The 57,671-nt window shown below is 57.4% G+C and carries 51 protein-coding genes and 1 tRNA gene (2 of these 52 cut by a window edge); 36 read left to right on the forward strand and 16 right to left on the reverse strand.

Annotated elements, in window-relative coordinates; genetic code table 11:
- Positions 1–277, forward strand: the end of a protein-coding gene (speA, locus tag PZA18_RS04730) for an arginine decarboxylase (protein WP_284099644.1). Its footprint begins 1,604 nt before the window's first position; only the last 277 of its 1,881 coding nucleotides appear in the window; its start codon lies off the left edge, out of view; it ends in the stop codon at positions 275–277.
- Between the two features lie 192 nt (positions 278–469).
- Complete coding sequence (locus tag PZA18_RS04735; RefSeq protein ID WP_284099645.1) at positions 470–1,162, forward strand: hypothetical protein; 693 nt, start codon at positions 470–472, stop codon at positions 1,160–1,162.
- A gap of 95 nt (positions 1,163–1,257) precedes the next feature.
- Here PZA18_RS04735 and pstS read toward each other — a convergent pair whose 3' ends face one another.
- The 4 genes from pstS to PZA18_RS04755 form a co-directional block, all read right to left on the reverse strand.
- Complete coding sequence (gene pstS / locus PZA18_RS04740; protein ID WP_284099646.1) at positions 1,258–2,301, reverse strand: phosphate ABC transporter substrate-binding protein PstS; 1,044 nt, start codon at positions 2,299–2,301, stop codon at positions 1,258–1,260.
- 315 nt (positions 2,302–2,616) lie between these two features.
- Positions 2,617–2,985: an Mth938-like domain-containing protein gene (locus PZA18_RS04745; RefSeq protein ID WP_284099647.1), complete on the reverse strand. Its 369-nt coding sequence runs from the start codon at positions 2,983–2,985 to the stop codon at positions 2,617–2,619.
- 140 nt (positions 2,986–3,125) lie between these two features.
- Positions 3,126–4,529, reverse strand: coding sequence for an SH3 domain-containing protein (locus tag PZA18_RS04750; protein ID WP_284099648.1), 1,404 nt, complete (start codon positions 4,527–4,529; stop codon positions 3,126–3,128).
- Positions 4,530–4,623: 94 nt separating this feature from the next.
- A complete protein-coding gene (locus PZA18_RS04755; RefSeq protein ID WP_284099649.1) occupies positions 4,624–5,949 on the reverse strand; it encodes an SPFH domain-containing protein in 1,326 nt (441 codons plus the stop codon).
- A gap of 313 nt (positions 5,950–6,262) precedes the next feature.
- On the opposite strand from PZA18_RS04755, the gene PZA18_RS04760 reads away from it, so the two are divergent.
- The 6 genes from PZA18_RS04760 to PZA18_RS04785 all read left to right on the forward strand — a co-directional run bounded on the left by PZA18_RS04760 (position 6,263) and on the right by PZA18_RS04785 (position 13,275).
- The gene (locus PZA18_RS04760; RefSeq protein ID WP_284099650.1) at positions 6,263–6,991 is read left to right on the forward strand and encodes a response regulator transcription factor; all 729 of its coding nucleotides are present in this window, start codon (positions 6,263–6,265) and stop codon (positions 6,989–6,991) included.
- Positions 6,992–6,993: 2 nt separating this feature from the next.
- Positions 6,994–9,084, forward strand: coding sequence for a sensor histidine kinase (locus PZA18_RS04765; protein WP_284099651.1), 2,091 nt, complete (start codon positions 6,994–6,996; stop codon positions 9,082–9,084).
- A 90-nt stretch (positions 9,085–9,174) separates the two neighbouring features.
- Positions 9,175–10,269 (forward strand): hypothetical protein, encoded by a 1,095-nt coding sequence (locus tag PZA18_RS04770; RefSeq protein WP_284099652.1) that lies wholly within the window; start codon positions 9,175–9,177, stop codon positions 10,267–10,269.
- A 32-nt stretch (positions 10,270–10,301) separates the two neighbouring features.
- Positions 10,302–10,691: a DUF4150 domain-containing protein gene (locus PZA18_RS04775; protein WP_284099653.1), complete on the forward strand. Its 390-nt coding sequence runs from the start codon at positions 10,302–10,304 to the stop codon at positions 10,689–10,691.
- Between the two features lie 16 nt (positions 10,692–10,707).
- Positions 10,708–12,228, forward strand: coding sequence for a hypothetical protein (locus PZA18_RS04780; RefSeq protein WP_284099655.1), 1,521 nt, complete (start codon positions 10,708–10,710; stop codon positions 12,226–12,228).
- A gap of 18 nt (positions 12,229–12,246) precedes the next feature.
- Entirely contained in the window at positions 12,247–13,275 is a 1,029-nt protein-coding gene (locus PZA18_RS04785) for a hypothetical protein (protein ID WP_284099656.1), read from the forward strand.
- 156 nt (positions 13,276–13,431) lie between these two features.
- Here PZA18_RS04785 and PZA18_RS04790 read toward each other — a convergent pair whose 3' ends face one another.
- On the reverse strand, positions 13,432–13,938 hold the full coding sequence (locus PZA18_RS04790) for a molybdopterin-dependent oxidoreductase (RefSeq protein WP_284099657.1): 507 nt from the start codon (positions 13,936–13,938) through the stop codon (positions 13,432–13,434).
- Positions 13,939–14,286: 348 nt separating this feature from the next.
- On the opposite strand from PZA18_RS04790, the gene PZA18_RS04795 reads away from it, so the two are divergent.
- Positions 14,287–17,181: an HD domain-containing phosphohydrolase gene (locus PZA18_RS04795; RefSeq protein WP_284099658.1), complete on the forward strand. Its 2,895-nt coding sequence runs from the start codon at positions 14,287–14,289 to the stop codon at positions 17,179–17,181.
- Between the two features lie 100 nt (positions 17,182–17,281).
- Here PZA18_RS04795 and PZA18_RS04800 read toward each other — a convergent pair whose 3' ends face one another.
- Entirely contained in the window at positions 17,282–18,142 is an 861-nt protein-coding gene (locus PZA18_RS04800) for a hypothetical protein (RefSeq protein ID WP_284099659.1), read from the reverse strand.
- Positions 18,143–18,357: 215 nt separating this feature from the next.
- Here PZA18_RS04800 and PZA18_RS04805 point away from each other — a divergent pair, with 215 nt between their 5' ends.
- The 6 genes from PZA18_RS04805 to PZA18_RS04830 all read left to right on the forward strand — a co-directional run bounded on the left by PZA18_RS04805 (position 18,358) and on the right by PZA18_RS04830 (position 25,292).
- Positions 18,358–21,645: an nSTAND1 domain-containing NTPase gene (locus PZA18_RS04805; RefSeq protein ID WP_284099660.1), complete on the forward strand. Its 3,288-nt coding sequence runs from the start codon at positions 18,358–18,360 to the stop codon at positions 21,643–21,645.
- A 139-nt stretch (positions 21,646–21,784) separates the two neighbouring features.
- Positions 21,785–22,207 (forward strand): hypothetical protein, encoded by a 423-nt coding sequence (locus tag PZA18_RS04810; protein ID WP_284099661.1) that lies wholly within the window; start codon positions 21,785–21,787, stop codon positions 22,205–22,207.
- A 245-nt stretch (positions 22,208–22,452) separates the two neighbouring features.
- Positions 22,453–23,217, forward strand: coding sequence for a hypothetical protein (locus tag PZA18_RS04815; protein ID WP_284099662.1), 765 nt, complete (start codon positions 22,453–22,455; stop codon positions 23,215–23,217).
- 57 nt (positions 23,218–23,274) lie between these two features.
- Positions 23,275–24,003: a hypothetical protein gene (locus PZA18_RS04820; RefSeq protein ID WP_284099663.1), complete on the forward strand. Its 729-nt coding sequence runs from the start codon at positions 23,275–23,277 to the stop codon at positions 24,001–24,003.
- Positions 24,004–24,074: 71 nt separating this feature from the next.
- Positions 24,075–24,566, forward strand: coding sequence for a hypothetical protein (locus PZA18_RS04825; protein ID WP_284099664.1), 492 nt, complete (start codon positions 24,075–24,077; stop codon positions 24,564–24,566).
- A gap of 72 nt (positions 24,567–24,638) precedes the next feature.
- On the forward strand, positions 24,639–25,292 hold the full coding sequence (locus tag PZA18_RS04830) for a hypothetical protein (protein WP_284099665.1): 654 nt from the start codon (positions 24,639–24,641) through the stop codon (positions 25,290–25,292).
- Positions 25,293–25,478: 186 nt separating this feature from the next.
- Here the strand turns inward: PZA18_RS04830 and PZA18_RS04835 are convergent, their stop codons facing one another.
- Positions 25,479–26,156 (reverse strand): hypothetical protein, encoded by a 678-nt coding sequence (locus tag PZA18_RS04835; RefSeq protein WP_284099666.1) that lies wholly within the window; start codon positions 26,154–26,156, stop codon positions 25,479–25,481.
- A gap of 462 nt (positions 26,157–26,618) precedes the next feature.
- On the opposite strand from PZA18_RS04835, the gene PZA18_RS04840 reads away from it, so the two are divergent.
- Positions 26,619–28,127 (forward strand): AMP nucleosidase, encoded by a 1,509-nt coding sequence (locus PZA18_RS04840; RefSeq protein WP_308447329.1) that lies wholly within the window; start codon positions 26,619–26,621, stop codon positions 28,125–28,127.
- Between the two features lie 90 nt (positions 28,128–28,217).
- Here PZA18_RS04840 and PZA18_RS04845 read toward each other — a convergent pair whose 3' ends face one another.
- The 4 genes from PZA18_RS04845 to PZA18_RS04860 form a co-directional block, all read right to left on the reverse strand.
- The gene (locus PZA18_RS04845) at positions 28,218–30,104 is read right to left on the reverse strand and encodes an MFS transporter (RefSeq protein WP_284099668.1); all 1,887 of its coding nucleotides are present in this window, start codon (positions 30,102–30,104) and stop codon (positions 28,218–28,220) included.
- Positions 30,105–30,180: 76 nt separating this feature from the next.
- Positions 30,181–30,891 (reverse strand): substrate-binding periplasmic protein, encoded by a 711-nt coding sequence (locus PZA18_RS04850; protein ID WP_284099669.1) that lies wholly within the window; start codon positions 30,889–30,891, stop codon positions 30,181–30,183.
- A gap of 702 nt (positions 30,892–31,593) precedes the next feature.
- The gene (locus PZA18_RS04855) at positions 31,594–32,715 is read right to left on the reverse strand and encodes an anhydro-N-acetylmuramic acid kinase (protein WP_284099670.1); all 1,122 of its coding nucleotides are present in this window, start codon (positions 32,713–32,715) and stop codon (positions 31,594–31,596) included.
- Positions 32,712–33,938 carry a M23 family metallopeptidase gene (locus PZA18_RS04860; protein ID WP_284099671.1) on the reverse strand — a complete coding sequence of 409 codons (1,227 nt, stop codon included), beginning with the start codon at positions 33,936–33,938 and terminating at the stop codon, positions 32,712–32,714. Before PZA18_RS04860 ends, PZA18_RS04855 begins: the two co-directional genes overlap by 4 nt.
- Before the next feature lie 243 nt (positions 33,939–34,181).
- On the opposite strand from PZA18_RS04860, the gene tyrS reads away from it, so the two are divergent.
- The 6 genes from tyrS (at position 34,182) to PZA18_RS04890 (ending at position 38,922) form a co-directional block, all read left to right on the forward strand.
- Positions 34,182–35,405 (forward strand): tyrosine--tRNA ligase, encoded by a 1,224-nt coding sequence (tyrS, locus tag PZA18_RS04865; protein ID WP_284099672.1) that lies wholly within the window; start codon positions 34,182–34,184, stop codon positions 35,403–35,405.
- 259 nt (positions 35,406–35,664) lie between these two features.
- Complete coding sequence (locus tag PZA18_RS04870; protein ID WP_284099673.1) at positions 35,665–35,934, forward strand: MoaD/ThiS family protein; 270 nt, start codon at positions 35,665–35,667, stop codon at positions 35,932–35,934.
- Between the two features lie 216 nt (positions 35,935–36,150).
- Positions 36,151–36,894, forward strand: coding sequence for a substrate-binding periplasmic protein (locus PZA18_RS04875; RefSeq protein WP_284099674.1), 744 nt, complete (start codon positions 36,151–36,153; stop codon positions 36,892–36,894).
- A gap of 101 nt (positions 36,895–36,995) precedes the next feature.
- Positions 36,996–37,403 (forward strand): hypothetical protein, encoded by a 408-nt coding sequence (locus PZA18_RS04880; RefSeq protein ID WP_284099675.1) that lies wholly within the window; start codon positions 36,996–36,998, stop codon positions 37,401–37,403.
- Entirely contained in the window at positions 37,400–38,191 is a 792-nt protein-coding gene (locus PZA18_RS04885; RefSeq protein ID WP_284099677.1) for a DUF2145 domain-containing protein, read from the forward strand. Before PZA18_RS04880 ends, PZA18_RS04885 begins: the two co-directional genes overlap by 4 nt.
- 260 nt (positions 38,192–38,451) lie before the next feature.
- On the forward strand, positions 38,452–38,922 hold the full coding sequence (locus PZA18_RS04890) for a hypothetical protein (RefSeq protein WP_284099678.1): 471 nt from the start codon (positions 38,452–38,454) through the stop codon (positions 38,920–38,922).
- 56 nt (positions 38,923–38,978) lie between these two features.
- On the opposite strand, the gene PZA18_RS04895 is transcribed toward PZA18_RS04890, so the two are convergent.
- Positions 38,979–39,764 carry a hypothetical protein gene (locus PZA18_RS04895; RefSeq protein ID WP_284099679.1) on the reverse strand — a complete coding sequence of 262 codons (786 nt, stop codon included), beginning with the start codon at positions 39,762–39,764 and terminating at the stop codon, positions 38,979–38,981.
- Positions 39,765–39,933: 169 nt separating this feature from the next.
- Between PZA18_RS04895 and PZA18_RS04900 the strand changes: the two genes are divergently transcribed.
- Complete coding sequence (locus tag PZA18_RS04900; protein ID WP_284099680.1) at positions 39,934–41,004, forward strand: WD40/YVTN/BNR-like repeat-containing protein; 1,071 nt, start codon at positions 39,934–39,936, stop codon at positions 41,002–41,004.
- Here the strand turns inward: PZA18_RS04900 and PZA18_RS04905 are convergent.
- A complete protein-coding gene (locus tag PZA18_RS04905) occupies positions 41,001–41,888 on the reverse strand; it encodes a LysR family transcriptional regulator (RefSeq protein WP_284099681.1) in 888 nt (295 codons plus the stop codon). The two genes, PZA18_RS04900 and PZA18_RS04905, sit on opposite strands and share 4 nt — an antisense overlap.
- Positions 41,889–42,007: 119 nt before the next feature.
- Between PZA18_RS04905 and PZA18_RS04910 the strand changes: the two genes are divergently transcribed.
- The 8 genes from PZA18_RS04910 to ribBA all read left to right on the forward strand — a co-directional run bounded on the left by PZA18_RS04910 (position 42,008) and on the right by ribBA (position 49,224).
- Positions 42,008–43,234, forward strand: a complete 1,227-nt coding sequence (locus tag PZA18_RS04910; protein ID WP_284099682.1) for an aminopeptidase — start codon at positions 42,008–42,010, stop codon at positions 43,232–43,234.
- Entirely contained in the window at positions 43,231–43,695 is a 465-nt protein-coding gene (gene nrdR / locus PZA18_RS04915) for a transcriptional regulator NrdR (protein WP_284099683.1), read from the forward strand. The genes PZA18_RS04910 and nrdR overlap by 4 nt, the downstream gene beginning before the upstream one ends.
- A complete protein-coding gene (ribD, locus tag PZA18_RS04920; RefSeq protein ID WP_284099684.1) occupies positions 43,692–44,798 on the forward strand; it encodes a bifunctional diaminohydroxyphosphoribosylaminopyrimidine deaminase/5-amino-6-(5-phosphoribosylamino)uracil reductase RibD in 1,107 nt (368 codons plus the stop codon). Before nrdR ends, ribD begins: the two co-directional genes overlap by 4 nt.
- Before the next feature lie 447 nt (positions 44,799–45,245).
- Positions 45,246–45,995, forward strand: coding sequence for a class I SAM-dependent methyltransferase (locus PZA18_RS04925; protein ID WP_284099685.1), 750 nt, complete (start codon positions 45,246–45,248; stop codon positions 45,993–45,995).
- A 99-nt stretch (positions 45,996–46,094) separates the two neighbouring features.
- Complete coding sequence (locus PZA18_RS04930; RefSeq protein WP_284099686.1) at positions 46,095–46,625, forward strand: SRPBCC family protein; 531 nt, start codon at positions 46,095–46,097, stop codon at positions 46,623–46,625.
- 35 nt (positions 46,626–46,660) lie between these two features.
- Positions 46,661–47,344, forward strand: a complete 684-nt coding sequence (locus tag PZA18_RS04935) for an energy transducer TonB (protein WP_284099687.1) — start codon at positions 46,661–46,663, stop codon at positions 47,342–47,344.
- A gap of 5 nt (positions 47,345–47,349) precedes the next feature.
- Complete coding sequence (locus PZA18_RS04940) at positions 47,350–47,967, forward strand: riboflavin synthase (RefSeq protein WP_284099688.1); 618 nt, start codon at positions 47,350–47,352, stop codon at positions 47,965–47,967.
- 165 nt (positions 47,968–48,132) lie between these two features.
- Positions 48,133–49,224 carry a bifunctional 3,4-dihydroxy-2-butanone-4-phosphate synthase/GTP cyclohydrolase II gene (gene ribBA, locus PZA18_RS04945; protein ID WP_284099689.1) on the forward strand — a complete coding sequence of 364 codons (1,092 nt, stop codon included), beginning with the start codon at positions 48,133–48,135 and terminating at the stop codon, positions 49,222–49,224.
- Positions 49,225–49,306: 82 nt separating this feature from the next.
- Here ribBA and gspN read toward each other — a convergent pair whose 3' ends face one another.
- The 3 genes from gspN to gspL are packed head-to-tail and all read right to left on the reverse strand — an operon-like array spanning position 49,307 to position 51,710.
- A complete protein-coding gene (gene gspN, locus PZA18_RS04950) occupies positions 49,307–50,053 on the reverse strand; it encodes a type II secretion system protein N (RefSeq protein WP_284099690.1) in 747 nt (248 codons plus the stop codon).
- A complete protein-coding gene (gspM, locus tag PZA18_RS04955) occupies positions 50,050–50,532 on the reverse strand; it encodes a type II secretion system protein GspM (RefSeq protein WP_284099691.1) in 483 nt (160 codons plus the stop codon). The genes gspN and gspM overlap by 4 nt, the downstream gene beginning before the upstream one ends.
- Positions 50,529–51,710, reverse strand: coding sequence for a type II secretion system protein GspL (gspL, locus tag PZA18_RS04960; RefSeq protein ID WP_284099692.1), 1,182 nt, complete (start codon positions 51,708–51,710; stop codon positions 50,529–50,531). The genes gspM and gspL overlap by 4 nt, the downstream gene beginning before the upstream one ends.
- A gap of 209 nt (positions 51,711–51,919) precedes the next feature.
- Here gspL and PZA18_RS04965 point away from each other — a divergent pair.
- From PZA18_RS04965 to lon, 5 genes are all read left to right on the forward strand, one after another.
- Positions 51,920–52,004 (forward strand) — tRNA-Leu (locus PZA18_RS04965).
- Positions 52,005–52,102: 98 nt separating this feature from the next.
- A complete protein-coding gene (tig, locus tag PZA18_RS04970; RefSeq protein ID WP_284099693.1) occupies positions 52,103–53,404 on the forward strand; it encodes a trigger factor in 1,302 nt (433 codons plus the stop codon).
- On the forward strand, positions 53,404–54,039 hold the full coding sequence (clpP, locus tag PZA18_RS04975) for an ATP-dependent Clp endopeptidase proteolytic subunit ClpP (RefSeq protein ID WP_284099695.1): 636 nt from the start codon (positions 53,404–53,406) through the stop codon (positions 54,037–54,039). The genes tig and clpP overlap by 1 nt, the downstream gene beginning before the upstream one ends.
- A gap of 58 nt (positions 54,040–54,097) precedes the next feature.
- Positions 54,098–55,369: an ATP-dependent Clp protease ATP-binding subunit ClpX gene (clpX, locus tag PZA18_RS04980; protein ID WP_284099696.1), complete on the forward strand. Its 1,272-nt coding sequence runs from the start codon at positions 54,098–54,100 to the stop codon at positions 55,367–55,369.
- Positions 55,370–55,527: 158 nt separating this feature from the next.
- Positions 55,528–57,671 carry the 5' portion of an endopeptidase La gene (lon, locus tag PZA18_RS04985; protein ID WP_284099698.1) on the forward strand. Its footprint extends 283 nt past the window's final position, so the window shows 2,144 of its 2,427 coding nt (coding positions 1–2,144); it begins with the start codon at positions 55,528–55,530; the stop codon falls past the right edge of the window.

Raw genomic sequence — 57,671 nt, forward strand, 5'->3', positions numbered from 1 at the left:
GGCGTATCAGGAAATTCTGGGTGATATGCACAATCTGTTTGGGGACTCGGACTCGGTGAATGTCTACCTCGACGAACGCGGCGAAATCAGCCATGAGCGCGTGGAGGTGCATGACACGATTGAAGACATGCTGCGCTATGTTCACCTGCAGCCCGAGCAGTTGCGTGCCTTCTATCGTCAGAAAGTGGCCAATGCCTTGTTGACACCTGCGGAGCGGGCCGATTTTCTGGATGCCCTACAACTTGGCCTCACCCGTTCTTCCTATCTCACTACGTAGTTATTGCAAACGTGCAGACGAAGGAATGGCGAGATTAAACAGGTATGAGCTCCTGAGTTAAAATCAAGTCTGGCTTGCAATCGGCGCTCTATGGCGCCGATTTTTTATGGCGTGACACGGATTGGCGGGATAAATAATCTGTCTCAATTTTCTGCGAAAATGCCAGAAATGATTCTATGGAATTAATTTTGAATGACCCAAATTGCTCAATATAAATATTTTGCTCTGATGCTAACTTCATTTGCCCTGGTCGGTTGTGCGACAACAGGCAAGCCAGACCCTCTGGATCGTGAAGGTGTGATGCAAAATCCCAAGCAGCCGGTGTATTTGCTCAGTATGACGCTTAGGAATAATGTCAAACCAAAGCCGCCACGGGTCCTTGAAGTGGAAATTGAAAAAGAGAATGCTACCCAGGATGATATTGATCATCTGATATTTAAAACCGATAAACGGGGGGTGGTACGGGGCAAAGTGGAAAATACCTATTACTTCCGGATGGAGGGTGAAAAGGGTAAATACCATGTCAAATCGATTCGTGGAGAAGCAAATTATTATCCGATGATCTGCAGATTCGAGGTGCCGCTATTTATGGATATTCCGTCGGATAAACCTGGCGTGTATTACCTCGGGCATGTCGATGCGACCGTCCGGGAAGCAAAAGGCGACGAGTTCCGGGCTGGCCCCTTGCTGCCAATACTGGATCAGATGGTTTGCGGGTTTCCCGACGGAACCTTTGAAGTAAAAATTACGGATGAGTTGGCCAGTGACAAGGCGAAATTTCTGCAGATGTACCCGAGTTTGCAGAATGCCGATATCCAGACAACCCTCTTGCCTCCCCATGATCGAAGTCGCGCCCAACGCTGGTGGGCGCCAGCGGTGCGTTGACCAGGACGCGTGCGTGCTTCAGCGATGCTTGGTGAGGCGGGCGATGTAAAACAAAAAGGGCCGAAAGGCCCTTTTTGTTATTGTCGCAAATCAAATCAGAAACCGGCTTTGTAACCGAAGCGGCGGCTCCAGGATTGCCGCACCCGCAGTTTCATGGCGTCGGGCAGCGGAACGTAGCCCGCTTCGCGCAAGCTGCTGTCACCATTCTTGTAACCCCAGTAGATGAAGTCGAGCACACTGTTTACATCCTTGCCGGCTTTGGGCACCACCACGAAGGTGGCCATCGACAGTGGCCAGCCACGATAGGTGTCATTGTTGGCCAAGACCAGATAGAAGTCGGAATCCCCATAGGTACGCGCCTTTTCAGCCTCGTATTGGGTGGAAGCCTGGATCGACTCGGCACTGGCGCTCAGAAATACCCCCATGCGATTCGGCAACTGGGTGAAATCGAGTTTTTCGCGTGCGGCACGGCCATAGTCGAGGTAGGCGATTCCGCCGATGGTTTTCTTCAGCGTCTCTACGACGGCACTGCTGCCCTTTACCGGCAGACCAGAAAGACCGGTAACTGCCGATTTGACGCCCTTGCCCGCCGCTTTCCAGCTGGTGTTGGTGGAATCCAGATAGCTGCTCAGGATGAAGGTCGAGCCCGATGGTTCGGTTCGATAGATTGGGATAATCCCGACGTCCAGCGCCTTGGCGGGAAGCTGGCTGTTCAGTTCGACGATTTTCGGGTCGTTCCAGCGCTTGATTTTGCCAAGATAGATGTCAGAGATCAGCTCCGGGGTGAGCTTGACCTGGCCAGCGGGTATGCCCGGCAGATTGATGGCCATGACCAGTCCACCGAGGGCAACCGGATATTGGGCGATACCCCGTGCTTCCAGATCGTTGGATTTGAGCGGTTCATCCGACGCGCCAAAGTCGCTGCGTCGTTCCAGTACGCTCTTGATGCCTTCGCCTGAGTCGGTAGGCGTGAAGCTCAGATCCTTGCCGGTGGCGGCGCCATAGGCGGCACCCCATTTTTTGTACAGCCCTTCACTGAAGCTGGAGCCGGCGCCATTGAGGGCGGCGGCGAATGTGCTGGAAGTGGACAGGGATAATGCGACGAGAATTGCGATATTACGTGTTGCCTTGACGACCACATTTACCTCAAAAAAAGCGATGAGAGCTTGCTGGCATATTGGTGAAACTACGGAGTTTCAATTGCTATATTTTATGCAGGCTCTATGTAAGTGACTGAAAAAATGAATTATATCATTTATTGCGTCGCAGCAAATCTGGTTTAAATGTCGGACAGTCAATTTGGCGGTGTGGATTTCCCCAATCGAAAAGGGTTTTAAAAGGGCGCGGGGCTTCCTTACCGGAATAGGGCAAGCGCTACAGGCGGCTCAGATGAGGCGTGGGTTGAGGGGAGGGGGCGGCGGGCAGGGCGCCTGCCGCAGGGGGGCGAGATGCTTTTACTTGTACAACACGGCCAGCAGCACCTGCCGTCCTTCACTCATCAGAATATTGTAGGTACGGCAGGCTGCACCCAGGTTCATGGCGTCCAGGCCGATTTGCGCCTGCATCAGTGCGCTGGTCAGTCGCGGATGGGGGAAGCGTTGTTGGCTGCCGGTGGCCAGCAGAACGAGTTCGGGCTTGAACGCGATCAGCTCGGCGAAGTCTTCTGCCTGCAGTGCATCGAAGCTGTCCGGGCGCCAGGGGGCCATGCGCTCGGGCATTACCAGCATGCTGCCGGTGTGGCGTTGCGCGTTGATCATGACGAAATCGTCGCCATAGCCGGTAAAGGTGTTGAGATGGGTGAGCGCGTGGCTTTGCAGTTTCATCGTAGGCTCCGGAGCAAATGGGAGGGATTTTTGCGTATTTTCCCATCAATCGCTGCTGGATGGGTGCCAACAGGTGTGGCCTGGGCGTTGTTGACCCCTCACGTTTGATGAAAAGGGGCCGTACAGAACGCCAACGGCGCTTAGCGCAGGGCGATGGTCTGTTGCTTCCAGAGTGGGTCTTGCCAGCGATAGAACACGCTCAGAGAGCTGGGGTTGTCGGCTTTTCGTTCCACTTCCAGTGTATCAAGCTGAATCGACTCGAAGCTGCGTTTATAGCGGCCATCGACCCGTGCTTCCCGCGCTACCAGAAACTGCTTGCCCCCCGGCACCCAGCCGGCAAATTCCACATAGCCTACATCCGGTCCACTCAGGGAAGGTGGCATGACGTCTACCGTCCAACCCTCTGCGGTCTGGCGGAACATCCATAGCTCACGCCAGCTGTCGAGCGGTTGTACGGCCAGCGCCAACGCGGTGCCCTGAGGGTGGGTGCTGGCGGATGCGGTCCAGACCAGCCCATAGGTGCAGCGGCGTAGCAGCGGGGTGCTGGCATCGTGTTTGGCATCGACCAGTGCAACGCATGTTTCGCCGGGTTGGCCGGGGGTGGTAACCACCGTCAGCTTGGGAGGGCGAGCCGGCACGGTTTCGGCGGCCAGGCGGGATGCTCCTACCCGCACGGCGGCATCGGAGTACAGATAGCTGTCTTCTTCAGGCAGCTCTGCCTTGTTGATGGCGGCCAGTTCGTGCAGCGAGCGTTTGGCGGCCAGATCTGCCGTTTCTCCGCGTCGGATTTTTTGATAGGCCAGACTGGCCCAGATGCCGGCACGGCGCATGCGCAGACGATTGCGGGTGTAATCGGGCAAGGGGGTCAGATCAATCTGATCCAGGACTTCGGCGCGCCACAGATCCAGGTTATAGCGATCAGTCGGCCTAAGATTGGGGTCTATGCACTCGTGGCGGGTCAGTGCCAGCGCGGCACGGGCGCGTTGTTCGGGCTGGGCCTGCAAGGCGAGCACCCGGCGGAAGGCTTCTCCGTCATAGCACAGTTGTACCCGGCCTTCGCGCTCAAAGCTGCGCAAGTTGATGCCAACGCTGCTGACCACTTCAAGATGCGCTGCCAGAGTGGGATCGGTGGTTTTGCCAACTTTTACCGAAGCCCGTCGAGCCAGGCGCTCGGCCATGCTGCCGAGGGCATCGAAGGGTTCGGCGGTGATCGCATCGGCTGACGCAGCCTTCAGATACGCGGCGGCGTAGCTGATACCCAGTGCTTCGGCGCCGGGGGTGTCACGTAGAAAACGGACAACCGACAATAATTCCGGGGCATCGGTGGCCTGCAATGATTGCACTCTTACCTGACTGGCGCGGATATAACCGCCACGCTCACGCCGGTGGTCATATACCTGCAGGTAATCTTGTTTGCTGCCACGGATTTCCAGGCTATCGCCCTGCCACAGCGCGGCTTGCAGGGTAGCGGTTTCTCGGGGGGCGGCGCGCAGGGCGGCCTGATCCTGGGTCACGATGGCCAGGATGGCAAGAGCGGTCAACATGCTGGGTGTCCTTGAATGCGGGAAGAGGGGGCGGACGGGCAGCAGGCGGTTACTGGCTTGACCTGCTGCTTGGCCGGGGCGGTTCTTGTGGTATTTACTCGGCAGGCGGAGCCTCTTCCGGTTGGGTTGGGGCTGGCGTAACCGGGGCGGGCTTGCTGGCACCGAGCAAGGCAGAGCCGATGAAGCCGCCATCAGCAGGTGGCGGGGCGATGATGACCGAGATCTTGTCCGATAACTTGTCGGCCAGGGTTTTCTGGATCAGTAACGGGTTCTTCGCAATCAGGGCGCCATCGCGGGCCAGTTGCTCGCTGGCCACCTTGCCGACCTTCTCCATACGATAAACCTCGGCATCGGCCAGCTTGTGGCGAGAGTCCGCTTCACCGGCTGCTTCGATGCGTCGGGCCTCGGCGCTGGCCTCCGCCGTCTTGATGCGCGAGATCTTCTCGGCTTCGGCTTCGAGCTGGCGTTGCTCGATCTGCTTCTGCTTGAAGGGCAGCACATGCTTCATGGCCTCGGCTTGGGCGCGGGCGGCGATGATCTGCTCCTGTCCGGCGGCCTCGGCGGCCTTTTCGCGCTTGACCTTCTCGGCTTCGGCTTCCAGTTCATTCTGCTTGACCTGCTTGCTGCGCAGATCGAGGGTGTAGCGCATCTTGTCCGATTCCATCTCGGCCGCCAGCATCTTCTCCAGACCGGCCTTGTAGTCAGCAGGCAGATCCACCTGGCCAATCATCACCGACTTGAGCACGATGCCATCGGCGGCCAGCTTGGGCTTGAGCTCGTCGGCAATCGACTGCTGGATTTCCATCCGCTTGGTCGAAAAGATTTCCTTGACCGAGTAGCGGGTGAAGGTGCGGTACACAATGCCCTCAATCACCGGCTGGACAATTTCTGTGCCGACATTGTCGGGCAGGCGTTTCGAAACCTGGGCGAGCTTGGTTGGGTCGAGTGCGTAGCGCACCGAGAGGTCCACCCCGACGGCTAGTCCTTCCATCGACTGGAAGGGGGCATTGCCACTGGCGCTACGGCTTTCGGTTGGCCGGAACAGCTGGTCCCGCATCGAATACACCCTGACCGAGTGCAGACCGGGGATTTCCAGCAGCGGCCCCTCGCCGAATTCGGCGCTGTTGCCGGTGAGCTGATTGGTGCGGATCGCCATCTCGCCGCGCTCAACAGTCAGGAACGGTGGGTGGGTATACAGGGCATAGGCAGCGACGGTGGTGACTCCCAGCGCCAGCAGTCGGCCGCGCATGCGGTTGATGCTCTGCAGCAGGGAGGGCACCCGGCTGAACACCGCCTCGCCCATGCTGCCCAGCAACCGTTGCAGTGCCTCGATCAGTGTGGTGAGAACCTTCTGCGTGGCTTCAATCGTGGCGACGACTGTGGACTGAAGCACCTCTGCGACACTTTTCCGTTCCGACATGATATTTACCCCTGAATGCGCAATTTAAGTAGATGCGAAGCGCGGAGCATCCGACTTTCTCTTCTGTGATCGGTGGTTCCGGGTTGACGGTTACCAACGTGATCGGCGCCTCGCGTTTTCGTGGAGACCATCTTGCGCGGCGAGGGGGGGAAGGTTCAAAGCCCGCACGGGGCGAGAATCGTTCGTTGTGTGTAGATCCGGTTAGCCGGCGGAAGAAACCTTCACGGCTGTGGTGTGACTGCACGGTTCAAAAGCCGGATACTGTAGGCTCCATGTCATCTGGTATCCAGGGGCAGAACAGCCTGAGGTCATCATGTCTACAGAACCCCGTGTTGCCATCATCGAAGACGACATTCCCACCAGCAAACAGCTACGGGGCTGGGTCGAGGCTGCCCGGCCCGGCATCCGGGTTGACCAGTGGTTCAATCGTGACGACGCCGAAGCCGCGATTGCCCGCGAACGTTACGATCTGGTAGTGCTCGACATCGAGCTGGGGCGGGAACGCCATGCCGGCGTGGCCATCATCAACGCCATCAACAAACTCCACGGCACACCGGTGCTGGTGGTGTCGGCGATGCCGGCGACGATCTACCGCAGCATCATGAAAGCGCTCGATGCCTGGGATTACCTGCAGAAGACGACTTTCGGTGAGGCTGATTTCATCGACACCTTTCTGGAGATCCTGCGCGCAGCCAAGGATAGAAAGGTGGAGGCTACCGAGAGCACACCGGCGGAAAAGCGCGAGCTGTCGATTGATCCGCTACGGCAGAGCACGCCGATCTGGCGTGGCCAGCGCGTCAACCTGCCGCTGACGGCACAGCGGATTCTGGACGCGCTGTATCAACGGCGCGGCGAAGTCGTGTCGTACGAAGAGCTGTATGGCGTCGTGAAAAGCGGCCGTAATCGCGACAATATCCGCAAGCATGTCAGTACGATCCGCGATGCGTTTCGCGAGCTGGACCCGGATTTTGACTGTATCGAGAATATTCCGATGCGGGGGTTCCGCTGGAGTGACACCGCACCCAGCAACGGTCGCCACTGATCATGTCCGCGTTGTTGCGCTTTCTTAGTAGTTTCCGCCTGCGTTTTCTGTTCCGGGGCGCGTTTTTGCTGCTGGCCCTGTCGATTCTGGCGCTCGCCTTGTATTTGCTGCAGGAAGAGAAGCAACTCAGTTACAAGAATTACCGCCACAGCTTTCATAAAACCGAAGAGCAGATCGCCGCCAAACTGCGTCATCCCACCGGGCAGCTGGCCTTGCTCAACCCAGGGTACAGCGAAGGCAATGTCACGCCCTTGCGCCCGATGCTGCTGCCGTTCTCGGCGCTGGATTTTGACGACCAGAACAAGGTGCGCAATGCCGTCGAAATGGCCGGTTGTCTGGTGCAGTACGGCCAGGATGGCAATGTCTGCGTCGCGATTGGCAATAATCCTTGGGCGGGTGGGTTTATCTATATTGCCGGCAGCTTCGCCAGCGAGCGCCTGCAGCCGCATATTCAGGGCGAAACCGATCTGACCTCCTCGCACCGCATCCGGGTGGAAGTCGCCTTGCGTGGCCAGACTTACCAATGGGTGGCACCGTTTGAATATTCGCCGGATATGGGGCAGAGCGGGCAGAGCAACCCCGACGTGCGCGGCCGCTTTACCGGCTTTGTTGATGTCGGGGACGTGCTCAAGCCTCATACCCGGCCAGTGCGCGAGTTTCGCGGGTGGGTCTGGCAGGCCGCCGAGTGCATCCAGCCCGAGCGGGCCGAGTTCCGGCAGGGCTGCCAGTATCAGACGTTCTATTCTTTGCGCCTGCCGGTCGAGGTACTGCGCGATGCCTTGTTTCAGAAGCCCAGGCCGGTTTGGCCTCCGGCCGATCTCAACCAGATCAAGGCCCGCATCCAGGTATTGGCGCCGGGTGTGGGACAAACCCTGTTCGATAGCAATCGCGATGGTGCCATCCCGCCATTTTCCCTGACTGCGCTCAAGCCGCTGTTGTTGCCGGGAGAGTCCCTGCGCATCCGCAAGCTTGCCAGTCAGGCACAGCGCGAGCTGATCCATCTGACCGGCAGCGATGAAACGCCTGATGACTCCTGGCGGTTTTTGAATCGGGTGATTCAGCAATTACCCGTTGATGAACAGAATGCGCCGATTGAGGCGCGCCAGTTGATCACCACCCCGGTAGGGATCTACGAAGTTCTACTGACGGGCGATAGCCGCAGCGTCAACAAAAGCCTTGCCGTGGTGGCGCAGCGCGGTGCGTGGTTTATTGGCGCCATGCTGCTGGCGCTGCTGGTGGCCTGGGTGGTGATCGAAATCGGCATCATCCGCCGCATTGCCAAGCTGACGCGGCGGGCGGCTTCGGTGTCCCGCAGCGTGAAAGGTAGCGTAGGGCCGGAACATCTCGACCTGCGCGACATGCGGGGAGGGGATGAGCTCGGCATTCTCGCCAGCTGCCTGCATGACCTGCTGCAACGGGTGAAGGAGGATGCCGAGCGCGAGAAGATCCGCGCCGAGCAGGAGAAGGATATGTGGCACGCCGTCGGCCACGAGATCATGTCGCCCCTGCAATCGCTGATGGCCCTGCATGCCGCCCCGGATGACCCCAGCCAGCGCTATATCAGCCGCATGCAGCAGGCGGTGCGGGTGCTCTATGGTAGCGCCTCGCCCAGCGAAGCCTTCCAGTCAACCACCTTGCAGGTGGCGGCGATGGATATAGACGGATTTTTGCAGAACGTGGCAGGCAACGCCCCCTGCGTCGGCATCGAAAATGTGCAGTATCAAAGCCTCGGCCAGCCGGTGTGGGTGCGGGCAGATGACTATTCGTTAGAGGATGTTGTCACCCACATCCTGCGTAATGCCGATCGCTACCGGGTGCCAGGCACTGCTATCGAATTGACGCTGACGACCAGCGAAACCACGGTCAGCGTCAGCATCTTCAATCAGGGCCCGCCAGTCGCCGACGAGATGCTGGACCGGATCTTCGAGTATGGGGTGTCCGACCATCAGGACTCCGCCGCCAATGGCAATCGCGGGCAGGGCCTGTTTGTCGCCAAGACTTACATGGCAAAAATGGGCGGGACTATTTTGGTTCAGAATCAGCCCGAAGGGGTGACGTTCTGCCTGAGCCTGCCAAGATTGAATCAGGCGTGATCTGACGACCCATACGCGAATCGCCGTATGGCAATGGAATAAAACGCCTGCTAGATTTGTGCTTCATTTTATGCGGTGAAAAAAGCAGGCATGGATCAGAGCGCATCACCTAGCAACCCTATCCCCACCGCCCGTGCCCTACCGTTAGCTCCCTTGTCGATTGCGGCAGCGGGTTTGTGCTGTGCGGTCGGCCATTCACTGGCGGCGGCCTCAGCCGCCATCCGGGCCGGGATGGATCATTTTCAGGAAAGCCAGTATGTGACGCAGGAAGGTTACCGCTTGCTGACCGCACGGCTGCCGGACGACACCCTGTGGGGTAAAGCGAGACTGGCTCGCTGGATCAGCCTGGCAATCGCGGATTGCCTGCGGGGACTAGCGGTGCTGGACACCCGGCAGATTCCCGTGATCTGGCTCGCACCCGAGCAGGAACGCGCCGGCTACGATGCTGACTGGTATCGCGAGGCATTTGATCTGGCCCTGCATCAATTGCAAGCCAGTTTTCATACCCACTCCGGTGTTCTGCCGCATGGTCGGGCTGGGTTGGCCCCAGCCTTGCAACAGGCGGCTAACTGGATTGCCAGTGGTGAGGTGCAGCAAGTCTTGCTGGTTGGGGCTGATTCATTGCTGGAAGCCCCCACCATCAATGCCTATTTGCAAGCCCATCGATTGCAGGCGCCAGGTAATGTCGATGGTTTCATTCCCGGCGAGGCCGCTGCAGCCCTGTTATTGACCACGGCCAGCCTGGCGCCCACCGGCCTTGTCCTGTGCGGCGCCGGCATGGCGCTGGAACCTGGCCGGATCGATGGCAGTGTGCCCAGCCGCGCACAAGGGCTATCCGCTGCCATCCGGGCAGCGCTGGCCGCCGCCAACCTTGATTTTGCCGCACTGGATTTCCGGTTCAGCGACCAGAACGGCGAGTCTTTCTACGCCAAGGAAGCCGCCAATGCTCTCAGTCGCGTAACACCGGTTCATGGCCATCAGCTACGACTGATGACGCTGGCCGATTGCCTGGGCGAAGTCGGTGCTGCTACCGGGCCGGCAATGCTGGCGTATTTGCACAGTCTGCGACAGAAGCGGGGGCACTATCGACCCCCACTCGGCCCGACTGGCTTATTGCATCTAGCTAATGACAATGGCCTAAGAAGTGCGGTCGTGGTGGAATACCCGGCCGACTTGCCCGAATAAGGCCCCGCAAGGGCCCTTCGCCTGGAGAAAACATGGAAACCCACGTTTATATCAACGACAACGAAGCCTGTTCGAAAGCTGCTGACGGCGTCAGTCTGGGGGCTTTCCCCGACCCCTGCTGGAGCCCACCGCCGCCTGGTGCCGGACCCGTGTTGATTCCCTACCCCAACACCGCCACGGCCAGCAATCTGCAGAACGGCAGCTGCACCGTGTTTGTCTGCAATACCGAAGTAGCGCTGAAGGACGTGTCCTATCTGGCCAACAGCACCGGCAATGAGCCGGCGACGCCAAATCTGCCAAAAGGTCTGAAAACCGGCGTGATTAAAGGCAATGCCTACTTTGTTGACTGGTCGGTCAATGTCAAATTCGAAGGACTGAATGTCTGTCGTCACCTTGACCCGATGACGCATAACCATCGTTGAGCTGAGTGGCTGCACCATGTCTCTTTTTCCCATTCCGAAGCCCAAACCTTCAACCAGTAAACCAACCCGCCGGGGAAAGGGGAAGACGTCAGACAAAGCCCCGGAGTACCGACCCGTTGGCCAGTCAAAATATCCGGTGTCCCGCCGTGTCTCCGGTCCCAATACGGCAACGTTTTACTATCTCGACACCAAGCGTTTCCCCGTTGTCTGCGAGGATGATCGCAACCGGATCAGGAACGAGTGCGACACCCACGGCGGCAAGCAGCGGTCGAAAGACTCGATGCAGGAGGCCCGGCTGGATCCGCGCAAACATCCTCCCGGCAGCCTGACGCGACGCCTGCAGGACAAATTCAAGGATGCCGTCACCACACTCGACAACTTCGGCAAACAAAAGGTCAAGTACAAGAAAAACCCGCAGAATGCCTGGCTGGAGGATCACTGCTCGGGCCAATGGAACAAGCCAGGTGGCGATAAAGTAAGGGATGCCGATGATAACGCGACGCTGGATACCCCTGAAGCCGCCCAGACCATGAAGCGGGAGAAGTCAGGCAGCATTGAAGAATTCAAGAAACAGATCGAGGGCCAGGTCGGTGGTCTGCAGAAGCAGTTTGAAGGCAAACTGGCCGAAGCCCATAAGAAGCTGACCGATTTTGCATGGGATTACATGAAGCAGCACGGCAAGGATGCCTTCGATGGTGCCGCCGAAAAAATGGCGCAACGCAAGGCGCTGACTCGCTTCCCCCTTCTCGCCAAGGCGTTAAGCCGCCTTTCATTCTATGAAGGGCTCGGCACCCTGATCGGCAACACCGCCGGAGCGATTGCAACCGACGATATGGCCAAAGCGTTTGACATTCTGGAAAAGGAGCTGGACGCGATCCGGCAGCAAATCGACGATTGCCGGCGGATGCTGTCCGAAGGCGGGCTGGAAGACATCATGGCCTCGACCCAGGCGGGTATCGCGCTGGCCAACCCCTGCCTCAAGGCCCGCAAATGCATGCTGGTGCCGTACAAGGACACCGGCAAGACCAGCAAGGGCCAGGGCTGCTGCCCCGGCCAGACCGGCCATCACCTGCTGCCGGGGGCAATGTTCCGCAAATACAGCCAGAATCCGGAAACGAAGAAATACGCACCGGAAAAAGTCAGCCGCGATAGCAAGAAGATCAAACCCCGGCCGTGCTGGGAAAGCTATGAGCATGGCGATGCCCCGACCATGTGCCTGGAAGGCACCACCAATAACGCCACTAACGGCAGCCACGGTGCGGCCCATGAGGTGACGGGGGAGTTGCTGGAGAAAGATCGCGAGCAACCGGATATGCCGTATACCGTTGCCCGGGACAAGATCGCCACCGCCTTGGGCCGGGCCTTCGGCTGCAACCCGCAGTGCATCATTGAGCAACTGGATGCGTACTACAAAAAGATCCACAACTGCGGGCCGCTGGAGAGCGCGACCGTGACGCCGCACTCGGGCAACCAGCATGGCGGGCCGAAGCCGGCACCAACAGAACCAGTACCCACTGCGCCAGATGCACCGTTCTAATCAACAGGAGTTAGTTCAATGGAACCTATCTTTGATAGGGAGTCGTGGCAGAAATATTTGCGTGGTTTCACCATCTATGACTGCGCCATCGTTAGACAGAAAGGCTATGGTTTTGTCCTGGTAGAAGAAAGTCCGGATAGTCATGAAGGAGCCCGCACGCGCTTCATGACAATGGCGGTAGACCAGCCCATGGAGAAGCGTTTCGGCGCATCAACAACCAACAGCTTTACCTTTACGACCCTGGCTTGCAGCATCTCGCCGCCTGAATACGTGGCAGTAGACACAAGAACCAGCGTTTATTCATCGCGGCCCGGACTGGGCAGGGGGGAAAAGCCCATCGGTCAGCTCATCGACATCCGCACCGGCGATGACGGCGTTGCCGTTATTCAGCGAGTAGTGCGGGTCAATGGCCAGATCTACGCCTTGGGCGACTACCGCAAAATCTACCGGCGTATCGGCGTCGAGCAATGGATAGAGCTGGGCAGCGAAGGCAAAGGCGCACCGATGCCGGATATGAAGACCAAAAAGTTCTACACGGTCTACGACATCGGCTTCAAAGATATGTCCGCCTTCGGCCCGGACGACATTTATGCCGCTGGCGGCTCGGGCGATGTCTGGCGCTTTGACGGCAAGAAGTGGCACCAGTGTCCATTCCCCTCGAATGAAGTGCTGAAGACGGTCTGCTGTGCCGGTAATGGCAAAGTCTATATCACCGATATGCGGGGCGCGGTCTGGGTCGGGCGGGAAGACCGCTGGCAGAAGCTGATCGACGGTGAATTCGGCTGGGGTTTCGAGTTTGTCGATACGGCCTGGTTTCAGGACAAACTCTACCTGGGCTGCAAGTCGGGCCTCTGGGTACTCGACGAGAAGAAGAAAACCCTGCTGATGGTCGATGAGGTCGAAAAAGGTGCCCCCACTGCCATGAACAGCGGCCGGCTCGACCTTAGCCCCGATGGCCAGTACCTGCTGACCGCCGGCCCCCACGGCGCTTATCTGCGCGACAAGGACGGCTGGACCCGACTGTTCAGTAGCTTTGATTTCGCTTGAGTTGATACCAGCCTCACGACGAAGGCCACGAAAGCGGCCTTTGTCTTCTCCATCCAATCGCTTATGCCGCTCCACACTTTCGCAGGATTACCGCCAGGGGCAGAGTGCGGATGTTGAGGGGCTTCCAGGCCAGTCCCTTGTTACGGAAGCGAATGACTATTCAACCCGTAACTCCTTCAACTGCCAGATCGACCGCTCCCTGAATTGTGTTGCCAGGGTCTTGGGGTGCGAGTCAAAGGGATAGATCACAAACAAGGGGCCGCGATCTCGCGGTGACATCGGCTTGTCATCCATCAGTCTGGCTACGATCACGTCGTAAGTGCGGGCATCTTCAATCGGAATATCAATCGTGTAGTCGTTGATGGCGGTGGCTTTCAATACTTGCCCCGTCAGCTTGTTGGTGGCCAGCACTGTGCGCAGCAAGGGGCCGGTGAACTTGATCGGTTTGGGATACCAGGGTGTGTGCGTGACAAAGCTGTGCTGCGGCATGGCCTCAAGCGCCTTCATGTCCAGCGTCTGCACCGATTCGTTGCCTCCCTGCTTGACCTTGATGGTCAGAACCGGCACCGCTGGCGTTGCGGCCAGAGCGCTGATGCTGGTCTGGCACCATAGCAGGGCAAGGGTTAAAGCGCTGCCAATCGCTTTGTAAAGAATCTTCATCATCCTCTCCTCTTTGGTTCAGGTGACGTTTTGTTTCCGGTCGCGTCGGGCCGAGTTTTGGGGCGGGCGTTGATTGGGCTCACATATTTAGCCTGCTAAACCGCTTCACCCGGCCATGCGTGGCGGTTGGGGCTTCAGCCTCTTTCCTCCACGGCCTCCTTCTTGAGGGTATCGTCCGGCCTCAGCACTTGGTCTGGCTAACCTTTTCGCGTCAGCAAGTCCGACAGATTGCCGGGCTTGGTAACTCAGGTATAGCTGCAATCCATCGAAAGCGTCTTCCTGCATTTGCTATAGAAATAAGATGCAAAACATCAAAGCAAGTGGCACTTCTGCCGGCGGGGGGATTGACTCGTGAAGCTCACGCCCCCGACGACGTCTGCAACAGACAAGCGCTGGTTCGGGTTTGCCCCGATCGGTATCGGGCCGGCCGTAGCGGTGACGATTCTGCTATGTATGCTGGTGCTGGCGACCAGCCTGCTGATCAGCGGCTGGATTGGTGCCCGCGATGCCCTGCTGCATGTGGCGGCGCAAAATGCCCGTAGCGTCAGTCGTCTGGTAACCGAAAAAGCCGGACGGTTGCTGGACCCGGCCTCCGCAGCCATCCGCCAGCTGGCGCAAGACCCGATCACCAACGCAACCAGCATTGAATCGCGCCTTGGTCGACTGAATGGGCTGTCTGAAGAGCTGGTAGCCAATGGCCTGCTGGCGTCGATATATGTGGGCTACGCAAATGGCGATTTCATTCTGGTACGGCCGCTTGACCAGCCTGCCATCAGAAAGCGCTTTCAGGCGCCGCCAAGGGCGACCTTTCTGGTGCAGTCCGTCACCTCGCAGGGTGGGCGCCGGCTGGGTGAGCATCGCTTCTATACTGCGGGCCTGGAATTGCTGGCGCGGCGCGATGTGCCTGAGTATCAATTCGACCCGCGCAGCCGCCCCTGGTTTCAGGATGCCAGCAAAACCAATTCAACGGTCCTGTCGCGCCCCTATGTATTTTTCTCCACACAGCAGGTCGGCATCACCCTCAGCAAGCTGGCGGCGGATGGTCATACCGTAGTCGGGCTCGACATGCTGCTCGACGATCTGGCCACGACACTGGGTGAATTGCGCTTCGTTCCGAATATGGAGCTGGCGCTGATCGACCCCGATGGCAAGGTGGTGGCTTATCCCGACCTTGCCCGCATCCTGCGCCGGGAAGGGGAGTCGGTAAGCTTCCAACCGGTCGGCGCGCTAGCGGGGACTGGGCTGGCCGAATTGATGCAGGCAGATCGGGACGCAAATGGCCTGGCAACCTATCTGGTGAAGGGTGAACGCTGGCTTGGGCTGGTAGAGCCGTTTCTGGTGATCCCTGAAAGCACCCTGCGCCTGATGATTGCCATACCCGAGTCGGCCTTGTTGAGCGAGCTGCAAGCGCGGCGAGACCGGTTGATGCTGGTGGTGACGGGGCTGGTTGGCGTGCTGCTGCTGCTCGGCTCGTGGGCAGGGATTGCCTTGGGGCGGAGTCTGAACGGCCTGACCGAGACGGCACGCCGGATCTCACGCTTCGACTTCAAGACCGAATCCGCGACAGCCTTGCCGCTGCGTGAGGTTCAGGTGCTGACAGAAGCTGTCGGTCAGCTCGGCTCAACTATCGAGGCTTTTCTCGACATCACCGGCATTCTGGCTACCGAGCCGAAGGTGGATACGATGCTGGAACGGGTGCTGACCCGCTTTGTGGAAGCCACCCGTTGCGAAGCCGCGGCCGTGTACCGCTGGCAGAAAGACAGCCGGCAGATGGAGCGGGGGGCAGCACACGGCCAGACCGACCAACTGCCGGAACGCTTCAGCTATGTGTCGCCGGTGGCGGGCCAGACCGAAGCATCTGCTCGCACTGGAAGCCGTAGACAGGCCGAATTCGAACTGCGTAGCCGCGATGGTCAGCTCAAAGGCTTGCTGGTGCTGACGCACGCCGATGATGAGGCGCACGCCGGCCCGGCTTTCGAGTCGTTTGCACGACGCCTGTCCGGCATGCTGGCCATTTCAATTGAAACCCGCCAGCTGATCATTTCGCAGAAAGAGCTGCTGGGCGCGATGATCCGCCTGATGGCCGATGCCATCGACGCCAAGAGCCCCTACACCGGTGGCCACTGTGAGCGGGTGCCTCAGTTGGCCAATATGCTGGTGGAGCGCCTGCAGGCCGAAACCGAAGGCCCGTATGCTGACTTCTGCATGAGTGAAGATGAGCGGTATGAATTTCATCTGGGCGCCTGGTTGCATGACTGCGGCAAAGTCACCAGCCCCGAGCACATTGTCGATAAAGCCACCAAGCTGGAGCTGATCTACAACCGCATCCACGAAATCCGCATGCGCTTCGAGGTGCTGTGGCGGGATGCCGAGATTGCACATTGGCAGCGGCTGGTGGCCGGCGAGGACGCCGGCGCTTCCCAGGCGCGGCTGGACGAGCGTCTGCAGCGCCTGCAGGCAGACTTCGCTTTTGTGGCCGACTGCAATATCGGAGGCGAGTGGATGGCCGATGCGGCGGTCGAACGGCTGCGGGCGATCGGCGCGCAGACCTGGCTACGCCACTTTGATAATCGGATTGGCCTGTCGCGGGAGGAGGCTGTGCGAATACAGCTGGCCGAACCTGTGTCGCCAACCCTGCCGGCGCAGGAGACCCTGCTGGCCGATCGTCCGGAGCATCTGGTGGAGTGGGGCGATAAGCGCCCGCCTGTTGGCAAGGACGACCCGGCCAACCGCTATGGTTTCGACATGGTGCTACCGGCGCAGAAGCAGAATATGGGCGAGCTGTACAACCTGTCGATCCGTCGCGGCACGTTGACGGCCGAAGACCGCTTCCGCATCAACGACCATATTGTGCAGACCTATATCATGCTCAAGGGCTTGCCTTGGCCGGACGATCTGGCGCGAGTGCCGGAAATCGCCGCGACGCATCATGAACGTATGGATGGCAAGGGCTACCCACGTCGCCTGCCGGCCGAGCGTCTGAGTCTGATCGACCGTGCCATGGCGGTGGCTGACATCTTTGAAGCGCTGACCGCCGCAGATCGCCCCTATAAACCCGCCAAAACCCTGAGCGAGTCGTTGCAGATCATGGCGCGGATGTGTCGAGAGCAGCATATTGATTGCGAATTGTTCCGCTATTTTCTGCATAGCCGGCTGTGGCAGGTCTTTGCAGACCAGTACATGCAGCCGAACCAGATTGACGAGGTTGATGTGCCCGCGATTGAGCAGATAGCAACGGCCGGGTAAGGGCTGTTCACATCAAGCCAGAGCCGGGTGCTGAGGGCTCGCTTTCCGGCGAAATGCGATCCGGAAACAAAATATCAACAGCGCCCGACGTCAACAGAGCCTAGTTCAGACGCCCCCCTGCCACCATCGCCACGCTGGCCTGCAGTGGTGCATGGACCGCTTCGGCCACCTGTCTGGCCAGATCTTCCTGCAAGGCAATGCTGCCCAGATCAGGCCGGTCGAACTGCTCGGACCAGATCAGGCGGGCGTCGGCGACGGCCAGCAAGCGCAGGCTCAGCCGAATCTCGGTGCCGAGCTGGCGTACGCTGCCTTCAAGCAGATGCGTGGCGCCCAGCGCCCGCGCCTGGATGATCTGTTCGGCGGCGCCGTCGCCGCTGCCGTGGCTGCACGGCAGGGTCAGCAGATTCCTGCCAAATTTTCTGAATAGCTGATGGACAAGGTCTTCTTGCAGCGCCTTGAGGCAATGCAGGCTGTCGCCGGCCGAGGCCATGATCTGCAAGGGCGCCAGCATCAACGTTGGCAGCAGGCTGATCGCATTTTCGGGTTGGCGGTAGATGACGGGCACGTGAGTTCCTACGGGGATTTCGAAGCGAACGATGGCGTCCATGCCATCGTTGGAGTAATACTCTTTCAGTTTTTCTCTTAGTCTGCGGATCTGTACCCGGACTGTCGGGTCTTCGGCGGGGTCGAAGCTGCTGGCCGGGCGCTTGAGAACTTCCAGACCAATCGTGTATTCGTTGATCGAGCTGGCGCCGCCAGCCACGGTGCGCTCTACCAGAAACTGCAGCAATTCGCTCAGGCGCCTGGCTTTGTGAAAAGTGGGGCTGGCCAGCAACTGCTCCAGCGCGGGGCGCACCAGGGCGGGCGTCAGCGCAGGCTCGGCGGGCGTTGCAGCCGCCTGCGGCGTGGTCCGCAAGGGGCAGTCCAGAAGGCTAGGCGGCGTGCTGAGGATGGGGGGCATGATGGCTTGTCCTGAGGCTTTATCTGTTTTGATACCCACCGACCTGAGTGCTGCCAGAGCGGTGGCGGAACGATGCCCGCACTGTAGTCAGCAGCTGGAAAAATAACCTTACGAATACCTTCTGAATCGCAAGTTTTTGAATAAAAAAGAATAATTTCTCTTCGTGACCAGAGTTCCAATCTGGCGCGAGCAGACCACACCGGGCGGTGAGGGCAATGAAACGTGAGAGTTTTCGTTTTGGCGATTGGACGGTCAGTCCACAAACCAACTGTCTGAGTAATGGCGAGACGCTACGACAGGTCGAACCGAAGCTGATGGATGTGCTGGTCGTTCTATGCGGCCATCCCGGCGAGGTGATCAGTGCCGAACGGCTGGTGCAGGAGTGCTGGGGCAGCGCCGAAGTGGGCGATAACCCCCTGCATAAAACCATCACCCATCTGCGCCGTATGCTGGGCGATAGTGCGACTGCGCCACGTTATATCGAAACCATCCGCAAACGTGGCTATCGGGCCATCGCGCCTATTGTGCTGGCCGATAGCGGCGTTGCGCTGGCCACGGCAGTGAGCTGGACGCACGGTTCACCGTTTCGCGGGCTGCAGGCATTTGAAGAAATACACGCTCCCATTTTCTTCGGCCGAAGTACGGCAATCGGCGCCTTGTTGCAGGGCCTGAGCCAGCAGCTGGCGGCTGGGCGGGCCTTGCAACTGGTGCTTGGCCCGAGCGGTTGCGGCAAGACCTCGCTGGTGCGGGCTGGGCTGCTACCCGTTTTGATGCAGGAGGCAGGCGCATTCGGCATGCGTGTCGTCAGCAGCAGCCTGCTCGATCTGGCCGACCTCGGCGAGCAGGATCTGCATCTGTCTCTGGCCGGGGCCATGCTGGACTGGGAATGCGAGGGCAGCCCGTTATTTGCCGGTTCCAGTGCGGCCAGCCTGGCTGAGCGTCTGCAAGCCGATGTGACCAGCGAGACACTGGCTTTGCGCTGGGCGCTGGCGCGCCAGCCCGCCAATCCCTCCCGGCCCTACTGCCTGCTGTTTGTTGACCACTTTGAAGCATTGTTCCAGACCGCCTGTTCGCCCTCGCAACAGCTGGCGTTTGTCGCCACACTCGACCAGCTTGCCCGCAGCGGCCAGGTATTGGTCATTCTGGCCTGCCGCAATGCGTTCTACCCCCAGCTGGCCCAGCTGCCCCTATTGCTCGAAGGGAAAGCTGGCGGTGCCCATTTCGATCTGGCCCCGCCCAGCGCTGCGGAAATTGCCCAGATCATCCGTCTGCCGGCCGCTGCGGCGCGTTTGAGCTTTGATGTCGAAGGCAGCAGCCAGACCAGGCTGGATGATGTCCTGTGTGAGGGCGCAGCCCACAATCCAGACTTGCTCCCCCTGTTGCAATACACCCTGCAGGAGCTGTATCAGCAGCGCAGCCCAAGTGGTCAGTTGACGTTTGCGGCCTACCACGCCCTGGGCGGTATCGAAGGCGCCGTCGGCTCGCGGGCTGAGCAGCTGATGGCAACGCTGACGCCGGCACAGCGTGGGGCCTTACCAAGAGTATTGTCATTGCTGATCCGGATTTCAGCCGATGACGACAGCGTCTCCAGCCGGCGGGCGGCCTGGCAGTCACTGCAGTCAGAGGATGAGCGGGTGTTGGTCGAAGCCTTGATTAAGAACCGTCTGCTGATCAGTGAACTGGTCGGACAGGAGCGCGGGTTCCGCCTGGCGCAGGAAGCTCTGCTGCGACGCTGGCCGCGCCTGACGGAGTGGATCGACGAGCATCGCAGCGATTTGCGCATCCGTGCCCGTCTGGCCCTGCAGACCAACCGCTGGCTGGCCGAAGCCCGTTCGACTGATCTGCTGTTGCCTGCCGGCAAACCGTTGGCCGAGGCCCGCTATTTGCAGGCACAGGGCCGTTTCAGTCTGACGACCGACGAGCTGGCGCTGATCCGGGCTTCGACCGGTCGGCAGCAGCGGCGCCGGCGGATCAAACGGGCCATTGTTGGCGTCATCGTGGTGCTGGCCGTGTTGTCGGTGGTGCTGGGGCTGCAGGCGATGCAGTCGGCACGCATTGCCAGCCAGCATCGGGCAGAAGCCGAAAATCTGCTTGGTTATATGGTTGGCGATTTTGCCGAGAAGCTGAGGCCGCTGGGTCGCCTTGATCTGCTCGACAGCGTCAGCCGCAAGGCACTTGATTATCTGGCCAGCTCATCCCGCGCTGGGCTGGGGCAGACAGCGCTTTTACAGCGTGCCAAGGCCCTGCAGGGGATCGGCGAGGTAAAAGTAGCGCGGGCAGACAAGGCAGCAGCCAAAGCCGCGTTTGATGCAGCGCTGGCCATATTGGAAAATCTGCTGGCAAGCCAGCCACCGTCGCCTGAAGTGCTCAAGCAGCTGGGCATCGTCTGGTTCTGGCAGGGTCAGCTGGCCTTGCAGGGTAATGATGCCCGTACCGCAGAAGCCGCGTTCCTGCGCTATCTCGACTACAGCCAGCAGCGTTCCCAACTACAGCCGGATGAGGTCGATGGCTGGATCGAACAATCGTATGCCCATAACAGCCTGGGCTCGCTGTACCTGAAACGGGGCCATGTCGAGCGTGCGCAAGCAGGCTTCAATGCCTCGGTGGATCTGAAAACCCGCGCCCTGGCGGCGCGCCCCGACAACGCCACCCTGCAGGCCGATCTGGCCGATAGCCTTTCCTGGCTGGCCTCGGCCCGTCAAGCCACGGGTCAGCTTGATGCGGCGGAACACCTCTATCGACGCGAGCAGCAGCTGCTGACCCGGCTTATGCAGGCCGCACCTGAGGCGGCACTATGGCAACAGCGGCTTGCCCAGTCGCTGCAACGTGCTGCAGCCGTCCGGCTCGCACAAGGCGTCGAACCTGCCGCCCGGAGTGATTTGCAGCGCGCCATGCAGCTGCTTGATGCGGTGATCCAGCGTGAACCCGACAACCGCAACTGGCAACGTGCCCGTATCTACGCTGAGTTGGAATGGCAGCGTCTGGCTTTGTACCGGGGGGAGCTGGAGCCCGCCAGAGCCGGACTGCAGCAAGCGCTGGACCAGCTGCTGGGTCTGATCCAGCAAGACCCGGGTCGCCAGGACTGGCGCCGACTGCTGGCTGCCGTGCAGCAGCGGCAGGCGCAGGTTCTGCTTGGGTTGCGAAAGCCCGGCGAGGCCCTGACCCTGGCCAGCGAGGCGCAGGTGCAGCTCGAATCCATGCATCGGCGCAACCCGGCCGATACCCGCACCCAGATGGTTCTGGCGGATACCCTGCTCACAATTGCCGATGCCCACCGGCAGGCGGGTGGTTTGGACGCGGCACAGCGAGTCTGCCAGCAGGTGACGGCGCTATTGCAGCCATCAGCGCCACCGAGCCGCAATTTTCAGCTACTGGACCCCTGGGTACGTGCCCATGCCTGTCTGGGGGCGAATCAGCCAGCGGCGGCTGCCCGTCAATATCTGGCGCAAATCGGGTATCGCGACAAATTCTATCTGAGCGGGTTGGCGGCCGCCGCTCGATAGCCAAGACTGGCAAACCGTTGAACAGCCAGCACAGACCGGAACCGGCCAGCCATTGATGTAAAACGGATCATCCCGGAATCTGCATACACGCCGGATCAGCAGATTTCGGGACGTTAATTAACCAGAAAAAGGAAAAGCCATGTTCAACACTGAAGTGCCCAAGCCATTTGTACCTGTGATTATTGTGCTGGTTTATGTGATTCGTACCCTGGGCCCGGTGGGTAAACCCAATTTCAAATTTGCCTATTTTGATCCTGATGGCAATGTGATTGATCAGGGTAAGATCGTATTCAATAAGAAGAGTGTTGTCTGGTATCTGTTTGGCAATAGTCCACGCGACAATATCGTCATGACGGGCATTGATCTGCAGAATTCGGGAGGGCAGGTTGATGCCCTCAAACAGAGTTTTTTCAGTATCAGCTTTACCAACTATTGCAAGACCCGCACCACAATTGGTATCCGTCTTGATTTTCAGGATAACACCAACCCGGATTCTCCGATTAATTTCTCAAGTACCGACCCGCAAATCATCAATGAGCCCGGTGAAACACTATTAGATTAAATATTGCGCAATCACGGCAGCAAAGCACTCAATAAAAAGCACTGGTAAACCCAGTGCTTTTTTCTTGTTACCTGGCTGTTACCTGCCGGCTACGGGTTGTTACTTATTTCACGATCAATGCCGACTTAATATGGCCTCACCAACACAGTTTGGCGAGCAGTAAAGCAGGCATTCAATCCGGATTGTGAAATGGAATTGAAATGCCGGGTCTGAAAGTTAATTTCTTATTTGAAAGGACTCGTATCATGACTATCTCCCACAAAGTTGCCCATGCCGTGCAGTATATTCAAGCGCTGGAATTACCAGAATTCGATAGCGCTAACCTCGCCACGGCAAGCACGCCGCTGCGGGTGGCACAGGGCGAAGATGCCGGGGCCGCAGTGGCCGCCGGCAGTCTGGTGTCTTTCGTTTCCGGATTGACCGAACAGCACAAGAACGACGTGCTGAACTCCACCTTGCTGGCCCAGCTCGCGGCGTCCAAAGCCTACGACCGCTTCAAGCAGACCAAACTGTGGTACGACAAGTATGTCGAGGTTCTGGCCCAGGTAGGCTGGGTCGTGCCAGCGTTTGCTTTCCGCGACTATCGGCCATCGGGCACCTCGCTGGTGCTGTCCGATGCAGTGCTGGAAATCCTGAGTGCCATCGCCACCGGCGATGAGATGAAGATCCTGCGTGCGGCGCTGACCTCGCTGCGGGAAGACCCCAAGAATGAAGGGCCACTGCACTTGTTTGATAGCCAAAGCTTCCCCGACAACATCGGTACTTTCCAGATCATGCCGGTTGGCGAGGATGATGGACAGGTGGTGATGGCCCTGGCTGCGATGGACTTCAAATCAACCAAGCATGTCACCCGCTTCCTCTGGTTCTCGTGGACTTCAAGCTCGGTCAAGTTGGTTCAAAGCGCGCAGAAATGCGTGTTGAACGAGCACATTTACGGCAGGGTCCGCCAGCAGGTGATCGACAAACTGGCTGGACGCGCCAGCGAATATATCAAGGACATTGAAATCTGATATTGCAGAAAAGGCGGGGCTGGCCTCCGCCTTTTTCAAGATTTCAAGGAGGAAATCATGTTATTTGATCCAATCACGCCTCTGCCTGACGGCGATTTTATATTTGTTGATGCTGGAAATATCTTTACGGCCAGTAAAGATATCCGGTCGCAAAATGGCATGGATTTACTGAATTCCAATTTGCTGGCCCAGCTCGCAGCAAGCAAGAAATATGATCGCTTCAGCAAGGCGGATGACTGGGACCGCCACTATTACAACACGCTGAGTAATCTTGCCTGGCGGACAGGGGTAACGACGCATAATAGTTATCAACCACCGGGCTTGTATTTTTCAATTCCAGAAGTGGTCTGCAAGATGTTTGCTGCAGCCTTTATGCCCGATGAAGGAGTTTTGGCAAAAACTGCTCTGGGAGTATTAAGCCAGCAACCTTCAGATAGTACCCCCAGGCTGGTTTTCGATAAAAACAGCCACGCCTGCTCGGCAGTTAATTTTTTGATCAGTGTTGTCAATGAAAATGGCGTGGTCAGGGAATTGGCGCTGTCATTTTCGACCAGTGAAGTAATCAATAACCTGTTGGAGCAGAAGTTTTTAACCCGTGGGTTGATTGGCAAAATTGATGCACGAATCAATATTTCATCTCTGTATGAGGCGGGATATGCCACCTTGCGAGCGGGGGTTTTAGATAAGCTGGGTAATCGTATCAATGAGAATATTTTTGATATTACCCCAAAATCTGAAATCGGCATCGAATGCTCGCAGCAATTTGTCGAGAGTCTGGTTATTTAAATGGATGCCCCTGATGCCCGTTCTTGATACGGCAGCAAACCTGGGGCAACCACCCAAGATGGGAGAGCACCATGAAATTTGTTATTGCAACGGCGGTTCTGGGCAGCCTGTTACTCAGCGCCACGGCCTGGGCGGATGTCGAAGTTTATCGCGGGATAAACAGGCGTAATGCCACCTATGCGCAGGTGAACAACGCCCAGTGGCGGGTGGACCCCGACGGCGTATCAACATTTGAAAATGCCCGGTTCAGCGCACCACAAAAGCCATGCCGGGCCAGATTCATCATCCTGGGCGTCAATGCCATGCCTGCCCCCGGTATTGCGGGCCAAATTGCCTTCATGCCGGAAGGTTATCGTGGTGTGTATACGCCGGAGCACGGTGGAGAAGGCCACTGGAGCCTGCAGGCACCGGCAGGAACCGACAATGATGCCTTCAAGCTGGCGCTGACTGCCTATGTGATCGAGCGGCATGCCACCGAGGTCAACGATACCTACAACGGCGGGCATCCTTCCCACTGCGCTTCCCCGGAGGTGCCAAACGCGTTGCCGACACAGAAGCAGTAAGATGGGTCTCAGGGTGGCAGGCAGGGCTTAAAGCCTGTTCCCTGTATCGAGCGCCTTGCGTGGAGGACTGAAATGGCGGTACTGCACTTTGCCTATTTGTTTGACCCGGTTGCCTTTGGCCATCAGATCCACGCTGGACTGACGCAAGGCGGCACGACCGCACTACGCCACATGGCCCAAGCGGCGCTGGCCACCCGCCATGACACGATCAAAGAAGTGCTGCAGGTCTTGCGATTCGACGAGAGCTGGCTAGGCGAGGATGCCGACGAGTGCGATCGGGCAGAAAAGTGGTTGCTGCTGATGCTGGCGGCGAGACTGACCAAGACCACATCGCTCGGTCGGGCTGGGCAGACGCCCCATCATTTGCAACTACCGACGTTGTTGGCAGAGGCCAAGCTGCCTCCAGCGGTGGTGCAGCGGCTGTTGCGTGGCGAGCCGCTGCACTCCCTGCTGCACGCTCAGGGCCTTGCCACGCTGGCCATGCAGCTACCGGCGCTCGACGACTATGGTGGTTGGTTAAGCCCCGCTCAAGCCCGCGACCTCCGGCAAATCCTGATCAATGCCGCCCCCAATCGCACGATTACCGTTCCTCCTCCGTATCCTCTGCCGTCGGAGTCGGATGAAAGTTTTGCCGCCAAGGCAGCATGCCAGGCATGGACGACCGCCATCACCATGCTCGATACGGCCATCCACACCCAGAGCGCCTTGTTTCTGATTCTGGATTGAAAAAGCCCGATCCTGGGATCGGGCTTTGCAGGGGGATGCGACGGACCTTAGTACTGGGGGTTCATCAGAAGTGGCGACCAGACGATATAGACCGGCGCGACTGGAAACAAAACGTCAACAGAGCCTAGATGCCATCGAATGTCCGGCACATGCGTGGCATGAGCCGGGCTGTCCAAATCGTGGTGATTAACGGTTGCTGCCTGGAAGATTTGTGTCATCAAGGTAATAGGTTTGCCCGCTGGAAATGGTCTCCCATTTGACTTTGGGCTTGCCGGGCTTGAATTCATTCAAGCCGCTGACGATTTTTTTCTTGCCGGTAAGGTAATTCACACTTTCCTCGCTGCGCTCGCCTGAATTGCGCATCATTGACCAGCTATCAAAGCCAATCAGCCGGAAGCGGCCATTTTCGTGGCGGAAGCGATAGGTGTCGTGCGAGACCTCCCAGCTGCCGCAGCTTTGCCAGTAATGCTTTTCAATATTGAGTACGCCCTTGGCGATGCTGATGCCGCCTACTTCCAAAGGATCTTGCAGGCAGGTCGAGTCGGCGTCGTTGGCGCTGGGCAAGAAGCCATCAATCGACTGAGCGGTTTGGTAGCCGGTATCGGTTTGCAGCAGTATCAGCAGGCGTCGGGGGTTCAGATTGAGTTCCTGAGTGCCAAGGTCTTCATTCTTGATGCGCTTGGCCGGGTCATTTTGCTCGGCAATCACAACCAGATCGGCACGGTTGTCCTGATTAAGGTCTCCAACCTTGTACGAATGCAGCTTCCAGCCTTTCGGTACAAAGCGTTGAGCGGTGGCGGTCATGGCGTCCGTGGCGTGAACGCTGGCAGTGAGCAATACAGAACATAAGAGCAGGGTTTTCATTGAGCGTCTCAAAATGGCTTTAGGTGTTGGTTTTAGTGAGGGTATCTGCTAGGGCCAGATGATGGCTGAAGCTCGCGAAAAAAGGTGGAGTTGGGAATTTTTGTGACAGAAATCGGTCATTTTTTACTGTGAAATCAAAGAAACGCTGACGAACTGGCTCAAGTGGCGCTAAAGTAGGGGTTCTCGAACCTCTCACGGCCGGCTTGCAGGGTTCGCAAGCGGCTGATCTGGCAGTTCAAACTGTGTTGTACCCCAATCACTGCAGAGATGTGATTGGTCCAAGCATCAAAGCCAACCCCGATGCCTGATTCCCACCCCGACCAACCGGTTTTCGGGTGTCAGGGCAAGGTGCAACCTAAAAAAGTGTCAATTGAGCCTGGGTGACGGGGTCGAAGACCGGTTCGAACGACGACGATGCCAGCCGTGACGTCTATAACAAATCAACATCAGAAGAATATGACTATGAACAATAAAACCATTCTGTACCTCCCCGACTATATTGCCCCGACCCGCTATGCCGATCCGGCCGAAGCGCTGGCGCAGGTCCGCAAGATTTACGACAGCAGCATCGCCCACCTGCGCGATGCCATGCGCCGATTTGTTTCCGGCGAAGCACTACCCGGCCATGTCAGGGCCTGCTACCCCTACATACGTGTGCAGACCGATACCGTCGCCCGTCTGCATTCGACCGATAGCGCTCGCCTGAGCTTCGGCTTTGTTTCCGGCCCCGGCCGTTTTGAAACCACTCTGACCCGGCCGGATCTATACGGCGACTACTATATGGAGCAGTTTGGCCTGCTGCTGCAAAGCCATCAGGTCGAGCTGGAAATTGGCGTCAGCTCGCAGCCAATCCCGGTACACTTTTCATTTGCTGAAAATGATCACATCGAAGGCAGCATGTCGGCAGAGCGTCGGCTGTTGATGCGCGATGTGTTCGATCTGCCTGATCTGGCTGTGATGGACGACGGGATTGCCAACGGTACTTACGAACCTAGCCCTGGCGAGCCGCAGCCCCTGTCTCTGTTTACCGCGCCTCGGGTGGATTACTCCTTGCACCGCCTGCGCCACTACACCGGCACAGCACCCGAGCACTTCCAGAACTTTGTGTTGTTCACCAACTACCAGTTCTATATTGACGAGTTCATCCGCCTGGGCCACGAGGCCATGAATGACCCGAACAGCGAGTATGTGGCGTTCATCGAGCCGGGCAATGTGGTCACCCGCCGGGTAGGTTTCGAGGCGCAGCCGGGCGATGAACTCGGCAAGCCGCTGCCACGCATGCCGCAGATGCCGGCTTACCATCTGGTCCGTGAAAACCATAGCGGCATCACCATGGTGAACATCGGTGTCGGCCCAGCCAATGCCAAGACGATTACTGACCACATTGCCGTATTGCGCCCGCACGCCTGGGTGATGCTGGGCCACTGCGCGGGTCTGCGCACAACCCAGCAGCTGGGCGACTATGTGCTGGCACACGGCTATGTGCGTGAAGATCATGTACTGGATGAAGATCTGCCACTGTGGGTACCGATCCCGGCCTTGGCCGAGATTCAGCTGGCCTTGCAGGCAGCCGTGTCGGATATCACCCAGGTTGGCGTTTCGGAGCTGAAGTCCATCATGCGTACCGGCACGGTGGCGAGTACCGACAACCGCAACTGGGAACTGTTGCCGGACAATCGTCCACAGCGCCGTTTCAGTCAAAGCCGGGCGATTGCGCTGGATATGGAAAGCGCGACGATTGCCGCCAATGGTTTCCGCTTCCGTGTTCCTTACGGCACCTTGCTGTGCGTGAGTGACAAGCCGCTGCACGGCGAGATCAAGCTGCCAGGCATGGCCAACCATTTCTACCGTGAGCGGGTGGATCAGCATCTGCGCATCGGTATCCGCGCTATGGAGCTATTGCGCGAGCAGGGCGTGGACCAGCTGCACAGCCGCAAATTGCGCAGCTTTGCCGAGGTGGCGTTCCAGTAAGGCAAACGGGCGTAGACCTACGGCTCAAAACAAACAGCCCCGGAAGATCCGGGGCTGTTTGTTTTGTGGCTACTGCATCGGCCGTGGGGCCTAGCGCCAATCGCCTCGCAAGTTCGCCACGACGTCCTGCAAGCCGGCTGCGGTCACATTCTCTGGCGGCACGACATCGCCGGCCACCAGCGCGATCTTCGACCAGAAACGGCGTGGAAGCTTCATCATGGCCGCGCCATCCTTGCGGCTGAAGAAACTGCCCCACAACCCCCGTAGCGCCAGCGGTACTACGGGCACAGGGGTACGGGCGATGATTTCCTCAATCCCACTGCGGAAGGGGTTCATGTCGCCAGTGCGGGTGATCTGGCCCTCCGGAAAGATGCAGACTACTTCGCCTTGGGCCAGGTACTCGGCCACCTTGTCGAAGGCGCGGGCCTTCATGTCCGGGTCTTCCTTGGCCGAGGCAATCGGCACGGCACCGGCAGTGGTAAAGATGAAATTCAGTACCGGCACCTTGAAGATACGATGGTCCATCACAAAGCGGATCGGGCGGCGGCAGGCACCCGCCAACACCAGGGCATCCATGAAGCTGACATGGTTGCAGACCAGCACACAAGCCCCTTCCTCAGGGATGTTCTCCAGCTTTTCATGTCGCACACGGTAGAGGGTGTGGGTGGCAATCCACACCAGAAAGCGCATGAAGAACTCGGGTACCAGGCGATAGATATACACCGCCACCACCATGTTCATGATGGCAACAATCAGCAACAGCTGCGGGATATTGGCCCCCAGCTGCAGGATCAGGATGCTCATGACGGCGGCCACAACCATGAAGCAGGAATTGAGAATGTTATTGGCCGCGATGATGCGCGAGCGGTAGGCGGGCTCGGTTCGCATCTGGATCAGGGCATACAGCGGCACAATAAAGAAGCCACCGAACATGCCCATCAACAGAATGTCAGCCATGATGCGCAGGCTACCGGCGGTGTGCAGGAAGGCGCTGACGCCAATCAGCGGTCCGTGCGCTGCCAGATTGCCAGCGGCAAAGTACAGGTCAATGCCGTATAGGGAGAGGCCGATTGAGCCGAAGGGCACCAGGCCGATTTCTACTTTGCGACCAGACATTTTTTCGCACAGCATCGAGCCAAGACCGACCCCGACTGAAAACAGGGTGATCATCAGGGTGTAGACCTCGGCGTTGCCGCCCAGCACTTTCTGGCTGAACGTTGGCAATTGGGTCAGATAGACCGCGCCAAAAAACCAGAACCACGAAATCCCCATCATCGAGTTGAAGACTGCCACGTTGCCACGGGCGTGCTTGATGATGCTGAGTGTCTCGCCGATGAAGTTCCAGTTGATTTTGAGGTCTTTGGCGGTAGGAGGCGCTGCCGGCATGGCACGCGAGGTCAGCAGGCCGAGGCAGGCGATGCTGACACAGGCGATGGCAATAGGCAGGGCACTGTTCGGGCTGTGTTCGACCATCAGCGTGCCGGTGATCTGGCCCAGCAGAATGGCAATGAAGGTGCCCATTTCGATCAAGCCGTTGCCGCCGAGCAGCTCCGACTCCTTCAGATATTGCGGCAAGATGGAGTATTTGAGTGGCCCGAACAGTGCCGAGTGAATGCCCATCAGGAACAGGCAGGTCATCAGCACTGCTGCGTTGCGATAGGAAAAACCGATGCCCGCCAAAAGCATGATCAGGATTTCAAGCAGCTTGATGGCCTGGGCGAGCTTGGCCTTGTCGTACTTCTCGGCCAGCTGGCCCGCCGTGGCGGAAAACAGGAAAAAAGGCAGGATGAACACCCCTGCCGCCGCATTGACCAGCGTGGGCGCATCCAGGCCCATGGTGGTCAGCCCGAGGAAGGTGATCATCACCAGCATCGAGTTTTTGAACAGATTGTCGTTGAACGCCCCCAAAAACTGGGTGAGAAACAGTGGCAGAAAGCGTCGTGACTTCAGTAGGTCAAACTGGTTCGGCTTGTGCATGGTTTGTCTGTGCCGGATTTATGACCGGCAGATAGTCACGGTGAGGGCGCTCGGTGTCAAGAAATCGCACGCATGTTTATTTCCAGCTTTGTTCGATTGCCTTGTAACGGCCGTTGCGCAGAATCGTAGCCAGGCCCCGATCAAACCACTCTGCGGTCATGCGGGCATTGGGTGCTGTCTTGCTTAGGGCCAGGTAAAGGCCGGTTTCCCCGACCTCGCCAACGGGCTTGATTCGACCTTTGAATTCGTGGGCATGTTTTTCCAGCAAGTGGTTGGCCACTTTCTCATAGATGACGACGAATTCGACCTTCCCGTTCAGGAGTTTGCGAAAGCTCTGCAGATCACGATCTGATACCACGCGGCGCACACGCGGATTGCTGTCAAAGGCTTCGCCATACTCATAGGCGGCCGTCACGCCGACCTCACGACCTTCTAGATCTTTGAGTTGCAGATTGCGTTGGCTGACATCGGCGCGGCCAAAGATCTGCACTCGCGCCGTAAACAGTGGCTGGAATGGCCATAGGTACTGCGGCTCCAGCCGTGTGTTGCGAGCCGTGTCAAAGCAACCGGCAACGCTACCCATGCGGGCCAGGGCCAGGCAGCGCGAATACGGCAGGGACTGAAATTGAACGTCGATGCCAACACTGCCAAATGCTTCGCGCACCAGATCAACCGCCATTCCTTTCGGTTGACCGTTTTGCACTCTGGAGTAGGGGTACCAGTCATCTTCGGCACCAATGGTCACGGTTTCTGCGTTAGCGCTGTGGACTCCCAGCAGACCACACATGCTCAATGCGATGATCCGGTGGCGAAGCTGCCCCGCTTTATCGATTTCTACGCTGCAAAGGCCCGTTATGCGCCTCAGGGTCCGGGAAAACAGGCTGTGCTCTCCCGTGTCTTGCCTGTCGCGCCCGAAAGCCCGGCACACTGGCAGCCTCGACGCTAATGCTCGCAGGTGGGGGGCTTGTCCGGCATGTTCTGCTGGCATACCCCACCGAGCGGAAATACTCATAATTTTTACTCTCCCGGTATGTTACGCGCCGCATTCTGCTGGGGCGCGAATGTCGAGGGGCCAACTTTTGGCGCGACTGGCGATAGATCTCCCGCCACATCGGCCCCTTCTTTGTTCTGGTGGATGGGAATTATTCCTGTTGCGCCACGGTGCGACAATCAGGGAGCGCCGTTACCGGTAAGGCATCGCGGCGCTGGTTTGAGTAACCTGTCACGGAATCCGGTTCGTGGCAGGGGGCTCTTCCAAAGGCGAGAATGTGCGTTGAGAGCAAGAGAACGTCGCATGCAGCCTTGAAGCTCACCCTGGCAGGCTGGCCGCCTTATTCATAGAAGGCTGGGCTGACAGGTACAAGTCTTGATATGACGATATGTGCTTGAGGTGGGCAGCCGGTGTGGCAAGGTGCTGCTGTCGTTTTGATTCCGGAAACAAAACGGCCACATCGCCAGATAGGGCGAAAGCCTGGGCCGTGGCGACGGCTCAGGCGTGAACAGCACCCAGCACGCATTCACCTTTGGCGCCGGTGACGGCAGGAAGATTGCCCGGCAGGTGATGCAGGCGTTGTCGAGCCAGCCAGGCGAAGGCGCAGGCTTCGACCCAGTCTGGATGCAGGCCAAGGGCTTCGGTGCTGGCGACCGGCAGCGGTGCCAGCAAAGCCTGCAGACGCTGGACCAGCGCGCCATTGCGGGCGCCGCCTCCACACAGATAGACCTCTTCGGCCGCGTGGCAATGCTGGAAGGTGGCATGAGCGATTGACCGGGCAGTCAATTCCAGCAAGGTTGCCTGAATATCTTCTGGCGGTAACGCCAACCCCGACAACTGCTGATCCAGCCAGGCCAGATGAAAAAGATCCCGACCGGTGCTCTTGGGCGGTGGGGCATTGAAATAGGGCTCGCTCAGCAGCCGGTCGAGCAAGGCTTGGTTGACCTGGCCGCTGGCTGCCCAGTCGCCATTGGCATCATACTGGGCGTGACGGTGGCGGGCGATCCAGCCATCAAGCAGCACGTTGCCGGGGCCGCTATCAAAGCCGGTTACTGTGCCATCGCCCGGTGGCAGATCGGTGAGATTGGCAATTCCGCCGATATTTACGACCACCCGGTGCATCTGTGCATCACGGAACAGTCCACTATGAAATGCAGGGACCAGCGGGGCGCCTTGGCCGCCTGCCGCGACATCGCGGCTGCGAAAGTCGCTGACGACGGGTATCGCCGTCAATTCGGCCAATAATGCGGCATTGCCGATTTGTACGGTGTAACCGGAGTCAGGCTGATGGCGAATGGTCTGGCCGTGGCAGCCAATGGCGGCGACGGCACGTCGTTTGCCACTGCTATGGGCCAGTAACTCTTCGACCGCACGGGCATAAGCCAAAGCCAGGGCGTTGGCGGCCAGCGATGCACGATGGAGTTCGTTTTCCCCCGGCTGTTGCAAGGCGAGCAGGTCGGCACGCAGCGTGTCGGGCATAGGCTCGAAATGGGCGGCCACCAATTGCGGCGAGCCACTGCCAAAATCAACCAGTGCGGCGTCGATGCCATCCAGACTGGTGCCCGACATCAAGCCGATGTACAGGTCGGTGAGTGGTCGTACCGGGGTTCGGAACATCATTCGAAACGGGCAAGGTTGGTGCCGGAAAGCTGATCCAGCTGGTGCATCAGGGCAGCGCTGCTGGCCGCAAAACGGGGCATGTCGGTCCGGGATAGCGGGTTGGGGGTGGGCAACTTCAGTGCCAGCGGGTCTTTTTGCTCGCCGGCAATTTTGAATTCGTAGTGCAGATGTGGGCCGGTGGCATAGCCGGTTGAACCAACCAGCCCCACAATATCGCCCTGCTGGATCTTGGCACCTGTCTTTACGCCTTTACTGATGGCAGAGAGATGAGCATAGACCGTGCTGTAATCGCCAAAATGCTTGACCTCGACCACATTGCCGTAGCCAGCTTTGGTGCCGGCAAACAGGACTGTGCCGTCGGCGGTACTTTTGACCTTGGTACCGGTGCTGGCTGCAAAATCGATGCCTTTGTGGGCTTTCCAGGTTTTGAAAATCGGGTGGAGCCGAGCGGCGCTGAAGCCGGAACTGATACGGGTAAACTCCAGCGGCGAGCGCAGGAAGGCTTTGCGCAGGCTCTTGCCGTCGGGGGCGTAGTAGTCCCCCTGTCCGGGGCTGCGCTCAAAATACACGGCCTGATAGCGCTTGCCGGCGTTAATGAACTCGGCTGCCAGCAGCCTGCCTGGCTTCATGGTCTGGCCTTGGTGCTCAAGCATTTCGTAGACGACAGTAAATCGGTCGCCCTTTTGCAGATCCCGATGGAAGTCGATGTCGGTCGAGAACAGCTCAACCATCTGCATGGCCACACTGTCCGGCAGATCGGCCTTGTCGGTGGCGCCAAAGAAGGAGCTGACGATCGTGCCCGATTTCATGACGGGCCGAGGCTGCCAGCTCACCGGGCGGCTTTCGACTTTGAACTGGTCGTCGTTGCGGCTCAGCATCCACTCGACGCCTTCGGGCTGCACGGTTGAGAGCCGCAGCAGTTCGCCGTCTTTGTCGGTTTCCGCCCGATAGATGCGGCCGGGCTTGAGCTGGACAAATGGCCGGGCTTCGGCACTGGTGCGCAGAAAGCGGCTGGCCTCGTCGTCATCTACCTGGAGTCGTGACAACAGCGAAGCAATCGAATCACCCGCTCGAATGCGCTCCTCGTGAATATAACTGCCAGAGGTCTGAGATTCGGCTACGGCAGGTAAATTGATTGAGGTGATGACTTCTTGCAGGGGGGGAGGCGCTTCGCGGTCGGCTTCTGCCACACCCCAGGCACCGGCCACCACCAGTGAAGGCACCGCTGCCACCAACACCCAGCGCGACCATGTGGGCTTTGCTGCAGTGCGGGGGTTTTGGTTTAGAATCGGTAGTTTTAGACGGAACATCTGGTAATTGTTGGCTTGTCGCTGAGGCGGCAAGGGTAACAAATGCCAGCGCCCTCGCCAACGAGCGAGCCCATCTTAATTCAGTTTCTGTTGGGGTTTTGTCGATCAAAAGAGCTGACAAAGCCTGAACAGAAGCCAAGTTCGCAAGGAATTCCCATGAGTGTCGAACCTAACCCGCATATCGCTGCGGACCTGGAAATCATCAAGCGCGGCGCTGACGAGGTGCTGGTCGAAGCCGAGCTTGTCAAAAAGCTCGAAAAGAGCCGGAGTACCGGCAAGCCACTCAAGATCAAGCTCGGTTGCGACCCCACAGCGCCGGATCTGCACCTTGGTCATACCGTAGTGCTGACCAAGCTGCGTCAGTTTCAGGATCTTGGCCATCAGGTGCAGTTTCTGATTGGTGACTTCACCAGCCTGATTGGCGACCCCACCGGCAAGAGCGCCACCCGCCCGCCGTTGAGCCCCGAGCAGATCCAGATCAATGCCAAGACCTATGCAGATCAGGTGTACAAGGTGCTGGATGCCGAGCGGACCGAAGTCATGTTCAACTCAAAATGGTTGTCGGAGCTGGGGGCGGCCGGCATGTTGAAGCTTGCTGCGACGCATACTGTGGCGCGCATGCTGGAGCGTGATGATTTCTCGAAGCGCTTTGAAAGCAATCAGCCGATTGCCATTCACGAATTTCTCTACCCGCTGATGCAAGGGTACGACTCGGTGGCGATGCAGAGTGATGTTGAGCTGGGCGGGACCGACCAGAAGTTCAACCTGCTGATGGGGCGCGAATTGCAGAAGCACCATGGCCAGGAGCCACAGGTGACGCTGACCATGCCTTTGCTGGTGGGTCTGGATGGCGTCAAGAAGATGTCGAAATCACTCGGCAATTACATTGGCGTCAGTGATCCGGCCAACGAGATGTTCGCCAAAGTCATGTCGATTTCGGATGACCTGATGTGGGACTGGTACGAGCTGTTGTCCTTCCGCCCCATTACCGAAATCCGCCAGTTCCGCGACGAAGTGCGCGATGGCCGCAATCCACGCGACATCAAGGTCCTGCTGGGCCAGGAAATCGTGGCGCGTTTCCACTCGCTGGGTGATGCCGAGCAGGCGCTGGCCGATTTCCAGAATCGAAGCGCTGGCGGTATTCCGGATGACATCCCCGAAGTCACCCTGACCCTCGACGGCGCCGCGCTCGATATCTGCAGTTTGCTCAAGCAGGTGAATCTGGTGACCAGCACTTCGGAAGCCCGTCGGCAGATTGAGGGTGGTGGTGTGAAGGTGGACGGCGGCAAGGTCGAAGACCTGAAGCTGCAAATTGCCAAGGGTACGACGCTGGTTGTGCAAGTAGGCAAGCGTAAGTTCGCTCGCGTGACACTGGCTTAAGCGCTGTTGAGTTAGGTTTACGACTGTAACCCTAGGCTTTGTTGACATTTTGTTTCCGATCCGGAAATAAAATGCCAATAGAGCCTAAGATCAACAGAATCTGGTAGCACCCCGTCAGGGCGCCCGCCATTTGCATGGCCGGCGCCCTGTTGTTTTTGACGCAATAATTGCCAGCGGGCTCCAGACATCGCTACACGCCCGTCTGCACGCGCTATAACAAAGACAGGACAACCGTGCATCTGCCAGAGGGGTTCCTGCCATGCCTACCATCGCTTTCACTCACCATCTGCAACGCCATGCCCCTGCCCACACCGTGGCGGTTGACGCCAACTCGGTGGCGGCCGCACTCAATCTGGTCTTCGCGGCGTATCCCGCCTTGCGGGGCTATGTCATGGACGAACACAGCCATTTGCGGCGTCATGTTGCGGTGTTCGTCAACGGCGCCATGCTGCGCCGGGGCGATGTGCTGTCCAACCCTATCCCTCCTGATGCTGAAATCTACGTGATGCAAGCGCTCTCTGGCGGGTGAGTAGTATTGGTAGGGGGTGATCCAGAGAAATCTGTGTTCGCTGCAATTTTCGGGGCTGTGTGAGCGCTATGTCTTGAAAATCAGCGCTGTGCGGCATCAATGCTTCTCTGCAGTGCTGAATACCGGTCTGAAGCCACGGTCTTGCGAGGTCTCCAAACAATTCATGGGTAAACAGAAATGGCAATGTGGGGTTGCCACCCGGCTTTGAGGTGATGCATGAAATATCCGGCAATCTGGCTGGGTGGGTGCCTGTTGTGTTCTGTCGCCATCGCCGAGGAACCCGTGCGGCTGGCAATTGGAGATTGGCCACCTTATACCTCGCCAAGCAATCCCAAAGCCAAGCTGATTGAGCGCATCGTGACCGAAGCCTTCCGACTGGAAGGGTTGCGTACGGAATATGAATACCTACCTTGGAAGCGTAGCTATTTATATGTGCAGGAAGGCAAGTCTGACGGGACTTTCCCCTGGAACAAGACGGATGAAAGGGAGCGCGAGTTCATTTACAACAAGATCCCGCTGGTGCGGGACGAGGGTGTGTACTTTCATCTCAAGTCCACCAAGTTTGACTGGCATGTCTTTGACGATATCCGCAAGTACAAGGTTGGCTACACCATCGGCTACAAGCAGGAGCAGCTTTATAAGAAGAGCGGGATTGAAGCGGACCCGGCCATGACGGCCGATCTTAATTTCAAGAAGATGCTGGCAGGGCGTATCGACGTCTACCACACCTCCAAAGTGGTGGGTTACGCCCTGATCAACGAGCACTTTACTCCGGCCGAACGCAAGCTGTTCACGCATCACCCGAAGGTCATCGAAGAGAACGTCTACTATCTGCTGTTTTCGCGCAAGACGCCTAACGGCCAGCAACTGGCAGATAAGCTTGATGCCGGTTTACAGAAAATGATTGATTCGGGTGCCTATGCAAAACTCGTGGCCGAATACACCGAACCCTCGCCCTGATCCGCCCACAGTGAACTTTGCCGACAACGCCGAGTCTCGATAAGGCAGACGAACGGGTCTGCTTGCTGCCCACCATGCGGGTTACAACGGAGAGGCCACCGATGAAACGACTGTTTGTAAAAGCCCTTGCCACCGGTTTGCTGGGTCTTGGTACATGCCTGACGCCTGCTTGGGGGTATTCGGATCTATCCGAAGTGTCGTTTGCGGGTTCCTTTGTCGTGGTGGCCGGGTCGGCCTCGTTGCTGTCTGGCGGCGCCGAACTGGTGGTCGAGTCGGTGGGCAAAGTCGGTGAATCGACGGTGGCGGTGCTCAAGGAGCTTGGCAGAGGTGGCAAGGTGACCGTCGAGCTGAGCGCCCAAGGTGTGGGGACGGTATTGCTGGCAACGGGGCAGGTCGTCAATGTGGTGTCTGAAGCAACCGGAACCGCACTGGTGGCATCGGGTAAGCTGATCGCCTACCTACCCAATGAGGTTGGCAAGGGCTTGCTGCATCACTCCAGAGCCCGATGATCAGGCTGGCGCGGGCGCTGGTTGCCACGCTCCTTCTGGGCATTGGTATCGTGCAAGCGGGCCAGAACTGCGAAGAAAAGCCGATAACGCTGGATGCTGCCAGCAAGGCTTTTTCGCTGGCTTCGAAGCTGCGCGACAGATTGGAAGCCAGCAATGATGAAGTGGTGATTCTGGGCCGCATCGGGCGGGATATGAGCCGCTACGGTTTACGCTATTCGCATGCGGGTTATGCCTGGAGAGACCATCCTAAAGGGCGCTGGTTGGTGCGGCATGCCCTGAATCGCTGCGGCACGGCTGAGTCGGATATCTACGACGAGGGGCTGGCCAACTTCTTCATGGACGACCCGCTTTATTACGAAGTGTTGGTGCTCCGTCTCAAACCCGAATTGCAGTCGCGGCTTGCCCTGGCCCTGAAGCAACCGCTACGGCTGCATGAGCCACGCTATAACCTGGTGGCCTACCCATTTTCCAGTCAGTATCAAAACTCCAACCAGTGGCTCCTGGAGACCCTGGCATCGGCTGAAATGCCCGGCGACCCCGGCTCACCGCTCGGGCGTGAGCAGGCGCAACGCTGGCTCCGGCAGAATGGCTATCTACCCAGTACGCTCTACATTCCAACCCTGACCCGGCTGGGTGGGCGAATCACGCGAGCCAATATCGCTTTCGATGACCACCCATTTGGTCGTCGCATGGCCGGTCAGATTGATGTCGCGACCGTTGAGTCGATTGCCGCGTATATCGACAAGCAGGGAGAGCTCATCAAGCAGGAAGTCCTGACCTTGCCCTGACCTGGGTTCTGTTGACGTGAGGTTTACAGATCGCGTTTCGAAGTGAAGCCCGGCGACTGCAAACCTCACGACAACAGAACCTCTCCAACCCATCTCGGCGCGGGCTTCACGTCATCCAGGCACGGCGTTTGGGCTGATGCGCCGCAAGGAAATCAACCGAGGCTTGGCTTTTTGCCGCCAGATATTTAAATACTGCTTTTATTGCGCTCGTCCTTATTTAAATTCCGGGTTTGTCGCCATTTCAGATAAAAAGGTCAGATATGAATAAAAAGTGGGGAATTGCGTTGGCAGGGGTGGTGGTTGCGGCATTTGCAGTCGGCGGTGTGGTATGGATTGCGCGCAGTCTGCCCTGGAGCAATGCCCTGACCAATGCTTTGCCCGGCAAGCAGATTGAGGAAGGGCTGACCCAAGGGTTGGTTGAAGCGGCTGCCGATATAAATAAGAAAGCGCCAACGATGGTCGACGACACGACACGGCTTGATCGGGCCGAAGCCAGCGCAGGGGCTCGGATGGCGTATTTTTATACCTTGCCGAATTTTGCTGCGGCAGATCTGGAGAAATCGGTTTTCCAGTCTTCACAAAAGGCGGCGCTTATCAAGAATATTTGCAGCAACATCGCCATGAAGCCCTCAATCGAATTGGGCGCGGTGTTTATCTTTCATTACAAAAGTAGCGATGGTGTGGATTTGGCGAGTATTGAGATCAGCAAGAAAGATTGCCATTCACATTAATCATCATCCAAATCCATCATCATCCAAATCCAGCGAAGCGCGATTGGCATGGCTACTTAGTTTTGCCGGCTCTGTTGCCAGCAACGCCATAGATACCAGCCCCCCCACGCCCAACTTGTCAGCATGATGCCGGCGCCCAGCAGGTGTGCAAGGGTGGCGAGGCGCTGATCCCAATGCAGCAAGCCGAGTGGTTCGAGAATATTGTGCCAGTCGTGTCGCAAGGCCCGGTTATCAGCGATTTCTTCGGTATATTCGCCAATCAGCGGCATATCCATTGCCGTGGCGTCGCCGATGTAGGGGGCAACATCCATGACACTCTGCCCCATCCACCACACGCAGAAACTGGCTGAAAACGGCTTGCTTTCGCGCCAGACAAAGACTCCCGCCAGGATCAGCGGCAGCAGGCACTGAAACAGGCTGCCGCCCAAAAAGGTCATCCACTCGCCAAAAGGTCGAAACAGCACATGGCCGAATTCATGAAACGGTAGATTTACCTGATGCATGAAGGATGCGCCGATGTGGTTGTCTCGCCAGTTGCTGAAGATAAAGTTCAGCCCCCATAGCAAAAACACGCCAAACGCCAGGGCCTCAATGGCCAGAATGGTGGTATCCACCTGATTCGGGAGTGCAAACAGACGGGTCTGCAATTTGGCGACCCAGCCGGCTTCGTCTTCGATCTCCTCGCTGGCCGATAGGCGCGCGGCGGGCTTGCCGGCGGCGCGGTTGGCCAGATGTTCGGCGTACTTGGCAAAGACAATGCCACAGCGTGGACATTCGGTGGCGGGGGCGGTGTCGCTGGGTTGGCGGCTATAGCCACACTTGGGGCAGGTAGGACGTTCCATAAAGTCTTGGCTGGGCTGGGGCTGGCAATCGGAGAGGGAGTCTTGCAAATTTAGCACCGCTTGGTCGTTTGACGCGCAGTCAGGCTGGCGGCTTCGCAGGATGTTCGGCTAAACCTATAGCTTGGGGCCTGTCTGACTGGTTGCACGGGCTGTCCTGATAGGGGGTGAGATGAGCAAGCGTATTCTGGTCGGTAGCCGAAAAGGGCTGTTTGTTTTTGAACACGATGCAGAAGGCTGGCAGCAGAGTGGACACCACTTTGCGGGTGCTGCCGTGACCGCAGTGCTGGCAGAAGGGCCAGTCTGGCTGGTGGCGTTACGGCATGGCCATTTTGGCCCCAAGCTGCATCGGTCTGATGATGCTGGCCAGACTTGGCGTGAACTGGGCGTGCCGGCCTTTGATCCGGAAGAGGCGGATAAGCCAGCCGTGGATACGATCTGGTGCCTGACACCCGCAGGGCGAACGCTTTGGGCTGGCTGCCTGCCGCCAGGTTTGTTCCGGTCGGATGACGGAGGCGAAAGCTGGCAGCTCAACCGTTCACTGTGGGATAGACCGGAACGCAAGGAATGGTTTGGTGGCGGCGCCGATGATGCGGGCATCCATAGTGTGGTGGCTGATCCGGCCGTTATCGGCAAACTGACGGTGGGGGTGAGCTGTGGCGGCGTCTGGCGCAGTGACGACGATGGCCAGAGCTGGCGCCAGGCTTCTGCTGGAATGTGGGCCGCTTATATGCCGCCCGAGCGCCGTCATGACCCGAACATTCAAGATCCCCACCGCCTCGCGGTCTGCCGCGATGCGCGTCAGTACTGGTGGTGTCAGCATCACAACGCGATTTTCCGTTCAGATGACGACTGCCAGAGCTGGCAGGAACTGTGTCCCGCTGCACCACTCTCCCATTTTGGCTTTGCGGTGGCAGCGCATCCTGCTGACCCGCAGACTGCATGGTTTGTGCCGGCGCAGGCGGATGAGTGCCGGATTCCTGAAAATGGCGATTTTTATGTTTTGCGCACAGAAGATGGTGGTGCCAGCTTCCGCAAGCTCAATCAGGGCTTGCCTTCATCGCCGGCTTATCATCTGGTGTTCCGTCACGCCTTGGAGGTGGGGCCGGATGGCCAGGATCTGGCGATGGCTTCGACCACAGGTTCGCTATGGGTAAGTATGAACGGCGGTGACAGCTGGCAACGCTTGAGTGCCGAACTGCCACCGGTGTATTGCCTGGTCTGGCAGCAAGCGGCGCGTTAGCAATGTGCTTTCAGCCAGTTGACCAGGGCGCGGACTTTGGCTGGCGGCTGGCGGCTGGCGGGATAAACCGCCGAATAGACGCGATCTGACAAAGTCCAGCTCGGGCAGACGATGCTCAACCTACCTTTGGCGACTTCCGGCTGGATCAGATAGTCCGGGGCTACCACGAACCCGGAGCCGGCAATGGCGGCCTGTACGGATACTTCGGTGTTATTGGTGCGGAAGACAGAACGCCCCTGTACCACCTGCTGTTCACCTCTGGGCCCGGTAAAAGCCCAGGTCAACGGGGTTTGCAGGGTCGATAAAACCACCCACGGCGCATTTTGCAGATCGGCAGGGTGCGCAATCGGCCCATACGAATCAAGCAGCTGCGGCGAAGCGGCCAGCTGAATGCGGAAGCTACCCAGTTGGGTGGCATGCAGGCTGGAATCTTTCAGATTGCCAACCCGGATAGCGATGTCGATGCCTTCGGCGATCAGATCGAGATACTCGTCGGTTGCCACGATGTCGATGTCCAAACCAGGATGCAGCTGCGAAAACTCGGCAATCTGCCTTGCCAGTTTGCATTGGGCGTAGCTGGATGGGGCGGTGATGCGCAGCCGGCCACGCAAATGACCATTGCCGCTATCCAGATCGGCTACGGCATTATCCAGCGCGGCCAGCGCCGGGGCGCATTCGTTGTAAAGCTGCTCGCCGGCATCGGTCATGGCAACGCGGCGGGTGCTACGGCTGAACAATTCGATCCCGAGCTCCTTCTCAAGCCTGGCGATCTGATGGCTGACTTGAGATTTGGCGATACCCAAGCGTTCAGCGGCTGCGGTGAATCCTCCGGCCTCGGCCACCGAGACAAAGACGGCCAGGCGATTCAAGTCTGAATGAATCATATTTGTTTAAATTTCAAGAACAGACGGTCTTGTATTGTATTGAAGAGGCTGTCAATTGTGTCACGCTTGCACAACAAACCGACAGAATTTATAGGTCTTTCGACATAGTGAAAAGTGTCATGTACAGAATCGGCAAGCTATGCGTTGGTGGTCAGTTTAATCTTTATATTCCCTTGTCATTGCTGGGTTTTGAATGGGTGAATCGCTACGGTGTTCAGTATTTTCGCAGTGTTGGAAGGGGTGTCCGCAGAGCCATCAGGGTGCTGATTGCACTGACGTTTTTGCTCGGTTTAGAGGGATGCGCAGGCTTCAATTTTTTTAGACAAGCTGCTGCAGGGCAGATGGATCTGTTGCAAAGAGCGCAACCGATTGATGAGGTTCTAGCCAATCCCGGCACGCCGCCTGCATTGGCAACCAAGCTGAAGCTGGCGGTTGAGATCCGCCGATTTGCCAGCGAGCGCCTGCAGCTGCCCGATAACGCGGCATATACCCGCTACACCGATGTCGGCCGACCTTATGTGGTGTGGAATGTCATCGCCACGCCAGCTTTGTCCCTGCAGCCGGAAGTCCACTGCTTTCCCTTTGCGGGATGCGTGCCATATCGCGGCTATCATCTGGAGGCGGATGCCAAGCGTGAGGCAGCGGCGCTGCAGCAGCAGGGACTGGATGTCTATCTCTATGGCGTGCCGGCCTATTCAACTCTGGGTTGGTTTGATGATCCGCTGCTCAGTACGGTGCTTGGCTATGGCGAGGCTGATCTGGCCCGGCTGATTTTTCATGAGCTGGCGCATCAGGTGGCCTATGTCGCGGGGGATAGTGCTTTCAACGAAGCGTTTGCGACGGCGGTCGAGCTGGAAGGCATTGAGCTGTGGCTGGCGCAACGGCAGGATGCCCAGGCATTTGGCCGGTATCAGCTTGGCGAGCAGCGCCGGGCAGGGTTTCATCGCTTGATGCGCGATACCAGACAGCAGCTGGCTGCGCTTTATGCTACCGATCAGCCGGCAGAAGCGAAGCGACTGGGCAAGCTGGCAGTCTTGCAGGATCTTTCGCAACGTTATCAGCAGCTGAAACGGGAATGGGGCGGGTATGGCGGATACGATGGCTGGTTTGATCCCCCCCCGAATAACGCCCACTTCTCGATCCTCGCAACCTACCACGACAAGGTTCCGGCGCTACGCCGCCTGTTTCAGCAGGAGGGGCGGGACTTTGCCCGTTTTTATCAGCGGATCAGGATGCTGACCGCGATGAGCCAGGCTGGACGTGATGCAGAACTGGCGCGGCTTGCAGAGGGGCTTCCGGTAGAATCAGCGCCATCGGCAGCTGTCCAGCAAGGAGATAAGCAATGAAATGCCCGTTTTGTGGCTCACTCGACACCCAGGTGGTGGATACGCGCATGTCCGACGAAGGGGACAGCGTGCGCCGGCGGCGGCGCTGCGCGGCCTGCGACAAGCGCTTTACCACGCACGAGACTGCGGAAGTCCGGTTGCCGCAGGTGGTCAAACTCAATGGCAACCGCGCCGAGTTCGACCGCGAGAAGATCCGGGTCAGCTTCATGCGGGCCTTGCACAAACGCCCGGTGCCGACCCAGCTGGTGGATGAAGCCATTGGCCGCATCGTGCAAAAGGTACTGAGCCTGGGTGAACGCGAAATCGATTCGCGCCGGGTCGGCGAGATGGTGATGGCCGAGCTGGCGCGCCTCGATAAGGTGGCTTACATCCGCTTCGCTTCGGTGTATCGCAGTTTTCAGGATGTGGATGATTTCAAGGACGTGATCCGCGAAGTGAGCAAGAAAGGCGCCAGCACATGAGCAAGCCAGAGTTCTCAGCAGAAGACCATTTCTTCATGGCAAGGGCGCTGGAGCAGGCCGAGCGGGGGCGTTATCTGACTTCACCCAATCCGAGTGTTGGCTGCGTGATCGTGCGGGATGGGCTGATGATCGGTGCCGGTCATACGTTGGCAGCGGGGCAGGACCACGCCGAGATACAAGCCCTCAAGCAGTGTGCGGCCAAGGGTATCGACCCGGCGGGGGCGACGGCTTATGTCACCTTGGAGCCGTGCAGCCACTTCGGTCGCACACCGCCCTGCGCCGATGCCTTGGTGAAGGCGGGTTTGCGTCGTGTGGTGGCTGCGTGTACCGACCCCTTCGAGCAAGTTGCCGGACGTGGCCTGGCGCGGCTGCGCGAAGCAGGCATCGAGACGTCGGTGGGCCTGCTCGAAGCAGAGGCCGAACTGAGCTTGCGCAGTTTTTTCTCGCGTCTGCGTCGCGGCCGACCCTGGCTGCGCTTGAAAATCGCCATGAGCCTTGACGGCAAAACGGCGCTGGCCAATGGCGAATCGAAGTGGATCACCGGACCTCAGGCGCGTGCCGATGTGCAACGCTGGCGGGCACGATCCTGCGCCATGCTGACCGGGGTGGGGACGATCCTGGCCGACGATCCGCTATTAACGGTGCGGGATTTCGATATCGGCCGCCAGCCGACACGCATCATTGTCGATAGCCGGCTGCGTACCCCGATTACTGCGGCAACTCTGCGCCAGCCCGGACAGATATTGATCGTCTGTGGCGATGCGCCGGTTGATCGGCAGCAGGCGCTGGAAGCCGCAGGCGCAACCGTACTGCGCATGCCGGGGGCGGATGGTCGAGTTGATCTGGTTGCACTGGTCGCCGAAATGGGCCGGCGGTCATATAACGAAATAACTGTCGAAGCAGGGGCTACACTGAATGGCGCCTTATTGCAGGCCGGTGTGGTCGATGAACTATTGCTGTACCAGGCCCCCATACTGCTTGGCGGCGCTGCTCGGAATGCGGCTGATTTGTCCCTGGCAGCACTGACCGAGCGGATAAGCGGCCGTATGCTGGACCGCCGGCAGATTGGAGCGGATACCCGGTATCTGCTGGCAAGGGAATAGGCTGATGTGAGCCAGCCGGGGCCGTGGCGGGCAAACCTGCTGTGCCAGGCAGTGTCTGCCGGTAGAGGCAGAAGATGAACCGACGCCAAGCCTGGCCGTGACTTGAGGCAACAGAACCTAGGCTCTGTTGACATTTTATTTCCGGATCGCGTTTCGTCGAATTTGGGCCTGATGCAAGGCGAAAAACGCGCCGCTTAGTGAGCTAAGCAAGCGGTTTTCAACACCGCAGCAGGCCCAAATCCGGCGAAACCCTCCGGGCCGGGTCGATTTTTGGGGCACGGCGTTGTTAGGGTTCGCTTATTTAGCCCGCTAAACCACGCTTACCCTGCCTAGCCCTGCCCCAAAACTCGGCCCGGCGCGACCGGAAACAAAACGTCAACAGAGCCTAGGCAGATCGTTGATGTGGCAAACAGCTTCTGCGTGGATGAAAACAAACAAGGAGATGCAATGAGCTTCAAGGATCACTTTTCCACTCAATCGGCGGCATATGCCCAGTTCCGACCGCGCTACCCTGCAGCCCTGTTTGACTGGCTGGCGACTCAAGCGCCATCGCGCCAGCGGGCGCTGGATCTGGCAACGGGCAGCGGCCAGGCGGCCGTCGAGCTGGCGGGCCGTTTCGAGCGTGTGGTGGCGACGGATGCCAGCGCCAAGCAATTGCTGCAGGCCGAGCAACGCTCAAACATTGACTACCGCTGCGAACCCGCCGAGCAGATCAGCCTGGGCGATGGAAGCTGTGATCTGGTTACGGTCGCGCAGGCTTTGCACTGGTTTGATGTGCCGAAATTTTCCGCAGAACTGAGCAGGGTGCTCAGGCCCGGCGGCGTGGCGGCGGTCTGGTGTTATGAGACCTTCCGCCTCGAACCGGGCATTGATGAGATCTGCAGCCGCTTCTATCACGAAACGGTTGGCCCATTCTGGCCGCCAGAGCGACGTTGGCTGGAAACAGGCTATGCCGGGCTGGAGTTGCCGTTTCCGGACATCGAGACGCCTGCCTTTGATCTGGCTGTTGACTGGGATCTGGACCAGCTGATTGGCTATCTGGGTACTTGGTCGGCCACCCAACGTTATCGCGAAGCCAAGGGTAACGACCCGCTGCCTGCGGTGCGTGAGAGTTTGTTACGGCAGTGGGGTGATCCGGCGGAGACACGCTATGTCAGCTGGCCGCTCAAGCTGAGGGTGGTGCGCAAACCCGCCTGAGCCAAGGCTGTGTTGATAGTGTGTTTCTGAGGCCGGAAACAAAAGACGTCAACCGCGCCAAGGTCGTGAAACCGATTCCTGAAAAAAGGTGGAAGGTGTATGCAGGCGCTTAAAAAAATTCTGTTTACCTTGGTGGTGCTGGCTCTGTTTCTGGCGGTGGTAGGGCTGGCCCTGCCGGGACGATTTGAAGTCCGGCGCAGTACCCTGATCCATACTCCGGCTGACAAGCTGTTTAGTTATATCGAAGATCCGCGCCAGTGGAAGGCATGGACCGTCTGGAATCAGCGCGATCCCGCCATGACGATCCAGTATTCCGGCCCAGAAAAAGGTGTCGGGGCGGCATGGTCCTGGCAGAGCAAGACAGAAGGCAGTGGCAGCATGACTTTTACGGCCATCGAGGCGCCACGACGTATGGTCTACAAGCTGGAGTTTCCTGAGTTCAACATGGTATCGACCGGTGAAGTGACCCTTACCCCTGAAGGCAGCGGCATCCGCGTCAGCTGGAGCAACACGGGGGAACTCGGGATGAATCCGCTAAACCGATACATGGGCTTGATGATGGACCGGATGGTCGGGCCGGACTTCGAAGCAGGGCTCGGTAATCTGAAGAAGTTGGCCGAGGCCCGCTGAGATTGCAGGTGCCGGCAGCGCCTAGGAGGTGTGCGATGAAACCACAGCAATGTTTGGGTGTCGCAGCGATGTGGGTGTCGAGTGTCTGTTTCGCCGACGGCGCACCGCGCCAGATCAGCTACCCTCGTGAGTTCACCTTGCCGGAGTACCCGGCAGAGGCCGTGGCAGCGCGGCTGGAGGGTGAGGTCACCCTCAAATTCAAAGTGAACGAAACTGGCTTGCCCAAGGCGCTTGAAGTCGTCGATTCAGTGCCCAAGGGACGGTTTGATCCGGCGGTGCTGATTGTGGCTTCACGCTGGAAGTTCGCACCGATGGGGGAGGGCTGTGTACCGCTGGTGCCAGATCGGATGGTCAAGGTGGGCTTCCGGCTCGAAGGTAGCCAGCCCAAGGTCAGTGTCCGGGTGCTGCCCGTGGCAGCCGGACCAGCTTTGGACCCAACCGGCACGCCCTTGATGGCACGTACCATCAGCAAGACGCCGCCCTATTATCCGGCCGAGGCGCTGGATCAGGGCATCAAGGGCAAGGTGGATGTGGCCGTGCTGATTGGCCCCGCCGGAGAAATTACTGAAGCCATTCTTGCTTATGCCGAACCTGACCGCACTTTTGACAAGGCAGCACTCGAATCGCTGCGGCAGTGGCGGTTCGAACCTTTTATCGATCAAGGCGTAGCCAAGCCCTATGCGGCTTGTGTCTCGCTGCAGTTTAAAACCAAGGAATGATCTGTATGTTTACCGGCATTATTGCGGCGGTGGGCCGTATCAGCGAAGTCAAACCCAACGAAGCGGGGGTGCGACTGACGGTTGAAGTAGGCGGGCTCGATATGTCCGATGTGGCATTGGGGGATAGCATCGCCATTGATGGCGCCTGCATGACGGTGATCGAATTCGACAGCCGCTGCTTTGTCGCCGATGTTTCGGCGGAGTCTTTGCGCTGCACGGTTGGACTGGATCAACCGGGGCGCGAAGTGAATCTGGAAAAGGCACTGCGCTTTGGTGATCGATTGGGTGGACATCTGGTGTCGGGTCACGTAGATGGCTTGGGCGTGGTGCGCAAGTTCGAGCCGGTTGGCGAGAGCCATGAGCTGGTCATCGAAGCGCCACGAGAGCTTGCGGCATTTCTGGCAGCCAAGGGGTCTGCTGTAGTCAATGGCACTTCGCTGACCACCAACTGGGTGCGGGATACTGCCAACGGCTGTGAGTTCTCGATCAATCTGATCCCCCACACCATCCAGAACACCGCCCTGCGTCATCTCAAGGTGGATGAACGGGTGAATCTCGAAATCGACCTGATTGCCCGCTATGTGCGACGCATGCTGGAAGTGGACCCGCAATTAGCCCGATGATCGGGGTCCACCCTTTAGCAAACTGCCTGGCCTGGCGGTGGCAGGTGGCCGGACCAGAACCGATCTGGGACAATGCCGCACCGGCCAATCTGGCCGCAAGCCGCCTGCAGACTGGCTTGCAAGACCGGGCTGGTCTAACTGACTAAGTAAAAACGGAAACTAATCATGTCTATATCCCCGATTCAGGACATCATTGCCGACATCAAGGCTGGCAAGATGGTGATCTTGGTTGACGAAGAAGATCGCGAGAATGAAGGAGATCTTGTCTTGGCGGCCGAGCACGTTACGCCGGAAGCCATCAATTTCATGGCCAAGTTTGGCCGTGGCCTGATCTGCCTGACCTTGACTGAAGCCCACTGTCGGCAACTCAATCTGCCGCAAATGGCCCAAAGCAATGGCACGGTGTTCGGAACGGCATTTACGCTGTCGATTGAGGCTGCCGAAGGGGTGACGACAGGTATTTCTGCGGCCGACCGTGCACACACCGTCAAGGTGGCTGTGGCCAGAGATGCCAAGCCTTCCGACATTGTCCAGCCTGGGCATATTTTCCCGATCCGGGCGCGCGAGGGCGGGGTGTTGATGCGCGCAGGGCATACCGAGGCCGGCTGCGATTTGCCAGGGTTGGCTGGTCTGGTGCCTGCTTCGGTCATCTGCGAAATCATGAATGACGATGGCACCATGGCCCGCTTGCCCGAACTTATCGAATTTGCGAAGTTGCATGATTTGAAAGTTGGCACGATTGCTGATCTGATCCACTACCGTGCCCGAATGGAATCGCTGATCGAGCGTGTCGGCGAGCGCATGATCGAGACGCCTCGCGGTGAATTCAGACTGGTTGCGTATCGGGATCGCACGACAGGCGCCAGCCATCTGGCACTGGTCAAGGGAGCCATCGCTGCGGAGCGCGAAACCTTGGTGCGGGTTCACGAACCGCTCTCGGTTCTGGACTGGATGGATGTTCAGAGCGGCCGCCATTCCTGGGGGATTTTCCCGGCACTCGACAAGATCAATGCCGAAGGCTCCGGCGTGCTGGTGCTTCTGCATCGTGAAGAATCGGGTAATGATCTGCTGGCCAGAGCGTTGCCAGGCGTAACCAGTGAGCCGGCACGTAAATGGGATCTGCGCACCTACGGTATTGGCGCACAGATGCTGCGGGATTTGGGGGTTGGCAAAATGAAGCTGCTATCACCTATTCGCAAGATGCCAAGCATGGCGGGCTTCGGGCTGGAGGTGACCGGTTTTGTAATGCCCGATTGATCTCTGCATTCAGAACGGCCGCGTACTAAACAAACAAGGCGCCAGTGGCGCCTTGTTTGTTTCAATGCGGGTTTGTCTGCATTCACTTGAGATTGAAGCTGACTTGACGCACCCCACCGGCGTCTGCCGGGCCAATCTGTGAGAGCAAAGCTCCAATACTGCTTTCCGCGCCGTTCATGGCCTGCAAGGTAACTGTCGCAGCCAGACCGCCCTGTGGCGTCCATTGACCACTGCCGCCCAGTTGCAGTGGTCCCGCCAGCGTCGAGACGTTGAGCTGTGCCCCGCCTTGCGTGTCGGGCTGTAAAGTCAGACGGTAGCTGCCCAGCGTCGCATCACCGGTCACGCCCTCGGCGCGGGCATCCAACCAGTCAATTTGCGGGGTGCCGGCGATTTTTCCGCCTTTGTAATGTAATTGCGTAGCCTGAACCTTGAAGTCCCCCCCCAGCCGATATGCCAAGGCTCGTTTGTCGAGCTTGAACAATGGTGCCGCCCGGAAGGTGAGATCGAAGTCGGCCAGATCAATCGAACCAGGCGCCAGCCTGACCAAGCCTCGCCCGCCTTGACTCCCTGCCAGTTCAAAGCCGAGCTTGCCGGTGAGCACATCAGCCGGTCGCCACTTCCAGCTTAGTTTTTCATTAAGCGCATCCCCCGCCAGTAAGACCTGGCCGCCGCCGTTCCAGATCGTACCTTCTGCCGAGGCCAGTGCCATCTGCCCGTTGCTGGCTTGGGACAGTACCAAGTCCAGCATGGTGGCCGGCAGGGTGGCCACGAGGCCAATGGAGGTCAGGCCAAGCAGCCCAAGCCAGGTTTTCCAGCCAAATGTTTTCATCGTGCAAACACCGCTTCGATTTTCACCATCCCAGGCTCGCCCAGTGCTTCTGCTGTGAGGTGGGTGAGCTTGACACCCTCTTGCTTGGCTGCGCCAGCAAAGGCCAGCCAACCATCAAATGACAGATGATCTGCACGCATGGTGGCTTCGGCCGGAGACTTCGCGGCCCAGTCCAGCTTACTGTCTTGCAGACCGTGCGTGGCTGCCATGGACTTGAGCTGATCAAGCAATGGGCCTGTTGGAAGCGTAGTAGCGGCAGGTTTGCCGGCGAATTGCTGAATCTTGCCTTTGATTTCGGCAGTATCGGCCCGCAACCTGGGCAGCTGTCTTTTCAGGCGCGCAGAGTCTTCCAGTAAAGGGTGAATGCCGTAGGCGTAGAGCAGGCCAATCAGGGCAATGCCAGCCCCACCAGCCAGAATCATCCGCTCACGCGGCTGTCTTTGCTGCCAGGCATTGAGCAGTTTCTGTTTGATTGTCATTTGGTTTTGCTTGTAATGATCAGACGACTATGGCCGGTTTGCGGGGCTTTACCATCATCAACCTGCAGTCCGGCATCTTTGAGTGACTGGGCCAATCCGGCATTGGTTGCGGCGTCGCCTGCAAGGTCGAGAAATAAGGTGTCAGTCTTGGCCTCCAGTCGGGCAAGCTTGAACTCTGGGTGACCGGCAATGTGCGGGGCTACAGCCTGCATCAGTGAGAAGGCGTCAGCAGCACCGGTTGGCTGAGCATTGGCGGGACGCGACTTGGCAAGTGCCTCCAGCTGCAACTTGACATCGACAACCGGTTGATTGGGGAAAGCGGTACGAAAAGCTGTCTCCGCCTCTCTCTTTAATGCTTTTTCTTCCGATTTAAAGCTGGCCCAGCTACTTACTGTTTGCGCAAATGCCAAGCCAGCAAACGCGGCGGTCAGCCAAAGAGCCGGTTTTAACGGGCGCCAGTCTATATCCAGTGAGGCTCCCGCCGCGTGCTTGCCTTGTAGAAGGTTGATGGCGTCAGGCCGGAGTGGCCGCATCATCCAGTCCTCGTCCATGGCGACAATCTGGCAGTCGAGCAGTTCTTCCCAGCCCTTGATACTTTGCACCTGTGGCGACGTAAATAGCTGAATCGACTCTGGCCGACTCTGGGCGACCGCCGCTCGCAGCAGTAATGGGGGAGATCCATCGGCCATGCTGTCACAGACAAGCGCTTCCTCAGCGATGACCTGCATATCAGACCGGCCAATCGCAACCTGCCAACAGCTTGAACTCCCCGGAGGCAGCAGGTCTGCCCCGTGGTAGATCGCCGCTGGCTTCATCCCCAAAGCCTTGAGTGTGTTCAGTGTGCCTGTCAATAATTGGGCGTCCATCACAGCGACACGCGCACTGTCACCGTCGAGTAGCTCGTAGGCGACGTGCTGTTGCGTAGGGTCGTCCAAAATCAAAGGTTCAACTGCGAGGGGTACCAGCTTGCGCGCCTGGCGCCTTCCCCCTGGCGGCAACTGGACTTTGGCAATCAATACCAATTGCGTCGGTACGATCAATTCGAGCCGCTTTGCGGTGGGAACAGCCGATAGGGCGCATCGACCGTGGCCGGGCGCATCCAGCCGTACCCAATCAACTTCCGTATCGGCATTCGGTGGAATGCCAAACTCATCAAGAAACAGTCTCAGCGTAGCCACGATGGGAAAAATTCAGTTGAAAAAAACAGACAGTAAGTATGACACAATCGCCTTGCTGCAAAAGCGTCGCTACTGATTCAAGATAATTTGCAGGGGGAGGCTTAACAGATAGGTGACTCTCGCCTATAATTCGTGGTTTCCCAGCCGCACATGGTCATGCCATAATCAGCGGCCGCACCGTCCGGGCACCCACAACCCGGACCGGCACAGCGAGAGTGGCGAAATTGGTAGACGCACTGGATTTAGGTTCCAGCGTTGAAAGACGTGGGGGTTCGAGTCCCCCCTCTCGCACCAAATGACTTTGGCAGGAGTCTGTTTACAGGCTCCTGCTTGAACTTGGACCTCGCCGGCGCCCGAGGCGCTCGCAATACACTGAATACATAGGACTGATCATGCAAGTACAGATGGAAACCCTCGGGCAACTGGAACGACGGCTGAACTTTGCAATTCCAATGGGCGAAATCGACGCTGCTGTTGATGCTCGTCTGAAAGGCGTTGCTAGAGGCGCAAAAATTCAAGGTTTCCGCCCAGGCAAAGCCCCTCTCAAGATCGTTGCGCAAAATTACGGCCCTCAGGTTCGCGAAGAAGTGTTGGGCGAAAAAGTTCAATCCAGCTTTGCCTCTGCTGTACAAGCTCAGCAGTTGCGCGTCGCAGGGTACCCCCGTTTCGAGGCGCTGCCGGCGGAGTCCACTACAGAGTTTCGCTTTGCTGCGGTATTTGAAGTGTACCCGGAAGTCTCAATTGGCGATCTGAGTAGCAAGGAAATTGAGCGCCCTACACTGGAGGTTAGTGATGTTGAAGTCGATAAAACAATCGACATTCTGCGCAAACAGCGCACTCGCTTCGAGCATGTTGAGCGTGCGGTAGCCAAGGGTGATCGCATTGTTGTTGATTTCTCCGGAAAAATTGATGGCGTTGAGTTTGCGGGCGGCAGCGCAAAAAACTATGCTTTCCTGGCTGGTGAAGGCCAAATGCTGCCTGAGTTTGATGCTGCAGTGATCGACATGAAAGATGGCGAGACCAAGTCTTTCGATCTGTCCTTCCCTGAGGACTACCACGGCAAGGATGTTGCTGGCAAAACAGCGATATTTGAAGTCACTGTTCGTAACGTGTCTGAACCTCGTTTGCCCGAAATTGATGCCGATTTCGCCAAGGCGCTTGGCATTGAAGATGGCGATGTCGAAAAGATGCGTGCCGAAATTCGTAAGAACGTCAGCCGCGAAGTGAAGCGCCGCTTACAGGCTAGGGCTAAAGAAAGCGTAATGCAGGCCCTGCTGGATGTGACGACGATTGAGCTGCCAAAGTCATTGGTTGGTCTTGAAATTGGCCGCTTGATTGAGCAAGCCCGTGAAGAGATGCGTTCGCGTGGTTTTGACCCAAAGGAAATGCCATTCCCGCCGGAGCTGTTTGAAGAGCAGGCAAAGCGTCGTGTGGCATTGGGCTTGATTCTGGCAGAATTGGTTCGTGCGAACGGCTTGGAAGCCAAACCTGAACAAGTGAAGGCTTTGGTTCAGGAGTTTGCGGAAAGCTACGAGCATCCAGAGGATGTGGTTAAGTGGTACTACGCCAGCGCAGATCGCTTGGATGGACCGGAAGCCATGGTTATGGAAGATAATGTTGTTGCTTATGTGTATGGTGTTGCAAAGCCGATTGACAAAGTACTCACCTTTGATGAGTTAATGGGGAACGCATAATGGCGAGCTGGCAGCAATCTGATTGGGATCCAAAGGCTTTGGGCTATGTGCCCATGGTTATTGAGCAATCCGGCCGAGGCGAGAGAGCATATGATATATATTCTCGTCTTCTTAAAGAGCGAGTGATTTTTCTCGTTGGCCCGGTCAATGATGTGAGTGCCAATCTGATTGTTGCCCAGCTACTTTTTCTGGAGTCAGAGAATCCAGATAAGGATATCTTTCTCTACATCAACTCCCCTGGTGGGTCTATTACTTCGGGGATGTCGATTTATGACACCATGCAGTTTATTAAGCCTGACGTGTCAACGCTGTGCGTTGGTATGGCTGCTAGCATGGGAGCCTTTTTACTTGCAGGTGGTGCAAAGGGTAAGCGTTTCGCCTTGCCAAACTCTCGGATTATGATTCATCAGCCTTTGCTTGGAGGTTTGTCTGGACAGGCGACTGATATTGAAATCCATGCTAGGGAGTTGATGAAGACAAAAGCAGGGCTAAATCAGCTGCTTGCCCAGCATACGGGCCAGACGGTTGAGACTATCGAGAGAGATACTGACCGTGATAACTTCATGAGTGCGAGCGAGGCTCAGACTTATGGATTAATAGATAAGGTGCTGGTATCTCGTACCCAGGCTGAATAAGGATTTATACCAGCCGCGTCGGAGCTAATTACCTAGTTTCGTTGCGGAGGTGATTTGAATGACCGACAAGTCCAACCAAAAATTGTTGTATTGCTCTTTTTGCGGAAAGAGTCAAAACGAAGTCAGAAAGCTCATTGCTGGACCACAAGTGTTTATTTGTGATGAATGTATAGAGCTTTGCAACGACATTATTCGTGAAGAAACGCAAAGCGGGGTTGCTTCTTCGACTCAAAGTGCCGCAAACAAGCTGCCTACACCGACAGAAATTAGAGACACTCTCGATCAATATGTGATTGGTCAGGAAAAAGCCAAGAAAATATTGGCCGTGGCTGTTTACAATCACTACAAGCGTCTATCTAGCCCTAGTTTACAGGCCGGTGGCGTGGAGCTGTCAAAGTCCAATATCCTTCTGATTGGGCCGACGGGATCGGGTAAGACCCTGCTTGCGCAGACACTTGCTAGGCTTCTAGATGTACCGTTTGTGATTGCTGACGCTACGACTCTTACTGAGGCTGGATATGTCGGTGAAGATGTTGAAAACATCATCCAGAAGTTACTTCAGAAGTGTGATTATGATGTTGACAAGGCGCAGCGTGGTATTGTCTATATAGATGAGATTGACAAGATCTCCCGTAAATCAGATAACCCATCGATAACCCGAGATGTATCTGGCGAGGGGGTCCAGCAAGCGTTACTGAAGCTGGTCGAAGGTACCGTGGCCTCTATCCCGCCTCAGGGTGGGCGCAAACATCCTAATCAGGAGTTTGTTCAGGTTGATACCACCAATATTCTGTTTATTTGTGGTGGAGCTTTCGATGGATTAGCAACATTGATCCGCAATCGCTCTCAAAAGGGTGGAATTGGTTTTGCGGCATCTGTTCACAGCAAGGATGACAGCAAGACTATCGGCAAGCTGCTAAAAGATGCCGAGCCTGAGGACTTAATCAAGTTTGGGTTAATTCCGGAGTTTGTCGGCCGCCTGCCGGTGGTAGCAACGCTGGATGAGCTGGATGAAGCCTCACTCGTCACAATTTTAACGCAACCGAAGAATGCACTAGTGAAGCAGTATCAGCGCTTATTCGAGCTGGAGGGCGTAGATCTTGAGATTCGTCCAGAGGCGTTGATTGCCATTTCAAAGAAAGCGCTCGCAAGAAAAACTGGGGCGCGTGGCCTACGTTCGATTATTGAACATGCGCTTTTAGATACAATGTACGAGCTTCCATCTCGTGAAGATGTAATCAAGGTGGTGATTGATGAAAATGTCATTGAGCATGACTCAAAGCCGTTAGTAATCTACGGTGAGCCAAAAGCAAATAGTCAAATTGCTTGATTTGCATATGGCATTTTGAGGTATTGAAACCGCCCATTGTGGCGGTTTTTTATTGCCGCAAAAAAATGATTGGGTATCATGAAATAGAGAAAGCATTGAATTTTTGAGTGACAACCCAATTTTAAAGTTATCGAATTATTTGTATACAGGATCAAATCATGTCCCTACACGCTGAGCTTGCTGTAGCTGAAATGGATTTGCCACTTTTGCCGTTGCGCGATGTTGTGGTGTTTCCCTTCATGGTAATACCGCTGTTCGTGGGGCGGCCTAAATCCATAAAGGCTTTGGAGGCTGCCATGGAGGCTGGCAAGCACATATTGCTGCTTGCTCAGAAGAATGCAGCTAAGGACGACCCCTCTCCAGTCGATATGTATGAGGTTGGTACTGTTGCCACCATATTACAGATGCTGAAGTTGCCGGATGGTACCGTGAAAGTGCTGGTGGAAGGGAGTCAGCGAGCACTGGCGCATAGTGTGGTTGATGCGGATGGCTACTATACCGTTAAAGCGACACCGGTCCCGGCTGATCAAGAGGATTCAAACGAAGCAGAGGCAATGCGTAGGACGCTGCTTGCTCAGTTTGATCAGTTCGTCAAACTGAATAAGAAAATTCCGCCCGAAGTACTGACTTCTTTATCCGGTATCGAGCTAGCAGGTCGGCTGGCTGATACGGTTGCTGCACATTTGCCGCTAAAGCTGGAACAGAAGCAACAAATCCTGGAGATGTTTGACGTCAAGGACAGGCTTGATCATCTGCTGAAGCAGTTGGAGTCTGAGGTTGATATCCTGCAGGTTGAAAAGCGCATTCGCGGCCGAGTCAAGCGCCAAATGGAGAAGAGCCAGCGCGAGTATTATCTGAATGAACAGGTTAAAGCCATTCAGAAAGAACTTGGCGAAATGGAGGAAGGTGCTGATTTCGATGAAATCGAGCGGAGAATCAAGTCCGCTGGCATGACCAAGGATGCCAAGGCTAAAGCAGAGAGCGAGCTTAAGAAATTGCGCTTGATGTCGCCTATGTCTGCAGAAGCGACGGTTGTCAGAAACTATATCGACACCTTATGCGGAATGCCATGGAAGAAGAAGACGAAGATTAGCAAGGATTTGGCTGCTGCCGAGAAGGTATTGGAGCAGGATCACTATGGCCTGGATAGGGTGAAAGAAAGAATTCTTGAATATCTGGCAGTTCAACAAAGAGTAGATAAGCTAAAAGCCCCAATTTTGTGCTTGGTTGGCCCTCCCGGCGTTGGTAAAACTTCGCTGGGGCAGTCAATTGCACGGGCAACCAATCGCAAGTTTGTCCGGATGTCGTTGGGTGGTGTACGAGATGAGGCAGAAATTCGTGGTCATCGTCGAACCTATATCGGTTCAATGCCGGGCAAAGTATTGCAGAATATGAGCAAGGTAGGGGTGAAGAACCCTCTTTTTCTGCTTGATGAAGTCGATAAGATGGGAATGGATTTTCGAGGTGACCCCAGCTCGGCTCTGCTGGAGGTCTTGGATCCGGAGCAAAATACAACTTTCGTTGATCATTATCTAGAGGTCGAATATGACCTTTCTGATGTCATGTTCGTGGCTACGGCTAACACATTGAATATTCCTGCCCCGTTACTGGATCGCATGGAGATAATTCGCCTTTCCGGTTATACCGAAGACGAGAAAATCAATATCGCGGAGAAGTATCTTGTGCCAAAGCAGATGAAAGCAAATGGCTTACAGGAAAGCGAGTTGATTGTGCAGGAGGGGGCGCTACGTGATGTTGTTCGGTATTACACTCGAGAGGCTGGTGTTCGGGGTCTTGATAGAGACATCGCAAAAGTGTGCCGCAAGGTAGTTAAGAATCTATTACTCAAGCCGAGTGACAAAAAGGTGACGGTCAGTGCTCGCAACCTTGATAAATATCTAGGTGTGCGAAAATACACCTATGGTCTTGCCGAGCAAAGTGATCAGGTAGGGCAAGTTACGGGGTTGGCTTGGACAGAGGTTGGCGGTGAGTTGTTGACTATCGAGTCGGTCGTATTGCCTGGCAAAGGTAAAATGATTACCACCGGTAAGCTCGGGGATGTAATGCAGGAGTCGATTCAGGCTGCGCTGTCAGTCGTGCGAAGTCGTGGCAAGGCGCTTGGGATCCCAGATGACTTTCATCAGAAGAGCGATATTCATATTCACTTACCGGAGGGTGCTACTCCTAAGGATGGCCCCTCTGCGGGCATCGGCATTGTTACGGCAGTCGTCTCTGTGCTTACTGGCATCCCGGTGAGGGCGGATGTGGCAATGACTGGCGAAATTACTCTGCGCGGTGAAGT

Origin of the sequence: Parachitinimonas caeni, from assembly GCF_030129945.1 — a bacterium.
In the GTDB taxonomy this organism is placed as follows: domain Bacteria; phylum Pseudomonadota; class Gammaproteobacteria; order Burkholderiales; family Chitinimonadaceae; genus Parachitinimonas; species Parachitinimonas caeni.

Bases quoted from the DNA above. Each gene is read 5' to 3' on its own strand.
- tig (WP_284099693.1), top strand. From the start codon at position 52,103: ATGCAAGTACAGATGGAAACCCTCGGGCAACTGGAACGACGGCTGAAC.
- nrdR (WP_284099683.1), top strand. From the start codon at position 43,231: ATGAAATGCCCGTTTTGTGGCTCACTCGACACCCAGGTGGTGGATACG.
- PZA18_RS04875 (WP_284099674.1), top strand. From the start codon at position 36,151: ATGAAATATCCGGCAATCTGGCTGGGTGGGTGCCTGTTGTGTTCTGTC.
- PZA18_RS04815 (WP_284099662.1), top strand. From the start codon at position 22,453: ATGACTATCTCCCACAAAGTTGCCCATGCCGTGCAGTATATTCAAGCG.
- PZA18_RS04885 (WP_284099677.1), top strand. From the start codon at position 37,400: ATGATCAGGCTGGCGCGGGCGCTGGTTGCCACGCTCCTTCTGGGCATT.
- ribBA (WP_284099689.1), top strand. From the start codon at position 48,133: ATGTCTATATCCCCGATTCAGGACATCATTGCCGACATCAAGGCTGGC.
- PZA18_RS04820 (WP_284099663.1), top strand. From the start codon at position 23,275: ATGTTATTTGATCCAATCACGCCTCTGCCTGACGGCGATTTTATATTT.
- PZA18_RS04855 (WP_284099670.1), bottom strand. From the start codon at position 32,715: ATGATGTTCCGAACCCCGGTACGACCACTCACCGACCTGTACATCGGC.
- PZA18_RS04755 (WP_284099649.1), bottom strand. From the start codon at position 5,949: ATGTCGGAACGGAAAAGTGTCGCAGAGGTGCTTCAGTCCACAGTCGTC.
- PZA18_RS04750 (WP_284099648.1), bottom strand. From the start codon at position 4,529: ATGTTGACCGCTCTTGCCATCCTGGCCATCGTGACCCAGGATCAGGCC.
- PZA18_RS04765 (WP_284099651.1), top strand. From the start codon at position 6,994: ATGTCCGCGTTGTTGCGCTTTCTTAGTAGTTTCCGCCTGCGTTTTCTG.
- clpX (WP_284099696.1), top strand. From the start codon at position 54,098: ATGACCGACAAGTCCAACCAAAAATTGTTGTATTGCTCTTTTTGCGGA.
- PZA18_RS04850 (WP_284099669.1), bottom strand. From the start codon at position 30,891: ATGTGTGGTCTGCTGGGAGTCCACAGCGCTAACGCAGAAACCGTGACC.
- PZA18_RS04800 (WP_284099659.1), bottom strand. From the start codon at position 18,142: ATGCCCCCCATCCTCAGCACGCCGCCTAGCCTTCTGGACTGCCCCTTG.
- PZA18_RS04775 (WP_284099653.1), top strand. From the start codon at position 10,302: ATGGAAACCCACGTTTATATCAACGACAACGAAGCCTGTTCGAAAGCT.
- PZA18_RS04940 (WP_284099688.1), top strand. From the start codon at position 47,350: ATGTTTACCGGCATTATTGCGGCGGTGGGCCGTATCAGCGAAGTCAAA.
- PZA18_RS04935 (WP_284099687.1), top strand. From the start codon at position 46,661: ATGAAACCACAGCAATGTTTGGGTGTCGCAGCGATGTGGGTGTCGAGT.
- PZA18_RS04825 (WP_284099664.1), top strand. From the start codon at position 24,075: ATGAAATTTGTTATTGCAACGGCGGTTCTGGGCAGCCTGTTACTCAGC.
- tyrS (WP_284099672.1), top strand. From the start codon at position 34,182: ATGAGTGTCGAACCTAACCCGCATATCGCTGCGGACCTGGAAATCATC.
- PZA18_RS04770 (WP_284099652.1), top strand. From the start codon at position 9,175: ATGGATCAGAGCGCATCACCTAGCAACCCTATCCCCACCGCCCGTGCC.
- PZA18_RS04840 (WP_308447329.1), top strand. From the start codon at position 26,619: ATGAACAATAAAACCATTCTGTACCTCCCCGACTATATTGCCCCGACC.
- PZA18_RS04745 (WP_284099647.1), bottom strand. From the start codon at position 2,985: ATGAAACTGCAAAGCCACGCGCTCACCCATCTCAACACCTTTACCGGC.
- PZA18_RS04905 (WP_284099681.1), bottom strand. From the start codon at position 41,888: ATGATTCATTCAGACTTGAATCGCCTGGCCGTCTTTGTCTCGGTGGCC.
- PZA18_RS04830 (WP_284099665.1), top strand. From the start codon at position 24,639: ATGGCGGTACTGCACTTTGCCTATTTGTTTGACCCGGTTGCCTTTGGC.
- PZA18_RS04835 (WP_284099666.1), bottom strand. From the start codon at position 26,156: ATGAAAACCCTGCTCTTATGTTCTGTATTGCTCACTGCCAGCGTTCAC.
- PZA18_RS04930 (WP_284099686.1), top strand. From the start codon at position 46,095: ATGCAGGCGCTTAAAAAAATTCTGTTTACCTTGGTGGTGCTGGCTCTG.
- PZA18_RS04790 (WP_284099657.1), bottom strand. From the start codon at position 13,938: ATGATGAAGATTCTTTACAAAGCGATTGGCAGCGCTTTAACCCTTGCC.
- PZA18_RS04890 (WP_284099678.1), top strand. From the start codon at position 38,452: ATGAATAAAAAGTGGGGAATTGCGTTGGCAGGGGTGGTGGTTGCGGCA.
- PZA18_RS04900 (WP_284099680.1), top strand. From the start codon at position 39,934: ATGAGCAAGCGTATTCTGGTCGGTAGCCGAAAAGGGCTGTTTGTTTTT.
- clpP (WP_284099695.1), top strand. From the start codon at position 53,404: ATGGCGAGCTGGCAGCAATCTGATTGGGATCCAAAGGCTTTGGGCTAT.
- PZA18_RS04925 (WP_284099685.1), top strand. From the start codon at position 45,246: ATGAGCTTCAAGGATCACTTTTCCACTCAATCGGCGGCATATGCCCAG.
- PZA18_RS04910 (WP_284099682.1), top strand. From the start codon at position 42,008: ATGTACAGAATCGGCAAGCTATGCGTTGGTGGTCAGTTTAATCTTTAT.
- ribD (WP_284099684.1), top strand. From the start codon at position 43,692: ATGAGCAAGCCAGAGTTCTCAGCAGAAGACCATTTCTTCATGGCAAGG.
- PZA18_RS04760 (WP_284099650.1), top strand. From the start codon at position 6,263: ATGTCTACAGAACCCCGTGTTGCCATCATCGAAGACGACATTCCCACC.
- PZA18_RS04785 (WP_284099656.1), top strand. From the start codon at position 12,247: ATGGAACCTATCTTTGATAGGGAGTCGTGGCAGAAATATTTGCGTGGT.
- PZA18_RS04780 (WP_284099655.1), top strand. From the start codon at position 10,708: ATGTCTCTTTTTCCCATTCCGAAGCCCAAACCTTCAACCAGTAAACCA.
- gspM (WP_284099691.1), bottom strand. From the start codon at position 50,532: ATGACAATCAAACAGAAACTGCTCAATGCCTGGCAGCAAAGACAGCCG.
- PZA18_RS04895 (WP_284099679.1), bottom strand. From the start codon at position 39,764: ATGGAACGTCCTACCTGCCCCAAGTGTGGCTATAGCCGCCAACCCAGC.
- PZA18_RS04735 (WP_284099645.1), top strand. From the start codon at position 470: ATGACCCAAATTGCTCAATATAAATATTTTGCTCTGATGCTAACTTCA.
- PZA18_RS04805 (WP_284099660.1), top strand. From the start codon at position 18,358: ATGAAACGTGAGAGTTTTCGTTTTGGCGATTGGACGGTCAGTCCACAA.
- gspN (WP_284099690.1), bottom strand. From the start codon at position 50,053: ATGAAAACATTTGGCTGGAAAACCTGGCTTGGGCTGCTTGGCCTGACC.
- PZA18_RS04870 (WP_284099673.1), top strand. From the start codon at position 35,665: ATGCCTACCATCGCTTTCACTCACCATCTGCAACGCCATGCCCCTGCC.
- PZA18_RS04845 (WP_284099668.1), bottom strand. From the start codon at position 30,104: ATGCACAAGCCGAACCAGTTTGACCTACTGAAGTCACGACGCTTTCTG.
- PZA18_RS04880 (WP_284099675.1), top strand. From the start codon at position 36,996: ATGAAACGACTGTTTGTAAAAGCCCTTGCCACCGGTTTGCTGGGTCTT.
- PZA18_RS04810 (WP_284099661.1), top strand. From the start codon at position 21,785: ATGTTCAACACTGAAGTGCCCAAGCCATTTGTACCTGTGATTATTGTG.